This window comes from Bacteroidales bacterium (genome assembly GCA_016707785.1).
GTDB lineage: Bacteria > Bacteroidota > Bacteroidia > Bacteroidales > UBA4417 > UBA4417.
Genome location: JADJGZ010000016.1, coordinates 1 through 57,671, shown reverse-complemented (window position 1 = coordinate 57,671; position 57,671 = coordinate 1). Strand labels below are relative to the sequence as shown.

Annotated in this window: 44 protein-coding genes (1 of these 44 running past the window's edge); 31 read left to right on the top strand and 13 right to left on the bottom strand. The window is 34.9% G+C overall.

Translation table 11 applies throughout. From position 1 onward, the window contains the following. The 11 genes from IPH84_10630 to IPH84_10580 all read left to right on the top strand — a co-directional run. Positions 1-414 carry the 3' portion of a site-specific integrase gene (locus tag IPH84_10630; protein ID MBK7173663.1) on the top strand. 822 nt of this gene lie to the left of the window's left edge, so the window shows 414 of its 1,236 coding nt (coding positions 823-1,236); the start codon falls outside the window, past its left edge; the stop codon is at positions 412-414. 17 nt (positions 415-431) lie between these two features. Then, positions 432-1,775, top strand: coding sequence for a hypothetical protein (locus IPH84_10625; GenBank protein MBK7173662.1), 1,344 nt, complete (start codon positions 432-434; stop codon positions 1,773-1,775). Positions 1,776-1,969: 194 nt separating this feature from the next. Then, positions 1,970-2,380 carry a hypothetical protein gene (locus tag IPH84_10620; protein ID MBK7173661.1) on the top strand — a complete coding sequence of 137 codons (411 nt, stop codon included), beginning with the start codon at positions 1,970-1,972 and terminating at the stop codon, positions 2,378-2,380. Between the two features lie 85 nt (positions 2,381-2,465). Beyond that, positions 2,466-2,954 (top strand): hypothetical protein, encoded by a 489-nt coding sequence (locus tag IPH84_10615; protein MBK7173660.1) that lies wholly within the window; start codon positions 2,466-2,468, stop codon positions 2,952-2,954. A 116-nt stretch (positions 2,955-3,070) separates the two neighbouring features. Beyond that, positions 3,071-4,036, top strand: coding sequence for a DUF3387 domain-containing protein (locus IPH84_10610; protein MBK7173659.1), 966 nt, complete (start codon positions 3,071-3,073; stop codon positions 4,034-4,036). Further along, the gene (locus IPH84_10605; protein ID MBK7173658.1) at positions 4,036-4,731 is read left to right on the top strand and encodes a M48 family metallopeptidase; all 696 of its coding nucleotides are present in this window, start codon (positions 4,036-4,038) and stop codon (positions 4,729-4,731) included. The genes IPH84_10610 and IPH84_10605 overlap by 1 nt, the downstream gene beginning before the upstream one ends. 1,004 nt (positions 4,732-5,735) lie before the next feature. Next, on the top strand, positions 5,736-8,813 hold the full coding sequence (locus tag IPH84_10600; protein ID MBK7173657.1) for a hypothetical protein: 3,078 nt from the start codon (positions 5,736-5,738) through the stop codon (positions 8,811-8,813). Next, positions 8,810-9,517 carry a hypothetical protein gene (locus IPH84_10595; GenBank protein MBK7173656.1) on the top strand — a complete coding sequence of 236 codons (708 nt, stop codon included), beginning with the start codon at positions 8,810-8,812 and terminating at the stop codon, positions 9,515-9,517. The genes IPH84_10600 and IPH84_10595 overlap by 4 nt, the downstream gene beginning before the upstream one ends. Before the next feature lie 37 nt (positions 9,518-9,554). Next, complete coding sequence (locus IPH84_10590; protein ID MBK7173655.1) at positions 9,555-11,642, top strand: T9SS type A sorting domain-containing protein; 2,088 nt, start codon at positions 9,555-9,557, stop codon at positions 11,640-11,642. A gap of 19 nt (positions 11,643-11,661) precedes the next feature. Further along, positions 11,662-15,192, top strand: a complete 3,531-nt coding sequence (locus tag IPH84_10585) for an RHS repeat-associated core domain-containing protein (GenBank protein MBK7173654.1) — start codon at positions 11,662-11,664, stop codon at positions 15,190-15,192. 30 nt (positions 15,193-15,222) lie between these two features. Further along, the gene (locus IPH84_10580; protein ID MBK7173653.1) at positions 15,223-15,552 is read left to right on the top strand and encodes a hypothetical protein; all 330 of its coding nucleotides are present in this window, start codon (positions 15,223-15,225) and stop codon (positions 15,550-15,552) included. 372 nt (positions 15,553-15,924) lie between these two features. On the opposite strand, the gene IPH84_10575 is transcribed toward IPH84_10580, so the two are convergent. Beyond that, positions 15,925-16,038: a hypothetical protein gene (locus tag IPH84_10575; GenBank protein ID MBK7173652.1), complete on the bottom strand. Its 114-nt coding sequence runs from the start codon at positions 16,036-16,038 to the stop codon at positions 15,925-15,927. Between the two features lie 572 nt (positions 16,039-16,610). Here IPH84_10575 and IPH84_10570 point away from each other — a divergent pair. The 4 genes from IPH84_10570 to IPH84_10555 are packed head-to-tail and all read left to right on the top strand — an operon-like array spanning position 16,611 to position 26,630. Beyond that, complete coding sequence (locus IPH84_10570) at positions 16,611-20,567, top strand: hypothetical protein (protein ID MBK7173651.1); 3,957 nt, start codon at positions 16,611-16,613, stop codon at positions 20,565-20,567. A 37-nt stretch (positions 20,568-20,604) separates the two neighbouring features. Beyond that, entirely contained in the window at positions 20,605-22,692 is a 2,088-nt protein-coding gene (locus IPH84_10565) for a T9SS type A sorting domain-containing protein (GenBank protein ID MBK7173650.1), read from the top strand. A 19-nt stretch (positions 22,693-22,711) separates the two neighbouring features. Then, on the top strand, positions 22,712-26,239 hold the full coding sequence (locus IPH84_10560) for a hypothetical protein (protein MBK7173649.1): 3,528 nt from the start codon (positions 22,712-22,714) through the stop codon (positions 26,237-26,239). A 1-nt stretch (position 26,240) separates the two neighbouring features. Then, a complete protein-coding gene (locus IPH84_10555; protein ID MBK7173648.1) occupies positions 26,241-26,630 on the top strand; it encodes a hypothetical protein in 390 nt (129 codons plus the stop codon). Positions 26,631-26,780: 150 nt separating this feature from the next. Here the strand turns inward: IPH84_10555 and IPH84_10550 are convergent, their stop codons facing one another. Beyond that, positions 26,781-27,074, bottom strand: coding sequence for a transposase (locus tag IPH84_10550; protein MBK7173647.1), 294 nt, complete (start codon positions 27,072-27,074; stop codon positions 26,781-26,783). Between the two features lie 13 nt (positions 27,075-27,087). Between IPH84_10550 and IPH84_10545 the strand changes: the two genes are divergently transcribed. The 4 genes from IPH84_10545 (at position 27,088) to IPH84_10530 (ending at position 29,934) form a co-directional block, all read left to right on the top strand. After that, positions 27,088-28,533 (top strand): RHS repeat-associated core domain-containing protein, encoded by a 1,446-nt coding sequence (locus IPH84_10545; GenBank protein ID MBK7173646.1) that lies wholly within the window; start codon positions 27,088-27,090, stop codon positions 28,531-28,533. A 9-nt stretch (positions 28,534-28,542) separates the two neighbouring features. After that, positions 28,543-29,028, top strand: coding sequence for a hypothetical protein (locus IPH84_10540; protein ID MBK7173645.1), 486 nt, complete (start codon positions 28,543-28,545; stop codon positions 29,026-29,028). A gap of 205 nt (positions 29,029-29,233) precedes the next feature. Beyond that, positions 29,234-29,500 (top strand): transposase, encoded by a 267-nt coding sequence (locus IPH84_10535; protein MBK7173644.1) that lies wholly within the window; start codon positions 29,234-29,236, stop codon positions 29,498-29,500. Between the two features lie 41 nt (positions 29,501-29,541). After that, positions 29,542-29,934: an IS3 family transposase gene (locus IPH84_10530; protein ID MBK7173643.1), complete on the top strand. Its 393-nt coding sequence runs from the start codon at positions 29,542-29,544 to the stop codon at positions 29,932-29,934. Between the two features lie 3 nt (positions 29,935-29,937). Here the strand turns inward: IPH84_10530 and IPH84_10525 are convergent, their stop codons facing one another. After that, positions 29,938-30,450 carry a hypothetical protein gene (locus tag IPH84_10525; GenBank protein MBK7173642.1) on the bottom strand — a complete coding sequence of 171 codons (513 nt, stop codon included), beginning with the start codon at positions 30,448-30,450 and terminating at the stop codon, positions 29,938-29,940. 133 nt (positions 30,451-30,583) lie between these two features. On the opposite strand from IPH84_10525, the gene IPH84_10520 reads away from it, so the two are divergent. Together IPH84_10520 and IPH84_10515 are read left to right on the top strand one after the other, a co-directional pair. Further along, positions 30,584-31,846, top strand: coding sequence for a T9SS type A sorting domain-containing protein (locus IPH84_10520; protein ID MBK7173641.1), 1,263 nt, complete (start codon positions 30,584-30,586; stop codon positions 31,844-31,846). Between the two features lie 33 nt (positions 31,847-31,879). Further along, entirely contained in the window at positions 31,880-36,253 is a 4,374-nt protein-coding gene (locus IPH84_10515) for a T9SS type A sorting domain-containing protein (protein MBK7173640.1), read from the top strand. A gap of 351 nt (positions 36,254-36,604) precedes the next feature. Here IPH84_10515 and IPH84_10510 read toward each other — a convergent pair whose 3' ends face one another. The 10 genes from IPH84_10510 to IPH84_10465 all read right to left on the bottom strand — a co-directional run bounded on the left by IPH84_10510 (position 36,605) and on the right by IPH84_10465 (position 49,499). Beyond that, positions 36,605-38,263, bottom strand: a complete 1,659-nt coding sequence (locus IPH84_10510) for a T9SS type A sorting domain-containing protein (protein MBK7173639.1) — start codon at positions 38,261-38,263, stop codon at positions 36,605-36,607. Positions 38,264-38,332: 69 nt separating this feature from the next. Beyond that, complete coding sequence (locus IPH84_10505) at positions 38,333-43,447, bottom strand: hypothetical protein (protein ID MBK7173638.1); 5,115 nt, start codon at positions 43,445-43,447, stop codon at positions 38,333-38,335. Positions 43,448-43,691: 244 nt separating this feature from the next. Continuing rightward, positions 43,692-43,892 carry a hypothetical protein gene (locus tag IPH84_10500; GenBank protein ID MBK7173637.1) on the bottom strand — a complete coding sequence of 67 codons (201 nt, stop codon included), beginning with the start codon at positions 43,890-43,892 and terminating at the stop codon, positions 43,692-43,694. Positions 43,893-44,051: 159 nt separating this feature from the next. Then, positions 44,052-44,273: a hypothetical protein gene (locus IPH84_10495; protein ID MBK7173636.1), complete on the bottom strand. Its 222-nt coding sequence runs from the start codon at positions 44,271-44,273 to the stop codon at positions 44,052-44,054. Between the two features lie 412 nt (positions 44,274-44,685). Beyond that, on the bottom strand, positions 44,686-45,570 hold the full coding sequence (locus tag IPH84_10490; protein ID MBK7173635.1) for a T9SS type A sorting domain-containing protein: 885 nt from the start codon (positions 45,568-45,570) through the stop codon (positions 44,686-44,688). Between the two features lie 680 nt (positions 45,571-46,250). Continuing rightward, a complete protein-coding gene (locus IPH84_10485; GenBank protein MBK7173634.1) occupies positions 46,251-46,940 on the bottom strand; it encodes an IS66 family transposase in 690 nt (229 codons plus the stop codon). Between the two features lie 19 nt (positions 46,941-46,959). After that, entirely contained in the window at positions 46,960-47,286 is a 327-nt protein-coding gene (locus IPH84_10480) for a hypothetical protein (protein MBK7173633.1), read from the bottom strand. Between the two features lie 3 nt (positions 47,287-47,289). After that, entirely contained in the window at positions 47,290-47,526 is a 237-nt protein-coding gene (locus IPH84_10475) for a transposase (GenBank protein ID MBK7173632.1), read from the bottom strand. Positions 47,527-47,666: 140 nt separating this feature from the next. Further along, positions 47,667-47,936 (bottom strand): IS66 family insertion sequence element accessory protein TnpB, encoded by a 270-nt coding sequence (gene tnpB / locus IPH84_10470; protein ID MBK7173631.1) that lies wholly within the window; start codon positions 47,934-47,936, stop codon positions 47,667-47,669. A 408-nt stretch (positions 47,937-48,344) separates the two neighbouring features. Further along, on the bottom strand, positions 48,345-49,499 hold the full coding sequence (locus tag IPH84_10465; GenBank protein MBK7173630.1) for a site-specific integrase: 1,155 nt from the start codon (positions 49,497-49,499) through the stop codon (positions 48,345-48,347). A gap of 799 nt (positions 49,500-50,298) precedes the next feature. Between IPH84_10465 and IPH84_10460 the strand changes: the two genes are divergently transcribed. The 10 genes from IPH84_10460 (at position 50,299) to IPH84_10415 (ending at position 57,613) form a co-directional block, all read left to right on the top strand. Further along, on the top strand, positions 50,299-51,363 hold the full coding sequence (locus IPH84_10460) for a tyrosine-type recombinase/integrase (protein MBK7173629.1): 1,065 nt from the start codon (positions 50,299-50,301) through the stop codon (positions 51,361-51,363). Positions 51,364-51,383: 20 nt separating this feature from the next. Next, the gene (locus IPH84_10455) at positions 51,384-52,190 is read left to right on the top strand and encodes a hypothetical protein (protein MBK7173628.1); all 807 of its coding nucleotides are present in this window, start codon (positions 51,384-51,386) and stop codon (positions 52,188-52,190) included. A 172-nt stretch (positions 52,191-52,362) separates the two neighbouring features. Further along, a complete protein-coding gene (locus IPH84_10450; protein MBK7173627.1) occupies positions 52,363-52,677 on the top strand; it encodes a helix-turn-helix domain-containing protein in 315 nt (104 codons plus the stop codon). Further along, entirely contained in the window at positions 52,674-53,828 is a 1,155-nt protein-coding gene (locus tag IPH84_10445; protein ID MBK7173626.1) for a primase C-terminal domain-containing protein, read from the top strand. The genes IPH84_10450 and IPH84_10445 overlap by 4 nt, the downstream gene beginning before the upstream one ends. A gap of 669 nt (positions 53,829-54,497) precedes the next feature. Further along, positions 54,498-54,686 (top strand): hypothetical protein, encoded by a 189-nt coding sequence (locus IPH84_10440; GenBank protein ID MBK7173625.1) that lies wholly within the window; start codon positions 54,498-54,500, stop codon positions 54,684-54,686. Positions 54,687-54,973: 287 nt separating this feature from the next. Beyond that, the gene (locus tag IPH84_10435) at positions 54,974-56,014 is read left to right on the top strand and encodes an EamA family transporter (protein ID MBK7173624.1); all 1,041 of its coding nucleotides are present in this window, start codon (positions 54,974-54,976) and stop codon (positions 56,012-56,014) included. Positions 56,015-56,083: 69 nt separating this feature from the next. Beyond that, positions 56,084-56,497 carry a transcriptional repressor gene (locus tag IPH84_10430; protein ID MBK7173623.1) on the top strand — a complete coding sequence of 138 codons (414 nt, stop codon included), beginning with the start codon at positions 56,084-56,086 and terminating at the stop codon, positions 56,495-56,497. A 54-nt stretch (positions 56,498-56,551) separates the two neighbouring features. Beyond that, positions 56,552-56,863 carry a hypothetical protein gene (locus IPH84_10425; protein MBK7173622.1) on the top strand — a complete coding sequence of 104 codons (312 nt, stop codon included), beginning with the start codon at positions 56,552-56,554 and terminating at the stop codon, positions 56,861-56,863. Between the two features lie 108 nt (positions 56,864-56,971). Continuing rightward, a complete protein-coding gene (locus tag IPH84_10420; protein ID MBK7173621.1) occupies positions 56,972-57,442 on the top strand; it encodes a hypothetical protein in 471 nt (156 codons plus the stop codon). A 21-nt stretch (positions 57,443-57,463) separates the two neighbouring features. Beyond that, positions 57,464-57,613: a hypothetical protein gene (locus tag IPH84_10415; GenBank protein MBK7173620.1), complete on the top strand. Its 150-nt coding sequence runs from the start codon at positions 57,464-57,466 to the stop codon at positions 57,611-57,613. Positions 57,614-57,671: the final 58 nt, after the last annotated feature.

The following is a 57,671-nucleotide window of genomic DNA, read 5'->3' as shown; positions in this document are numbered from 1 at the left end:
ACCATAAATACTTCAAAGCAGAACCTAAAGAAAATTGAAGTAATGTTGACACCACCTGTCAGGGAGATCATCGAAAGCTTGGGCACTAAACCCCAAAAACCAGATTCACATATCTTTGGTATAATCGAAGACCCTTCAACACCCCTTGTTAAAAGGGCTAAGATTCATCAGGCAACCAAACAGATCAATAAGTATATGAAAAGAATCGCGGTTGAACTGGAGATTGAGATGAGTGTCTCCACAATGACAGCTCGCCATACATTTGCTACTGTTATGCTGAATCTGGGTAGTTCTCCTCAATTAATCGGAGAATCTCTTGGTCATGCAAACATCACCACTACTCAAAACTATCTAGGTAGCTTCGAGGACGATATCAAACGGAAATTTGCCGATCAACTCTATAAATTGAAATGATGTGTGAATATCAAGCCATGTCAAATTCCTCGAATGGAGAGGAGTATGATAGTAACGAAAATATAGAAAAGTCTGTGACGTCAAAAGCCAGTACCTTTCCTCAAATCTTAGCCCAAAGGTTGGAGCAAGTCGATTCTATAATAAACCGGCTTTCATCAAAAATCGATTCAGATATAGAAACGGGTTGTAATAGTGAGGAGATTTCACCACTAATATACTATTGTGATGTGCCAGAATGCTGGCCTAAAGAGATCTATTCGTACAATTACTTATTGTGTGATAGGATGCAGATGCCATGTTTGCAATTTCCTTCCAGGATCCTTTGCTCCAAATGGCATCAATTGCATGATGTGCTAGTTCAGGAACTAACCTCTGCATTAAATCCACTAGATATCCCTCAATCTTATGAACAACAGATTAGATTTTGGGAGAATGAAATTCTACCAATTGTAAAAAGTAGTTTTTATGATACAATATATAATGAGGATGGGAACTTAGTTCCTGACGTCTTTAGCCAGGATCAATCCATCAACCACAATAGTTCTGTATTGACTATCTACCCACATAATATAGATGAAATTAAAGCATACAATAATAAGAAGTATAACTGGTTCCAAACGTTTGAAATGAATTGGTTGCAAAAATATACTGATAGCGACCTTTCCTATCCTTCCATGATATCGGAACTCAAAATGTCTTTTGATTCAATATTATCTGAACACCTTAACCCATCCTATCCAGTTATCAAGATAATAGATGAATATATTGATTGCTTCAAAGAATTAATAGATGCACTAGAAAAATATGAACCAGAACTTCTGACATTAAACCGAAATACTCAAATTATACAAAATATCACTTCATTTTACGTATTCCGACAAGTACCTGATTTTATCGGATTTCTTGAAGAGCTCAAAAATAAAATTCAAAAGCATCCATCCAAAACCAGGGAAATAATAACAAAAACCTACAACTCTGTAAAATCATTAAATCTGCCACCTTCCATGCCTGAAATAAATTGCCTGCTTGATATTTGGGAAGGAGGAGCTGGGTCATTTGCTTCGTACAATCGAGTAATTCGATACTATCAAACAAAGATTAATTATGAGTTTGACAAACCCCTCATTAACCAGGATGGAACCTGGGCTAGAGGTAGAGCATCAAAATCATTTCTTCAGGCTTTTATAAAAACATGCATAAAAAAAGGTCATGTGCGGGATAGTAATTCTTCGGCAGAATTGGCGAGAATATTGAAAAATACATTCAAATTGAATACGTTATCACCAACTGGTTATACAAGTCAAAACCTTGAGTTGATTGAGCGTAATTATTTAGACTTTTTTTCTGATATGCCTGAGTAGGTAATACTCATTTCCTGTTATTATACTGCTGTTTAAAGACTTTCTGTTGACTAAAGTTTCCTTGGATACTTGTCTGAATCCTTAAGTGGGCAATACATTGGTCATTTTGATGGATTTTCAAAAAAGCGACTTTGATCAATACATCCATAGTCGCCCCCCAAAGCCATTCTATTTTAGCTTCAAATTTCAGGATCATGGAAAATCCATTTGAAGAAATAATGAGGCAACTAAACCGAATCGAGGGAAATCAAATAGAACTGATGAAGAAGATTGGTTCAGCCGCATTGATAACCCCTGCACCCAAAATAATGACTGTTGCCGGTCTGATACAGTATTTGGAAGAGAAGACTGGCAAAAAATACTCTGTAGCAACAGTCTATTCCTGGACAAACAAGCAATTGATCCCTTTTAGGAAGGCCAATAACAAAAGTCTTGTTTTCGAAAAAGTGGTGATAGATCAATGGTTGCTTGATGACAAATCACTTTCTGATGAAGTTCAAAAAAAAGCATGTGATGAGGTGATGCTCAAGGCAAATGCCAGGCGGATTTATAAGCTGGGATCTTCAGATCACAAACCAAAACCCATAAAGACTGTGGGCCAATAAAATAGTACCCCAATAAGAAAAAGGTCCATAAAAGTCGTGTTTTGTAGCCCCAATGAGATTTGATTCCAGACTAAAATAGATTACTATGTTGATAAAAGAATGTGCATACTGTGGTGTTGAATTTGAAGCACAGAGAGATTCAAAACTTTACTGTTCTGATTCCCATAAAACCTTGGCTAGTAGAAGTGTCAAGACCAAAAGAAGTTATCAAATGTCCTTGGATGGGATCCAGAGTGATTTTCATAAAAGAGAAAAAGAATACTTGAATGCTATCGATAGTTTAACCTATGAAAATGAACAGCTCAAGAAACGCATAGCCGATCTCCAGGACGAGGAAAAGAAAAAAATGAAGGCAGAAAAAGCAGAAAGGGAACGGGAGCAAAGAGAAGCAAAGTACAAGAAAGATAATTCCATAAATTGGGGAGCCATACTATTGCTCCTAATACCGGCATTGATTGCATTAATAACTAGCTGGACCCAAAAGAAGAAAGAGTCAGCCTCAGCTAAACCTGACCCTCCTAAAGCTTCAGAACATCCACAAAGGCCTCCGCATGGTCCATTTTTCAATTATTAATTAGATTTCATAGACTCCTACCCAGTCAAATAGGTTTTGCAGTTGTTATTGAATAACTCTCAAACATTATTATTGCACTAAGAAATATTATAGAGTTGGTAAATTAATAAAAGGAAATTAGAAAGCTTCCACAAAAGCATTCAGAACTTTGGGATATTTTCAAAACCATTGCTAATAAGCGTGATGCAGAAGCCTACCAGGTCCTGTTGAAGGATGAAGCAATCAGGGTATTGTTCTATGATAAACTGGCAATATTTGCCAAAGGTCTAAAGATGGCAATGTCATCTGTTCAGTTTTACAAAACGGTCGATGAAAAAACCATTAAAAGGTATAATGATGATTTGAACATGTTCCTGAAACTTAGGTTTGCTGTAATCAGCTGGTATAGTGACACCATTGATTACAAGCAATACGAAGGACAGATTCAAAAGCTTATCGACACCCATATTACTACTGATACAGTGGAACCAATCACCGACCTGGTTGATATTTTTGAAAAGGAGAAGTTCCAGCTGGAAGTTGAAAAAACAACAGGCAAAGCTGCCAAGGCAGATAAGATTGCAAGTCGTACATCAAAGCATATTTCGGAGAAGATAGAAGAAGATCCGGCTTTCTATAAAAAGTTCTCAGAATTGCTTAAGGATTGTATAGCTGACTATGAAGCCAGGCGAATAAATGAAGCCCAGTATCTCAATAAGGTTCAGGAAATCATGGATGCTGTTTTATCACATACCGATAGTGATATACCGGAGGTACTGGCAAATAAAGATATTGCTAAAGCTTTTTATGGTTTGTGCCTGGAAGCTCTTTCCACAAAAGTGACGGATGATTTGGTTCTGAAAGCTATATCTACACAGTCCGCTCTCAACATCGACGGATTCATCGGGGATGCCGTCCTGGATAATGGGAAATCAATAATTGACTGGCAGTATAAAACGAATATAACAGGCAAACTCCAGATTGAAATTGGCGACTACCTTATTGATGAAGTCCGGGACAAGTTCAATATAGACCTTTCATTCAGCGAAATGGATGAAATTGCAGGAAAGTGCATTGATGTTGCCAAAATCCGGTATAAGTAATGAATGATAGCATTGAATTGGGATCAAGACAAATCGCGTTCAAGGTAGAATATGCCGACCGGAAATCACTTGGTATTACTGTAACTTCTGATTTAGATGTCCTGGTAAGGGCTCCACTTGATACTCCAATCGAATTGATCAAGGAAAAAATCAGGAAGAAGGCGCCCTGGATTATTAAACAACAAAGTTTTTTCTTAGGATTTCACCCCAAAACACCCACAAGAAAATATATTGGTGGTGAAACCCATTTATACCTAGGCCGGCAGTACCGTTTGAAAATCAATATTGACCAAGTTGAAGGGGTAAAACTTAAAGCAGGGTTTATTGAAGTCACATTATCTGATAAAAATCGAACCAAAGAATTGGTATTAGACTGGTATCTGCATAATGCAAGGATAAAATTCAAATCCATTGCCCAACCATATATCGAAAAGTTCAAATTATTCAATGTTGAACCCACTTCCATTGTTCTTCGGGATATGCCAACCCGCTGGGGAAGCTGCACACCCCAAGGAAAAATCATTTTGAATCCGGAATTAATCAAAGCACCAAGAGGTTGTATCGAATATGTTATCATTCATGAGCTTTGCCACCTTATTCACCATGATCATACCCAACGTTTTATTGATTTACAGGCGAAAATAATGCCTGATTGGGAGAAATGGAAGATGAAATTGGAGAAATTATCGGCCTGAAGAAATAGAAAATCATTAAAAAATGCAAAAACGCAGTCAAAAGCAGTTTTTTTATCAAAATATCAGTGCAATGTCATGCATATCGTGAACATATCGACAACATATCGTAAGCTTACTGTGAATAAAGAGTAAACTAACTGCAAACAGTTTTAAGATTATAGGGTAAAATCAAAAAACTAATTGAAAAATAGTATTTTTTCATAATAATTACTTGATCCTTATTAACCCACATTTTTCAATGTTCTGGAGAGTTGGATATTTGCCAATACCATTTTAGGGGTCGGTAAAAACCATTGAAAAATGAAGACAAAAAATTCTTTCCTCTTCATCCTCATCCAAAAATGACTTAGCCAGATTCTGAAGCAAATCAGAAAGGATTCGCATTGAAGCTGACTAATTTATCTATTACTTAAGCATAAATCTATGTTGTTTGTATCTTTCTGTGACAAAGTAATTTACTTATAGTAATATGATCACTAACTTCGACGAATAAATGGCAAAACATTTACATAAACTTACTGAGCACAACCAATGTAATATTTAGTCTAATTCTATATTAGAGAGAATTTACAATTACAGCATGGATTATGTATAATGATTATTATATTTGCTCAATTAAAATATCAATTGTACTTCAAGTTTGGAAATGTTTTTGTTATAGCTAATGTAATTGTTATTTGTATTTTTCTTACAAATCTATCTGTAAGTAGGGTTCAGCTTAAATCCTGTAAATAAAAACAATGTTGTAAAAGAGAATAATTAACAGATTGATATTCTAATGATTCTCATAGCCATGTTAGAATATAAAGCAGTTTCTATTTTTAATAAATAAATTATTGAAACTCAACCTAAAGTGTATTTGAAGTTGCTTAACAAAAACTATATAAACCACATAAATTCTTTTTGAACACGATTTTATACTACTCTAGAATTTCTTCAGATGATAATATGGCGATATAGTTATCGTACTTTTCTTTAAAAGTTGTAATCTAATATTTTGTTAAATGCTACCTTTATCAAATAAAACTGCCTTTACCCAGATTGCAATCTCTTTGATCTGCGTTTTGTTTGCATCATTAAGATTATTCTCGCAATCAAGTGATATTTTGGTTCCACCAATAAATATCCCAACATCTCCTGAAGCAGCACTGCTTGGAAGGTTTGGAGATATTCCTGTAAGTTATTATACTGGGACATCTAATATATCTATTCCTCTTTATTCAATCAAGAATAGTGCTGTTGAGATTCCGATAATACTAAATTATAACAGTTCAGGCATTAAAGTAGAAGATGAAGCTACTTGGGTAGGCCTAGGTTGGGATTTATCTCCTGGAGGAATGATTATTCAAGAAGTGCGCGGAAAGAATGATGAAATTGATTATCCAAATCAATGTGAAGGTGTTCCAGGAGCAGATATATTTAAAAATAGATTTAGCTATTATGAAAATTATGGATTTGAATATCAGATTGGTAGGGAAACCTCAGGGAATGGCCAGGATTGTGGGGATCCTTTTTATTCAGAATATGATGATGAAGTTGGTGATCCATACTGCTGCGTAGATAAGGTTCAAAGAGGGTATGGTCAACCTGATATTTATAATTATTCATTTGGTCAATACTCTGGTAAATTTTATATTGTTCCTGAAACTCATGAAATTCGTTTGATAGATAGAAATGAGCAAGTTTATTTTCAAAAAATAAATGATAATTTAATTGAGGCAATAACATTAGATGGGACTAAATATCAATTTGGAGCAATTGAGACTGCAAATGGTGGGATAAACTATGAATATACTGGTAAAGTATATAAAATAAGTAAGATAATCCTCTTAAATGGAGACAATATATTCTTCAATTATAGCAATCATACTTATACGGAGTTGCGTCGGAGTGAAACTGCTTTCCTAAATTCCTTTGAAGGTAGCCCACCAGTGACTAGTCAAAATATTTTTACTTATCATGAAATTAAGACTTTGACACAAATTGAAACTCCAGAAGAAATCATTAATTTCAATTTGGAAGACCGTGAAGATATAGATAGTGACAACGCAAAGCGTCTAGGTTCCATTGATATCATATCTAAAATTTCAAATAATAAAATTAAATCTTTTGAATTTCAATACGAATATTTCCCTTATTCAACAACAGGAGTTCCTTATGATCCTTATATTTGGCAACATCTTGATAATTATGGTAAAAGATTAAAATTGACGGAATTACAAGAAATTGGATACGACAATGCTGGTTCTTCAGACTATAGTAATCCACCCTATTTATTTGAATATAATACTACTGTTACAATGCCAATGAAGTGCTCATATGCTAAAGATTTTTGGGGGTATTATAATGGCGCAAATAACTCATGCTTACTTCCAAATTTGGATTACTTTGATTATCCATATGATCCAGATTATCAAGTTACTTTAGTAAATTCAACCACAATTAATCCTTATATTTTCCCTTATGAGGGTGCTGATCGGTTTACAGATAATGAAAAGGTTGATGCTTATATTCTCAAACGTATTTCCTATCCAACCCGAGGTTTTACTGAATTTGAATATGAACCAAACTCATTCACAAATCAGTTTATTCCAGATAAGTCAAAGAATATATTTAAAACATACTATATCATAGACAATAGTAATCTTTCGAACTCAAATACGATTCAATCATTTTCTCTAAGCAAGTCAACAACGATTCATTTTGAAAATAAAATAAATAATGGAATGGGACAACCTGGTATAACTCCCCTTACAAGAGTCGAGATGGAAGGTTGTTATATAAAATTCTATAAAACTAAGACTGTCAATAGTGTTGTTCAAGAAGAAATCCTAGAACTTTGGGATCTAAGTACTGTAACTAATGCTGCTTTTGAAAATGATGGTGGAAAATTTTGGTTGGATGAAAGAAAAAGAGTCGATTATGATTCTAACCCAACAACAGTTTATCATGTCGAGGTGTTCTTCCCAGATGCATTGAACAACCCACTAAATTATGCTTTAGGAGTAAGTTCCCTCTTTAATTATTATGATGATACTGATGTTGATATCACAGTAAGTACTCAGTGTGGATTGAGAATTAAAAGTATTAAGAACTTCACAAAAACTGGTAAGCTAGTAAATCACAAGATATTAAGTTATAGTGATGGTAAACTACTCAATCACTTTCGACCATTAAAAATGTATAAAGGCAGTAGTTCAGATATATTTTATGTTACAGATGGAATTATTTATGAGAATATTAGTTTCTTTAAAAGAATCTCTGTTAGTGGGAATGATTTTGGTTCAGCGGGTGGGACCCAAGTTGGATATGGGCGAGTCGAAGAATTGGAATTAGATGGTGAAAGTGATAATTGGGGCAAAAAAGTATTCTTTTATTATAATAATGAGAATAAAACTCAACAAGATTGTCCCGCTATTCCTGATTTAAAAAATGGCAAACTCTTTCAAGAGGAAGTTTTTGATAATCAAAATGTTCAATTACAAACAAAGAAATATATTTATGATTTTATTGAACCTTTCCCAAAATACCACTGTCAAAGCATAGTATTACTTTCAATTGGAGAGCGAATTCCATGTTGGAATTTCTATAACTACGGCCTTCCTGATAATACTCATTACTATGTTCAAAATGTTGAATATTATACAGCTTCAAAATTTGGTTATAATATTTATACAATTCATAGCTTCCAGAGTTACCTGAAGGAAGTTATAACTGAAAACTACTTTGATCAAAACATTTTTAATACAATCGAACATTTCACTTATAATGAAGAGGGATTGTTGAAATCGAAGAAAGTATTCAATTCTAATGGGAAAACTCTACTATCAAAGTTTTACTATCCTACCGATCATATTATAAATCAAGAAATTGATGATTTTATGATAAGTATTCACAATACTGGAACACCGGTTCTAATAGAAGAGTATAATGGAAATAATTTAATATCTGGCAAAAAGACTATTTGGGGGAACACATCTAATCCATTATTAAAGCTTCCTAGAGAAATTTATAGAATAAACAGCGACAATACTGAAGAAAAACGAATAACACTTGACCATTATGATTCAAGAGAAACTTGAATCAATTTACTCAAGATAACAATTTAGTCAATAGTTTTATATATGGTATTAATAAATCTCTTCTTATCAGTGAAATAAAAAATGCTGCAAAAAATGAGTGTGCATATACTGGCTTTGAAAACAATGAGTTAAATGATTGGTATTCATCAAGTCCAATTTTTGAGACTACACTGGAAAATGTGCATACAGGTGATTATTCTTTAAAAATAGCAGGACAAAGTCTAAGCAGGTCATTTAATGTTATATCAGCTGCAGGCACAGTATATGAACCAGTTCCCATGCATAGTGGTTATAAAGCTAGTGTTTGGGTTAAGGGAGGAACAGATGCATACTTGAAAATTTCTATTCCAAATCGCTCAATTGAGAGCAAGTCTAATGTACCTCCAGAAGCGGTAAATGATTGGCATCTGCTTGATGTTGAGATCCCATATGGGAAATATGATCAATTTGTTGGAAGTGGAGTTAATATGGTTGTTGAAATAAGTGCTTCATCTACTGCCTATTTTGATGATCTTCGATTCCATCCTATGGATGCACATATGAAATCTTACACATATAAACCATTATTTGGAGTAACCTCTATTAGCGATCAGAATAATAAGCCTACTTATTATGAGTATGATCCTTTCGGTCGGCTCAAACTGGTTAAGGATGATAAAATGAACATCCTTAAAAAGACTGATTATCACTATAGACCTCAATAATGAATCTATCATTCTGAAATACTAATTCCAAATATTCATGAAAACTAAGCTGCTTATTGCAATATTATCTTTGGTCGTCAGTACTAGTTATGGTCAAGTGCTAAATGTTAATTGGACTCAACAAGCCGGATATCCAGGCTGGGATTACACCAATGATTTACTTAAATATAATAATCATTATTTTCTTGGAGGTAGTCTGAGAGGTGTTGTTCCAGGAGACACAACTCAATCAAGAACTGCTAACAGCAATAATGCCTGGATTTCCAAATATGATACACTAGGGAATCTGATATGGGAAAAATCTTATGGGGGACAATACTTTGATAATATCTCATCAATAACTTCGACTGATCAGACATTGATTGTTGCAGGTCTATTTCAAGATACTTTATGGTATGGTTTACAGTTTGTTTATAACAATAAGTATTCAGGTGGATATTGGGCTTTGATTAATGAAGATGGGCAGATAACAGCCGTAAACTCCATTGGCAATAATGCTTGTATCACAAATCTTTTAGTTACCTCCAATGAATCAGAAATTGTTTACTTAGTTGGATCTTTCCGGGATTCATTAGCATTAGAGGGCGAGGGTCTTTCTAAAACTGGAGATAAAGGAATATTTCTAACGTCTATTTCTTCTAATGGAACAGTTTATCGGCCCCAAATATTTAAATGTACTGGAGAATCAGAAGTGACAAGTATAAGCTGTAATGATAGTAGTGTAATTGTTGCTGGCACATTTTCAGATACTTTATTTATACAAGATACAAGCCTAACATCAAATGGAGATTTAGATTCTTTTCTTGCTATGTTCAATCATAATGGAGAATTGATTTGGGTTCAATCCATTTATGGGATGGATGACGAGATTATTTCTGCAGTGAAATTGAGTAGAACAAACGAAGTAGCAATAATTGGTAATTTTAGTTTTTCGACAATTTGTAATAACTCTATCATTCACTCAAATGGGTTTAAAGACATTTTTGTAATAATATTAAACTCAAATGGAAGTGTTAAATGGATTAAGGGTATTGGTGGTGATTTGAATGATTATGGTTATGCTATTACAGAAGATGAACAATGCAGTTACATAATTTCTGGTAGCGTTGGACACACAATTCATTTGAATGGCCAATTTGGTAATATTATTCCATTAGAATCATTCAGTCCTTTTGGAAATTCATTTATTGCAAAATTTGATTCTTTAGGAAGTTTAAAAGCTAGTTTTACTTTGCCTGGGAATTCAGAAGACTATTGCAGAAAAATTTTACCGGAAAGTAGTAATAGAATGACTGTCATTGGAAACTTCTTCGGCACTTTGAAGATTCCAACATTAACTTTAGATACAATAAGTTTAATATCTCATGGTGAAAAAGATACATTTATTTTACAGTTTTTCGACCCTTGTGATACTTTTAGTTTCGATGCAGGGAGTGACACTTCATTCTGTAATGGTATAACCGTTTTATTAACTACTGATCAGTCATTTGAGACCTATCAATGGACACCAGGTGGCACCGTTAATCAGAGCCTGGAAGTTGATTCAGCAGGTATTTATTATTTAATCGCTCAAAATGATATAGGATGTGTTTCATTAGACAGCATTTTTGTATCGGAAAATCAATTTCCGGTAGTATTTGCTGGAAATGATACCATTATTAGCCCTGAATTTGAGATTAATCTGGGGAGTGCTTATTCACTTAACTATAATTCAGTTTATTGGTCAAGTACCGGTTCAGGTAGTTTTGATAATTGCAATGAGCTTAATCCTAAATACAATTTCTCAAATATTGACTTTGGTGCCAATAGCATAAATTTAATCTTGCAAGCATCAAACAATTGTGGCACATTACAAGATAGTGTCATGATATCCTTTCTGCCAGAGGAAGATGGTATTTTCGCCTTCCCTAATCCAACTAATGGTTTAACAAATTTTGTAGGTGTTGAAGGTTTAAGTCTAAACTATATTACAGTTCTAAATCAATATGGAACAATCATTTCAGGACCAACTCCAATAAATTCTCCAAGTACCTATTTTGATTTAACACCATATCCGCCAGGTACTTATTGGTTCAGTATCAACACCATACTCGGCGTAGTTACCAAGCAAATTGAAAAACAATAATTTGATATGCCATAATATTATGAAAAAATATTTCTTTTTGTCATTTGCATTAATAGTGAATATCAGTGTTTTTAGTCAAACTAATACAGAGAATTATATTCATACATGGGATGTTAAAAAAATTGGTATCCTTAATCCTACCGAATTATCCATTTCAACAGCTAGACAAGATGCTCAACAGACAATCCAGTACATTGATGGCTTAGGTAGGCCTTTGCAGTCAGTAGTGAAGGATTTTACTCCTGAATATAAGGATTGGATTCAACCACATTATTACAATAATGTAGGGTTAGATGATAAAAATTATAGTCCTTACCAAAATCCACCCAATCAAAGCTCCGGTTCTTACCATGATTCATTTCTTGATGAGTTGGAAGACTTCTATAAAACTAATTTTGAACAAGACAAACATGGACTTTCTCCTATAGAATATGAGGAATCACCTTTAAATAGAATAATTAGGACCGGAGCTCCAGGAGCAAAATGGCAGATTGAAGATGGGGGGCACTATATTTCTTATGAGTACTTAAGTAATGACAAAACCGAAAATGCCCTAACAGCTATTTGTTGGTTAGTTGATGATAACGAATGTATTCAGAATAGCTACTTTGAGTCAAATGAACTATCCATTATTAAATCAACGAATGAATCAGGAATTATTAGCTATGAATTTAAAGATAAGTTAGGACAGGTAATACTGAAACGTTCAGTAATAAATGAGAGCTTATTCGCTGACACATATTATGTATATGACGATTTTGGATTATTAAGATTTGTTATTTCACCAGAAGGAAGTGCTTCCCCAGAAGCAAACTTCAACTCAAATTCAGAGTTTGCCAGAAGATTTGTATACTGTTACAAGTATGATTATCGCAAACGATTGACTGAGAAGCAAATTCCTGGTAAGGAACCGGAGTACTATATTTACAATCAGAATGACAAAGTAATTATGTACCAGGATGGAAACATGCGAAAGATTGTTAACGAGATTCCTGCTAATGAGTGGTTTTTCACAAAATATGATGCATTTGGCAGGGTGATAATAACTGGAATTACTTATCAGTATCCAGAACAATCCACTAGTGAAATACAAGGGTATGCAGATAATAATGAGTATAGTTGGGAATTTGTCAAGGGGGGACTTAGCTATGATGGACCAATTTCTTATTATTCAAGTTTGTGCTTCCCGATTATATTAAGTGGTGACAGATACTTAACAGTTAACTTTTATGATACTCATGAAGTTTTTATTAAAACACAGCAAGCATTCCTGCCAATAATACAAAACTCTAGTATGCAGTTTAGTATTAATCCAGAGATACTAGGAGAAAATGAATCCAATTTAAAACATGTTAATGGTTTAGCAACGGCTGATTTTAAGAAAGTAAATAATGGCTGGCTGGCAAATGCTACATATTACGATATACGAAATCGAGTTCTTCAGACTAGGAACCAAAATCATCTCAGAGGATTTGATATTTATTCTAACCTCTATGAAGATTTGACTTCTGAAATCTCGAAAACTATACATGAGCATAGTGTTGATTTTGCAGGAAACCTTATCCAACATACTGAAAAAATAGAATATGCTTATGATGGAACTGGTCGTTTGCTTCATTGGATTTATACTCTAGACGCTCTTCCTTCTCATTTGGTTCATAATACTTATAATTCGCTAGGAAATTTAATTAAGAAGTCGATCTCATACAATGGTAGTAATCTTCAATATGTTGATTATAAGTATAATATTAGAGGTTGGCTGACACAAATAAATGATCCTGATGAAGTAAGACTAACTGGAGATTTGTTTGGTCTAAAATTATTATATGATGAGGAACATCGAAATATTGAAAACATTGGGAAATATGATGGAAATATTTCTGCGATGATCTGGCAAACAGCCCAACCAAATGGACTTTCTACTCCCGATGTTTCTGGATTAAAGGCTTATAGATTTTCTTATGATGAATTGAGTAGATTATTATCAGGGGACTTTTTCCAATTTTCCGGGGGAGTTTGGTCTTATTCAGATCTTTATTCAGAAAGTGTTTTTAATAATAAGAACTCAGAATCGTATGACTTAAATGGGAATATTCTCAATATGAAAAGAAAGGGATTGCTATATCCTAATTCATCTCCTGGTACAATCGACCAACTAAAGTATTATTATTGTGGTAATAAGCTTATTGCTGTCAATGATGATGTTACAGGTAGTAACTGGGATGATTTTACAGATAATGGGCTAATAACAATCCCTGACCCAAACATTCCTGATGAGTGGGAGTTCAAGTATGATAATAACGGTAATCTAATTTCAGATAAAAATAAGGGAATCATTAGCATAAATTATAATCATCTCAATTTACCTATTTCTGTCAACCATGCAGAAGACAGCCGAGTTGAGTACCTTTATGATCCGCTTGGAAACAAACTAAGACAATCTTATTACAATAGAGGAAGAATTGAAAAGACAACAGATTTTGTTGGGAATTTTGTTTATGAGAATGGCACTCTAGCATGGGTGATGAATAATGAAGGACGAATTGTTGAAATGGGACGAGAAAGCTATTCTCCTGAGTTCCATTTAAAAGATCACCTGGGAAATGTGAGGGTAGTGCTCAAACCTGTGGAACACGAAGTACTTGTTCAACAGGTAAATAGCTATTATCCATTTGGTTTAAATATTAAAGGTCTTTCTGCAAATACAACAGATGTACTTCATAAAAATGAGTATCTTTATAATGGTAAAATGCATCAGGATGAAATGGGATTAAATTGGTTGGATTATGGGGCACGGTTTTATGATCCGGTATTAGGCAGATGGCATGTCCTAGACCCCAAAGCTGATAAATACTTGTCTCTATCACCATATGTTTATTGTCTAAATAATCCATTAATATTTGTAGATCCCGATGGTAAGGACGTTGAAATTATTATTGGAAAACCATACACAGATTCTAAAGGGAAAGAACATCCCTATGGGCATATGGCATTAAGAGTACACAGTAAAGGTTATAATTATGTTTTTGATTTTGGAAGATATGGTAAAACATGGCCTATAGGTGCGGGAGAAGGCATTTTAAATGTTTACAAAGACGGGAGTAAATATTTATCAAGTGAGCAACGCATTAGAGAATCTATAGGGTATAACATATCTACAACAGCAGCAGAGGATCAAAAGGTCATAGATTATTACTTAAACCTTGTTAAAGAGAATGACAGTAAAACTTCAGAAACAACTGGCGGGGCAGTTCCCGGAGGAGGGGGAACTGCTTACGAATTAAAGGATGACTACGCTGTTATGAGTAATAATTGTGTTACAAAATCCGCCGACGGTCTTAAGCAAATTGGGAAGGATAAAGTTGGAGAAGGATACGACCCTCGTGATGTTCTTAAAAATTTTGAAACCAATTACGAAAAAATGGGTTTTACAAAGACAACGGTTTATTTAAAAGGAGGCGGAACTAAGGTAGTTTATGAGAAAAAAGCGACAAATAATACTAATGATGAGTTATGGAGAAGAAGAAAGCCCAATCCAAATCATTATTGATTAATAAAACGATTGCAGCAAAATAATTTTATGAAAAAAAATTTCAAATTAAAGTTTGTTTTTTTTTGTGCTGGATGTGTTTTGGGATTAGCAATAGGAATAGCCTATAATTATCTTAAGAGCAATGGGGCTGAATACTATGAACTAAAAAATGATTATTGTATTAGTAACAAGGGAGTCATAAAATCTGGAACATTGGTAAAATTTGATAAGGCTATGCCCGAAAATTTTTCTAGGTATATCCTATATCTGAATATACATGACGGTGAGGAGATAATGAAATATGGTAATAGTAAAAGAGGTTTGATTGTACCTTATTGGTTAAATCCGGATTATGATAGTGCATGTGTAAAAAAATAAGTAAGCCCAGTTGTCTGTAGTGTTTCATAGGTAATAGCTATCCTAAGTTTGCAACTTAGGATAGCTATATAAAAAGCAGCAAAGCCCGGCAAGTGCTGGGCTTTTGTGTATTAAAGAGCTAACTGTTTAAGTTTTCCTTTTGTAATTTTTATAAAAAAGTATCTGTCATTCCGGCAGAAAGTATGCCACTTAATATCGATGAAAGATAGTTAGGTTTGAAAGTGTAGATTCCGGACCATACTGACCCCCCATTTCGGATCATTCTGACCCGCCCTAAAATTGAAGCTATAAACACAGCTTTATGCTTCAAGTTTAGTCTGACATTCCGGCATACTGACCCCCCTCACTTTAAAAGGTAAATCAGCATAAAGTTCATTTTTTTTTGACATTAATGATGTAATCAAAAGACATCGAGATGGCAGGAAAAACTAAACCTATTGTAAGCACTTGTATGTACCTTTTATATATAAAAAAGATAAGAGACATAATTGATATGCATTTTATTTATTTAATTTAAATATAAATTGTAGGCTGGTAATAATAGTTTAATAGTAGTTACTTAATTTTGATAATGAATTATGGTAAATTATTGTTTCAATGAGGAGTTAAGACGTCAGATTATTTTAAGATCGATAGTAGAATAGACCACTAGATGAAGTTTTTATGAAGAGGAGGGTTTAATAACAAATAGTGAAATATCATTATTAGTATCCCAACCTCAGAACCAATGAATTGTAAAACATTTATTTATTTTAATTGTCGTAGGTTCCAATACTTTAGCACACACATAAATTTCGTGATAATTAACTGTATAGAACCTGATGTTGATCTTTGATGGTTGAAAACAAACACATACAATTATAAAGTTAGTATAAAGTCGGAATATGTTTAATCTGTCAGGAAAGCAAATTGTTACTACTCATAGTGTAGATTAGACTTTAGTTTTTAGTAGCTACCGAAGCTTTCCATTAGCTAACTTAGTATAAATTTGGGATCCAGAAATTAACACAATAGAAGTCTTTGTAAGAAAACAAATTAATTTATAAATATTCACCTCAATGAATAAGCTTTCTCATTATTTAAGCATAGTTCTAATAATCGAACTATTCACAATAAGTTATCCGAACAAGTTAATTGGCCAAACAGAAAATAGGCCACTCATAGACTTACCAAAGAATATTCCACCTTCTCCAACACCGGCAAATTTAGGTGAATTCGGGAAAACACCTGTTAGTCTATATACAGGCTCTCCAAGTGTAAGTATCCCTATATATAATATCGAAGTAGGTAATTATTCTTTCCCTATCGTTCTAAATTACAAAAGCGGAGGCATAAAGGTCAATGAAATGTCTTCATGGGTTGGACTAGGTTGGTCACTTATGGCTGGAGGTTGTATCACTAGAAGTCAAAACGGATTGGCTGATGAGCTCCCTGGTTATGGGTATGTTAGTACTCCAGTAGATATAAATAGTCTATCAATATTTGATAAACTTCAGTATTTTGATGGGAACAAAGATTCTGAATCTGACGAGTTTAATTTCACTCTACCAAACAAATCTGGTGGTTTTCACCTTACAAAGAATAATACAATTAAAATTGCAAATGGTGAAGAACTACTCATAAATAAAACACTTTCACCAGCTGGTATTTCATTTCAGGATGTTGGAGGAGATATTTGCATAAAAAAACCTATATTAATAATAAAATGGGAGATTATCGATGAAAATGGGATAAAATATATTTTTGACAAATATGAAAAAGTCGTTTCTTTTGGCAGATATTATAAACTGGAGAATAATGGTTTTGTGAGTAATTTTGATGATATTGATCCAGATCCCACACAAACAAATCCTACTATTTCCACCTGGTATCTCACCAGAATAGAAACTCCTGAAAATGAAACCGTAGATTTTGAATACGTGGATGAGGAATATACTTATGATATTCAAGGTGAATCTAAGAGGTATGTTAGCTATGATCCAAATCAATTCCCTAGCTGGTTGGCATATAATATGCCTCAAATCTCACTTACAGGGCAACGTTTGTCATATAAAAGTAAAAGATTATCTCGAATAACAACGACAAATTCAATTATTGAATTTGTTTCCAACTCTGAAAGAGCAGATTTAATTGGTGCTAAATATTTAAATAATATATTAATAAAGAATACCGATGGTGAAATAGTTAAGAATTTCAATCTTAATTACAATTACTTGCTTGGCAACCTGATGATTGATGCCCAACAGATTACACCTTATGGTACTAATACTTTTTCATTACCTTGCAATTATCCATTGTCGTTTTCCTATCGTTTGATGTTATCAGAAGTTAAGGAAGTCATGGGTTCTGAAATAGCAAAATCATATAAACTTGATTATTATCATGAAATAGGATTGCCAAATAGAGCGTCAATATGGAAGGATCATTGGGGTTACTCAAACGGTCCTGAAACCGATCCTGACAGATTAATGCATCCTTTTAAGTTTCACCATTTACCAGGATATCAAGATAAAACAATTGTCCACGAAAAAGAACCTGATATTAATTATACAAAACAAGGGACACTTAAAACAATAATTTATCCAACTGGAGGTTACAGCGAGTTTGAGTTTGAATTACATGATTGCATTTCAGATTTATTACCGAATCCATTCAACAAGATTCCAGCTATAAATTTTTCAATCAATTATATGAATTATCCTTATCTTGATTATGAATCTGAGATCATGCTAATTGATGAGGGGAATCATACAGCAGAGTTTATGAATTGTTATTATGTTGAATTTACTGTTAATGACCTTGCAGGCTTTGATAATATCGAACTAGAATTATCAGATTATCCAGTTGAATTTGCGGAAATTGGGGCAATTGGTTTTTTTATTGACAGAGTATCTGGTTCACCTGGAAGGGTTTGGACACTTAATTCTGATCTTTTATCATTTTCTCCCCCGACAACATGGAATAGTGAATACTGTAGCCAATTTTCGACCCAAGTCTTTGGTGGGACTAAATCACTTTTGCTGCCAAATGGAACATATCGGCTCTATCACTATCCGGTATCAGATCCTCCACCTTCTCAATTATTTAATGAATGCGCTCATTTTTATTCTTACTCTTTGAACATCGAAGAACGTCATGAGAATTATTATTCTGCCTTGAAGAAAGTTGGAGGATTAAGAATAAAGAAAATGACCGATTTTAAAGATAGTAACTCCAATGGGTACGTTACTAGCTTTGAATATGTTGATGATAATATGATCTCTTCAGGCCAGTTGGTAAACTTCCCTTCATATATTAAGGATTACTATGAGCAACACTATGAACAGCATGATTGTGACGCTTGTTTATGCAATTTTGGAACAGTAGGAGAAACTACTTTGCATTTTAAAGTGCACTCAACAGAAACAAATTATCCTTTATTATCTACATCAGGTTCTTACATTGGATATTCGCAGGTCATCGAAAAAAGAATAGAATTCAATGGGTTGTTTGATCATTCCGGAAAAACTATATTTAACTATACTTCTTCGCTTGAATTTCCTGATCTAAATTATGATGATTCTCCATCAAATATTATTGCAAACCCTTACCCTTATCCTCCAACGAGATCAAGGGATTTTTGTAGGGGCAAACTAAAAAGTAAAAGAATAATGAACTCATCAAATGCGGTTATTTATAAGGAAAATAACACTTTTAGCCTTTCTTATGAGGAACTGCCAAATCAAAAAACAGATTATAAATTAAGACCAGGTGGAAATTTTGAACGTGCATGGGAATGTCTCCAAGCAGGTGGCTTTTTTACGACCTGTCATATGGGGCATAAAGTTATGAGTATTTATGAATGGTTTAATTCCCCAGCAATTACTTTCCCTATTTACCCCCTTACTATAACAGACTATTCTTCGGTAATAGGGAAATTCCAACTAGAGCAAACAGTTACTTATGAGTATACAACACAAGGTACTATCAATTCGATGTCTGATTATCAGTATAAAGGGAATCGGGTAGCACAAGTTTCAAAAAGTACAAGTACAAATGAAACTATAAATACTATAAACCTGTACCCAGATGATTTTTCAACAAATAGTATTCTAGTTGATATGAAAAATAGAAATATGATTAACTATGTTGTTGAACAGCTAACAAAGAAAAACAATACAACAAACATTAATCATATAAAAACAACCTTTGGCTACATTGAACCCTCGCACCAGTTTATTAATAAAACGAAAGTAGAAGAGAAAATTGGAGATGGTAATTTTGTCGAGAGGCTTTCATTCAATAAATATACAAATTTACATGGGAAGCTAAAGGAATATAAGTTGAACCAGGGGCCCATAAACTCAATCATATGGTCAGATGATGAGTTATATCTATTAGCAGAAATTCAGAATACTTCTTTAATGGAATGTGGTTTTACTGGTTTTGAAAACAATGAGCTAAATGGGTGGTATTCAACAAGCCCAATTTTTGAGACTACACATGAAAATGTGCATACTGGAAACTCATCATTAAATATAACAGGAACGACACTAACTAGATCATTTAATGTAATCTCGGCAGGAGGTACAGTATATGATCCAGTTCCCATGCACAGTGGATATAAAGCTAGTGTTTGGGTTAAGGGAGGAACAGATGCCTACTTGAAAATTTCTATTCCAAATCACTCAATTGAAAGCAGGTCTAACGTACCCGCAGATGCAGTAAATAATTGGTATCAGCTTGAAGTTGAGATCCCATATGGGAAATATGATCAATTTACTGGAAGTGGAGTAACAATGGTTGTTGAAATAAGTGCTTCATCTACTGCATATATTGATGATCTTCGATTCCACCCCATGGATGCACAAATGAAATCTTACACATATAAACCATTATTTGGAGTAACCTCTATTAGCGATCAGAATAATAAGCCTACTTATTATGAGTATGATCCTTTCGGTCGGCTAAATCTGGTAAAGGATGAAAATTTGAACATCCTAAAAAAGACTGATTATCACTATAGACCTCAATAATGTATCTGTTGTTCTGAAATACTAATTCCAAATATTCATGAAAACTAAGTTGTTTATTGCAATATTGTCACTGGTAGTCTATACTAGCTATGGTCAAGTGCTAAATGTTAATTGGACTCAACAAGCCGGATATCCAGGTTGGGATTATACTAATGATATTGTAAAATATAATAATCATTATTTTCTTGGAGGTAGTCTGAGTGGTGTTGTTCCAGGAGACACAACTCAATCAAGAACCACCAACAGCAATAATGCCTGGATTTCCAAATATGATACACTAGGGAATCTGATATGGGAAAAATCTTATGGGGGACAATACTTTGATAATATCTCATCAATAGCTTCAACCAATCAGACATTGGTATTTGCAGGTCTATTTCAGGATACCTTATGGTATGATTCACAGTTTGTTTATAATAATAAATATTCAGGTGGATATTGGGCTTTGATTAATGAAGATGGGCAGATAACAGCCGTAAACTCCATTGGCGATAATGCTTGTATCACAAATCTTTTAGTTACCTCCAATGAATCAGAAATTGTTTACTTAGTTGGAACTTTCCGTGATTCATTAGCTTTAGCTGGTGAGGGCCTTTCTAAAACTGGAGATAATGGAATATTTCTAACGTCTATTTCTCCTAATGGAACAGTTTATCAGCCCCAAATATTTAAATGTACTGGAGAATCAGATGTGGCAAGTATAAGCTGTAATGATAGTAGTGTAATTGTTGCTGGCACATTTTCAGATACTTTATTTATACAAGATACAAGCCTAATATCAAATGGAGATTTAGATTCTTTTCTTGCTAAGTTCAATCATAATGGAGAATTGATTTGGGTTCAATCTATTTATGGGATGAATGACGATATTATTTCTGCAGTTAAATTGAGTAGAACAAACGAAGTAGCAATAATTGGTAATTTTAGTTTTTCGACAATTTGTAATAATTCTATCATTCATTCAAATGGGTTTAAAGACATTTTTGTAATAATATTAAACTCAAATGGAAGTGTTAAATGGATTAAGGGGATTGGTGGTGATTTGAATGATTATGGTTATGCTATTACAGAAGATGAACAATGCAGTTATATAATTTCTGGTAGCGTTGGACACACAATACATTTGAATGGCCAATTTGGTAATATTATTCCATTAGAATCATTCAGCCCTTTTGGAAATTCATTTATTGCAAAATTTGATTCTTTAGGAAATTTAAAAGCTAGTTTTACTTTACCTGGAAATTCAGAAGACTATTGCAGAAAAATTTTACCAGAAAGTAGTAATAGAATAACTGTCATTGGAAACTTCTTCGGCACTTTGAAAATTCCAACATTAGCTTTAGATACACTAAGTTTAATATCTCATGGTGAAAAAGATACATTTATTTTACAGTTTTTCGACCCTTGTGATACTTTTAGTTTCGATGCAGGTAGTGACACTTCATTCTGTACTGGAATGTCCGTTTTATTAACTACTGATCAGCCGTATGAGTCTTTTCAATGGACACCAGGCGGTATCATTAATCAAGATTTGGAGGTTGATTCAGCTGGTATGTATTATTTAATCGCTCAAAATGATATAGGATGTGTTTCATTAGACAGCATTTTTGTATCGGAAAATCAAGTTCCGGTAGTATTTGCTGGAAATGATACCATTATTAGCCCTGATTTTGAGATTAATCTGGGAAGCGCATATTCACTTAACTATAATTCAGTTAATTGGTCAAGTTCTGGTTCAGGTAGTTTTGATAATTGCAATGAGCTTAATCCTAAATACAATTTCTCAAATGTTGACTTTGGTGCCAATAGCATAAATTTAATCTTGCAAGCATCAAACAATTGTGGCACATTTCAAGATAGTGTCATGATATCCTTTCTGCCAGAGGAAGATGGTATTTTCGCCTTCCCAAATCCAACTAATGGTTTAACAAATTTTGTAGGTGTTGAAGGGTTAAGTCTAAACTATATAACAGTTCTAAATCAATATGGAACAATCATTTCAGGACCAACTCCAATAAATGCTCCAAGTACCTATTTTGACTTAACGCCATATCCGCCAGGTACTTATTGGTTCAACATTAACACACTACTTGGCGTAGTTACCAAGCAAATTGAAAAACAATAATTTGATATGCCATAATATTATGAAAAAATATTTCTTTTTGTCATTTGCATTAATAGTGAATATCAGTGTTCTTAGTCAAACAAATACAGAGAATTATATTCATACATGGGATGTTAAAAAAATTGGTATCCTTAATCCTACCGAATTATCCATTTCAACAGCTAGACACGATGCTCAACAAACAATCCAATACATTGATGGCTTAGGTCGGCCTTTGCAGTCAGTAGTGAAGGATTTTACTCCAGAATATAAGGATTGGATTCAACCACATTATTACAATAATGTAGGGTTAGATGATAAAAATTATAGTCCTTACCAAAACCCAACTACTCAAAGCTCCGGTTCTTACCATGATTCATTTCTTGATGAGTTGGAAGACTTCTATAAAGCTAATTTTGAAGAAGACAAACATGGACTTTCTCCTATAGAATATGAGGAATCACCTTTAAATAGAATAATTAAAACCGGAGCACCAGGAGCAAAATGGCAGATTGAAGATGGTGAGCACTTTATTTCTTATGAGTACCTAAGTAATGACAAAACCGGAAATGCACTAACAGCTATTTGTTGGTTAGTTGATGATGATGAATGTATACAGAATAGCTACTTTGAGCCAAATAAACTATCCATTATTAAAACAACGAATGAATCAGGAATTATTAGCTATGAATTTAAAGATAAGTTAGGACAGGTAATACTGAAACGTTCAGTAATAAATGAGAGCTTATTCGCTGACACATATTATGTATATGACGATTTTGGATTATTAAGATTTGTAATTTCACCAGAAGGAAGTGCTTCCCCAGAAGCAAACTTCAACTCAAATTCAGAGTTTGCCAGAAGATTTGTATACTGTTACAAGTATGATTATCGCAAACGACTGACTGAGAAGCAAATTCCTGGTAAGGAACCGGAGTACTATATTTACAATCAGAATGACAAAGTAATTATGTACCAGGATGGAAACATGCGAAAGATTGTTAACGAGATTCCTGCTAATGAATGGTTATTCACAAAATATGATGCATTTGGAAGGGTAATAATAACTGGAATTACTTATCAGTATCCAGAACAAGCCAATAGAGATGTACAGGGGTATGCAGATAATAATGAGTATTGTTGGGAATTTGTCAAAGGTGGTCTAAGTTATGATGGGCCTATTTCCTATTATTCAAGTTTGAGCTTCCCAAGTGTACAAAGTGGCGACAGTTATTTAACAGTCAACTTTTATGATACACATGAAGTTTTTATTAAAACACAGCAAGCGTTCCTACCAATTATACAAAACGCCAATATGCAGTTTAGTATTAATTCAGAGATACTAGGAGAAAATGAATCTAATCTAAAGCATGTAAATGGTTTAGCAACTGCTGATTTTAAGATAGTAAATAATCGTTGGCTTGCAAACGCTACATATTACGATATACGAAATCGAATTCTTCAGTCAAGGACTCAAAATCATCTTAGAGGATTTGATATTTATTCTAACCTCTATGAAGATTTGACTTCTCAAATCACAGAAACTATCCATGATCATTCAGTTGAAATTTCAGGTAATACAAGACAGCATACTGAGAAATTACAATACTCTTATGATGGAACTGGTCGTTTGCTTCATTGGATTTATACTCTAGACGCTCTTCCTTCTCATTTGGTTCATAATACTTATAATTCTCTGGGAAATTTAATTCAGAAGTCGATCTCATACAATGGTAGTAATCTTCAATATGTTGATTATAAGTATAATATTAGAGGTTGGCTGACACAAATAAATGACCCTGATGAAGTAAGACTAACTGGAGATTTGTTTGGTCTAAAATTATTATATGATGAGGAACATCGAAATATTGAAAACATTGGGAAATATGATGGAAATATTTCTGCGATGATCTGGCAAACAGCCCAACCAAATGGACTTTCTACTCCCGATGTTTCTGGATTAAAGGCTTATAGATTTTCTTATGATGAATTGAGTAGATTATTATCAGGGGACTTTTTCCAATTTTCCGGGGGAGCTTGGTCATTTTCAGACCTTTATTCAGAAAGTGTTTTCAACAAAAAAAGCACAGAATCTTATGACTTAAATGGGAATATTCTCAACATAAAGCGAAATGGCTTGCTATATCCGAATTCCTCGCCTGGTACTATAGACCAACTAAAGTATTATTATTATGGCAATAAGCTTATTGCAGTCAATGATGATGTTGCAGGAAGTAATTGGGATGATTTTACAGATAATGGGCTAATAATAATCCCTGACCCAAACATCCCTGATGAATGGGAGTTTAAGTATGATAATAACGGAAATCTGGTGTCAGATAAAAATAAGGGAATCATTAGCATAAATTATAATCATCTCAATTTACCTATTTCTGTCAACCATGCAGAAGACAGCCGAGTTGAGTACCTTTATGATCCGCTTGGAAACAAACTAAGACAATCTTATTACAAAAGAGGAAGAATTGAAAAGACAACAGATTTTGTTGGTAATTTTGTTTATGAAAATAGCACTCTTGCCTGGGTAATGAATAATGAAGGACGAATTGTTGAAATGGGACGAGAAAGCTACTCACCGGAATTTCACTTAAAAGATCACCTCGGAAATGTTAGGGTTGTGCTCAAACCTGTAGAACACGAAGTACTTGTTCAACAGGTAAATAGTTATTATCCATTTGGCTTAAATATTAAAGGCCTAACTGCTAATGCTACAGATATACTTCATAAAAATGAGTATCTTTATAATGGCAAAATGCATCAGGATGAAATGCGGTTGAATTGGTTGGATTACGGGGCCAGGATGTACGATGCTGTTTTGGGCAGTTGGAATGTAGTGGATCCGTTGGCAGAGAAGTATCCCAGCATGAGCCCGTATAATTATTGTGCTGATAATCCGATCAATGTTATTGATCCAGATGGCAAAGATATTAAACTTGTTTTCTACAAAGGAAATAAAGGGCAAAGCAGCTCTGCTGAATTTTCAAAGACGGTTAATAGTGGGCTCGGAGGTCAATTTGAAGTGTATTATACTAAGGGTGATAAGGGGGGTAATTTATTGCATTTAAGAGCAACAAAAGGTGGAGGTGACTTTAAGAAAATGTCTAAAGAATCAATAGCATTTTATAGTGAGCTCTACATTATGACAACAGATAATAAAACCACCGCTGAAATTTCTGTCAATTATGGATCTTCTGATGTTACCATTGGAAATTACAAAAACAATGCTATTGATATTGCAGATGTAAATCAATTTGATGACATGGGGAAAGGGAGTGCAACAAAACAAGGTAAACTTATCCACGAACTCAAAGAACAGTATGGAAAAGCACAAGACGGTATCGAAAAAGGTAGTGATTTAGGTTTTAAGGTTAATCATTCTAACGGAAAGGCTTCTGAAAACAGCGTAAATGGTTCAATACGAGGGAAAGAATCATATTCTCCAAGAGGAAGTGTTTATTCTTCGACATATACTGATAAAAATGGAAAGAATACTACATATTCTTATAGTACAAAAGACCCAATTATTAAAGTTGAAAAAATACCACAATAGCATGAAAAAATTACTACTCATAGGAGTATTGAGTTGTCTTTTTATATCTTGTAATCCAATTTGCAATGAGGATTCTGAGTTTAAAGAATTCTATTGTAATAAGTTAGATTCAATTTCTGAATATGGTAAGTTATTTGATACTGATAGTGCTGTAATTTTATCCGAAGAACGATGGCACAGATTTTTAGATATTTCTGAATATCTTAAGTTGCTAACTAGTTATGAATTGAATTATAAGATAATCGAAGCACCCATTTATGAAAATCAAACTCTATTAGAATCTGATATATGTTATTTAGAACATTGGTATAATGATAATAAATGTGGAATGACAATAGCAAAGGCGGATAGTATTGTGAGTATCAGGAGAAAGAGGCTAAAAGGAAATTAACAAAAAACTTCTCTGTTATCCGTAGCAAAGCTAAGCGGTCGAAAGAGTCCCAAAATAAGAAAAGCAAGCAGAAAATTAAAACTCCAAGCGAAAGCCTGGTGTTTTGTAAGCCTACGGTGAACTACATCTTTCCCAACACAAGGATAAAGGCTATATTTGCTCGGGCAGAAGTTTGTGCAGTTGATTTGCTGGATAATCGGAGATAATTTCGAGGGTGCGTTTTAACCAATCAAAAGGCTCCACGTTGTTTATTTTGCAACTTGCTAATAATGAATATAAAATAGCAGCCTGCTGTGCAGCTTCGTGTGATCCGGCAAAGAGATAATTCTTGCGTCCTAAGGCAACCGGGCGAATGCTGTTTTCGAAAAGGTTTTTATCGATAAGGAATCTGCCATCTTCAACATACCGGGCTAAACGTGGCCATAGATTCAGTATTCTCAACATAAAGCGAAATGGCTTGCTATATCCTAATTCATCTCCTGGTACAATCGACCAACTAAAGTATTATTATGGCAATAAGCTTATTGCAGTCAATGATGATGTTGCAGGAAGTAATTGGGATGATTTTACAGATAATGGGCTAATAATAATCCCTAACCCAAACATCCCTGATGAATGGGAGTTTAAGTATGATAATAACGGAAATCTGGTGTCAGATAAAAATAAGGGAATCATTAGCATAAATTATAATCATTTCAATTTACCAATTTCTATCAACCATGCAGAAGACAGCCGAGTTGAGTACCTTTATGATCCGCTCGGAAACAAACTAAGACAATCTTATTACAAAAGAGGAAGAATTGAAAAGACAACAGATTTTGTTGGGAATTTTGTTTATGAGAATGGCACTCTAGCTTGGGTGATGAATAATGAAGGACGAATTGTTGAGATGGAACGAGAAAGCTACTCACCGGAATTTCACTTAAAAGATCACCTGGGAAATGTTAGGGTTGTGCTCAAACCTGTAGAACACGAAGTACTTGTTCAACAGGTAAATAGTTATTATCCATTTGGTTTAAATATAAAAGGTCTCACTGCTAATGCTACAGATATACTTCATAAAAATGAGTATCTTTATAATGGCAAAATGCATCAGGATGAAATGGGGTTGAATTGGTTGGATTACGGAGCCAGGTTTTATGATCCCGTACTGGGGAGGTGGCATAGCGTGGACCCCAAAGCAGAAAAGTACAAATTTTTAAGTCCTTTTAATTATTGTACTAATAACCCGATTAGATTTATCGATCCAAAAGGAGAAGAAATTGCTGAAGGTTCAATGGATGAATGGAACAGAAGAAAAGGTGCGGTTGAAGATAAAAAGAAATCACTTGAAAAGAAATATGATAATGCTAAAAGTGAAAAGAAAAAGGAAAAAGTCTTAAACAGGTTGAATGAGTTAAATTCCTCATTAAATGGAATGGCCATGATGGAGGATAGCAAGGATTTTACTTTTCATTTAAATTCTGATGCTATTGAACCAAAATTATCCACAATAGACAATAAGAACATTAATGTAAATTATGCAGGATCAACAAGTTCATTTGTTCATGAATCAAAACATGGAGAACAATTGTGTTTAGGTGATCTAAACTTCGCTAAGAATTCTAAAGGGAATTATGAACAAGGAAACAAATATGGAGTATCTGACGAAGTTGATGCTTACAAGGCTGAATTTGCTTTTAGTAACAATTTGATTTTTAATTATTTTGATCCTAATAGCAAAGAAGCGTATAACCTATCAAAGTCAAAATCAAATGATGATCTTTATCACTATTTTGATGTACAAATTAGAGACTTTAATAGTATCAATCCTGCCACTGTATCAACAATGAGGGAAAATGGGAAATTGTTGTATCCTAAAAGCGAAGATAAAAATAAGTCAATTGAATGGAAAAATAACTAAGTACAGAACATGAAAAGAACTGCATTAGCATTGTTTTCGATTACTCTTCTTCTTCTGGGATGTGGGATTTCGAATGAAATTCCTATTACAGAAAATACGTATAGGTTTGTGGATGATTATCGTGCGATAGATATTGAATTCCATAAAAATGGGATGTGCGCTTGTGATATTTCCGGAAGAGGTGGAGGGCTTGATCGTAGTTTTGCTTCAAAAGGTAAATGGGAATATATTCTTGCAAATAAAGTACTTATCTGTCTACCATATGATGATGATACAACTATAATGAAAAATATTAAAATGATAGTTGGTCAGGAAAATGGTCAACCCAATAAAGAATTTGATTGGTTATATATACGAGAAATAGATAATTACAATCCTGTATTTCCTGTGCTTTATTATGATACTATTACTTTCGAGCAAACTAACAAACGACTTTCGATCAAAGGATTTGAATTTAAAAGGACAAAGTATAAACATAGTTATGAATACAACTAAGGGTTTGGTATTTCGTGATCCCCCGCTATCCGTAATGTTCCAAAAAATTAAATAATAACTATAATTCCCCGCGAAAATTGGTCAGTGATCTAAGATAGAATTTTCACCTAATTTTATTGTCATAAAAATGTAAGTTTCCCCGGAATTCGGCCATTTAAAATTAGAGTAACCCCAAAACTACTAATTTTAAACAGCTAAATATTCTATGAAAAAGACAAGATTTACAGAGACCCAAATTGTTGCAATCCTGAAGAAGCAGGAAGCAGGAATGAAAATAGCTGATATATGCAGAGAGCCTGGTATTAGTGATGCTACTTTTTACAACTGGAAAACCAAATATGGCGGATTGGAAGTTAGGAATGTCAAAAGGCTTAAAGAGCTTGAAGCAGAAAACTTTAAACTTAAAAAGATGTATGCAGAGCTGAGAATGGAGAATTACGCATTAAAGGACTTAATATCAAAAAAGTTGTAACGCCTGAGGAGCAGAGGGAAGCAACCAGTTTTCTGGTTGAAATGCATGAGATCAGTGTTCGTCAGGCGTGCAAAGCAGTTAAGTTACCACGTTCAACATATTCTTATCAGGCAAAGCCAAACATAGATACTGATGTGATCCAGGAACTTGGCAGACTGGTAGATGAACATCCAGCAATAGGGTTCTGGAAAAGCAACCACCGACTGAGAAGGCAAGGAAAAGGATGGAATCATAAGCGTGTTTACAGGGTGTATACCCAAATGAAATTAAACATTAGGCGTAGAGCAAAGAAAAGATTACCAGCAAGAGTTAAACAGGCATTGTTCCAACCAAGTGCAACTAACCAGACTTGGTCCATAGACTTCATGATAGATAATTTATGGGATGGCAGGCGTTTCAGGTTACTGAATGTGATCGATGATTATATTAGTTGATCCTTATTGATCGACATTTTTCAATGTTCTGGAGAGTTGGATATTTGCCAATACCATTTTAGGGGCCGGAAAGAACCACCGAAAAATGAAGACAAAAAATTCTTTCCTCTTCATCCTCATCCATTTCATCATATTATAAGCAGAAGCTGCTAATAATGTGTTGATTCCATCACCGGCAGTGCCTTTGAGGTAATTTCTCATTAATCTGTGATCATGTTTCAGGTGAGAGATTAAGCCTTCTATTCCGGCCCTGGATCTACATCGGGCTTCTCGTTGTTTTTTCAAGTAGTAACTCTCTTTTTTCATAGGATTAGGCATCACTATCTCGGTAATACCAATCATCTTCTTACCTCTGTATCCCCGGTCCACGATTGCTTTACGGATTTTACCATCTGTAATTTCACGAACTTGATCCAGTTGCGGTTCGAGTGTATGGCCATCAAACATATTTCCTTCGATAGCCAAAGCTCCGACGATAATACCGCTTTTGCGAGTGTAGCCTGGAAAAATATTCACATTTCGTTTTTGTAATCAATGCATCAAAGAATCAATATGTTTTTGTTACTTTATTTTTCTAATTCTAAGTAAGAATTTAGAATACCTCTATTTATTGCTAATTTTGAAGTCACAAAAAATAAAATATATTGTTATGATAAACTATTCAAGATTAAGTTTTATACTTCTACTTTTATTTTATTCATACGATTTGTCTTCTCAGAATTTTTGGCAACTCTTAGGCTCTTGCGATACCGCTACACTAAGAGGAATAAAAGTAGATTCTTTTGGACGAATCTACATAGGATCTATGGATTCTGATTATGGCGGATTTTTTAGAAGTGACGATAATGGTCAAACTTGGCAATCTAAAAGCAATGGAATGCAAAGTGGTTTTTTTAGAGCACTCACATTAGGAAACGATAGCAGTCTTTTTGTTTCAAGTAGCTTAGGTGTTTATCGTTCAATTGACTTAGGGGAGCACTGGCAATTGATGTATGATGCTTCAATGGATTTAGAGCATAATTCCATCGAATTTGGTTACGATAGTGTGCTTCTCTTAGGGGGAGGCAGAGACAAAGCAATTTTGAGATCGGTCGATGGTGGCGTCACATGGGAAAATGTATTAAATCTTTACAATCCATTGTACTACGAGTATATTACTGATTTTATTTTCGGACCTAACCAGGTAATATATGCATGTTCCAGATTTACTTACAATTGGAGTAATAATAACCCCAAAGTTTATTATTCCACAGATAATGGTAATACCTGGTCAGTTTTTTTTGATCCATATACTGAATGTGGTTTTGAAACAATTGAATTTGATAACCTGGGCCGGCTACTAATAGGTGGATGGGGTGGAATTTACCGCTATGATTTTTCTACAACCATTTGGGAACACATTAGTCTTAACACTATAGTTAGTGATATCTTTACTGTTTCAGATGGTAGAATATTTCTTGCTTGTGACCCAAGTGCTGGTGGATGGGGAGGAGTATTACAATCTGTAGATTCTGGAAATACTTATTCCTTACCACTTAACAGTGGATTAAATAGTTTGAACGCACAAATGTTCGCTTGTGATTATATTGGAAGATTATTGTTGATATCATGGAATTTCATATATTATAGTAATGATACAATTTTTACTCCAGTGCCTGATTTGACTGAAGAAAACATTTGTTCTGTAACTTGCTATCCAAATCCATTCAAGGATTATATTATATTTCAATCCAATATTAATGATAATACAAATATCGAGATATTTAAAACTGATGGCAAATTGATTCAGAATTTTGTTTTAGGACCTTATCATGAACAGAAATTACCCACGGAAAAATTTTTAACCGGCTTATATATAGTTTCGATAGAGGTCGAATCTAATAGATATTATATAAAACTCATTCATTATTAATCCCTTTAGTGTTAAATTCCTTAAAGCTTCATCATGAAAACAACTAAATTACTAAAACACTTTTTAGTATTAACTTGCATTGCAATATCTGGTATTCATGCACAATCCCAAATTGTTACTTCGACATCAGGGTATCAACCAAGTGATACCTATTATGAGTCATTACCTATTATGACTTTATCTCCTCAGTCTGCATCTGTTGTACTTCCAAATGAAGTTGATAATTCAACCAAGCCATATTATCCTCAAAAAGATAATTCGACTTCTGTATATGTTTTTGACCAATATCCAGGTGCTTCGTGTCAAAGTGTATCCAGTATTTGGAGCACATTTACCTATGAAATTAATCGCTTAAGAAACCTTACCTCTAACCAACAGACAACTCGTTATGCTCCATTCTTTTCCTATAATCATTTAAATCATGGTTTCAATAATTGGGAGGGCTATACTCAACTAGAAATTGTACATAGTTTTCTGAAGCAATCAGGTGCAATGACTGATTTTGAATTCGACGGTCCACAAAATTATGACACATATGATGCATGGCGTTGGCCTAGTGGTTATGAATTGTACTATAATGCTATGAAAAATAAGCTAGAAAGTGTATATAAATTTGATATGAGCATTCCTAAAGATTACTCTGGAGATCCAGCAGTCGAATTCAAACTTGAACAAAATCTTCAACTGATGAAAATTTATCTTTATGATCACAATGAAAACACTCCCAATAATGGAGGTATAATAACTTATGGTGTCACATGTGAATCAGGTACTGTACTGCTGAAATATCCTAGTGCTCACATTAATGAAAATGTAATGTATGAAACAAATTATGAAGCTGGTGGAGGACATGCTATGGCAATTGTTGGATACTGCGAAGATGTTCAGTTTGACTGGGGAGGAGCAGTTGGGGCAGATGGAAAAATCACTGGAGATGGAATTTGTAGAAACAATTATGATAATAATCTGGATGGGATATATGATATGCAGGACTGGGAAGTTGGAGCAGTTAAAGTTTATAATTCCTATGGTTTAGATTATGATCATGATGGATATAGATGGATGCTATATTCAACATTACCTTTAATTACAACCAGCTACCCAATTGGTCCATATTGGGGAAATCACGAGTTTTGTGCATTAAAACCAAAAATGGTCAATGAGCCACAAGTTGTTTTGAAGGTTGAAATCGAAGCACGGTATCGCAATGATTTAAAATTAGGATGTGGTTCAGCGCCACTCGCAAACTATGGAACATACTCTGAGTCATCACCAAATTATTATACAGGTTATATTAATGATGGCGGAGACAATTATATTCAAGGTAAAGATGCTTCAGGAAATGATCTTGTTGATCCAATCAAGCTACTTTTTGATTATAGTTATTTTTATCCTAATAATGATTATGGGAAAGTATTTTTGATAAACGAAAAGAATACAACAAATGATGGTAAGATAAATAGTTTATCTCTGGTCGACTATAGATGGGGAGAGGAATTCGAATTGCCTTATGAGGGGGTTACTCCTTTCTCAATTGGTTCACCTTTAGCTGCTGGAATAGAATATGACCTGATTGTTCAAGGTCCATTAGCACCTGAGATTGACCAAAATACAACATTTGAGGCTAATATGGTGTCAAGGTTTAACCCCACCGTCTCCAATAATACTACATTAACTGTTAATCCGGGAGTAAGAATCGATATGTATAATAGTACTATTACATGTAATCCAGGCAGCACTCTTCAACTTGGTGATAATGTAATTTTTAGGGCTAGGAGGGGTACTAATAAAATTCTCATCTATGGAACTATTCAAGCAGGTTTGAATATTAAATTTGAGTCAAATCCAGGTGCAACATTAGAAGTGATTTATGCAAATGCTTCATATGAAGCACTTTTAAATCAATGTGTGTTTGAAAACACAAATCTTACTATTCAGGCTGGTACCTTGACAGTTCAAAATTCTACTTTTTATCTAGGAGAGGAAAACAAAGTTATTGTTAAACAAGCATCAAAACTAAATCTAGGTAATTCTCTACTCACAAAATCAGGAATTGGTCAATGGCGTGGAATAGAGGTCTGGGGAACTAGTTCATGCCATCAATTCTCAATAAATGGTTTAGTAGAACAGGGCTCAATCGAATTGTTAAATGGTTCAGTGATAGAGTATGCTTATAATGGTATTACTAATTGGGAACCAAATAATTATGATGCTATTGGGGGAATTATTAAAGCAAATGGTACTGCCTTTAGAAATAATCGTAGAGCTATCGAATTCGTAAAGTACAGAAATTTTAATCCAATTTCTGGCCAAGAAATGGATAATATTAGTTCTTTTACTAATTGTACATTTGAAATAAATGATGATTATCTTTCAAATGCAGCACCATACTATTCTCAGGTTTCAATGTGGCATGTAAAAGGCATAAAATTCGCTGGTTGTGATTTCGTAAATAGTAGAACTAACAACATATCAGGATATGCTATACATTCGATTGATGCTGGTTATCATATTTCCGCCATTTGCATGTCAAATATCATACCATGTCCTCAAGCCGATTTAGATAAAACATACATCAAAGGATTTCAGTATGGAGTACATGCATCTAACTCAGAAACATCCTATACTGTTGATGTAGAAAATTGTAAATTTTCAAATAATGGTTATGGAGTATTACTTCAAGCAGTAAACAATGTATCTGTAGTTAAAAATAAATTTGAAATAGGCACCGCTCTAGATTGTTCCAACTGGGGATATGGCATAGTTATGAATGGATGCAGTGGATATGCTATAGAAGACAACACATTTGTAAAAGTGAATTCCACTCCAAATGCTTCGTTCTCTGGGATTGAGATAGTCAATTCGGGACCTTCTTATAATGAGATATATCGAAATACCTTTCAAGGAGTGACTGTTAGTTCTCTGGCTGATCTTCAAAATTCATCGATACCCGCTCATACCCTTCCTCCAACTGGTCTTACTTTTCTTTGCAACACAAATATTGAAAACAAATATGATTTCTATGTTACGAATAAAAAGGAAACTACTATCTCTCCTTATCAGAAAAGCGGATCGTTAGCTGCAGGAAATAGTTTCTCCTCAAATGCCAACATCAATTTTGATAATGGTGGAGGATCAAAAGTATTTTACTGTTATGCCCCAGGCCAAGATCCATTTACTTATTACGGATTGCAGTTGATACCTACAACAAATATTAATTCTTGTCCATCTCATTATGGAAGTTCAGAAATGAACAATATTATTCTAAACTCTAACGTGTTAATTCAGAAAGAGCAAGAGTTTGCAACAGGATTCTCAGCATATAATAACGTTAAAGCTGTTTATCAAACATTGGTAGATGGTGGAAGTACTGCTAATACAATTGATGAAATTCAAACTACTGCATCGACAAACATGTGGGAACTTAGAAATGATTTATTAGGAAGATCTCCTCATTTATCACAAGAAGCCCTCCGTGAAGCTGCAATAAAAACTGATGTACTGCCGGAATCAGTTCTTTTTGAAATTCTTGCAGCTAACCCAGATGAAATGCGAGATGAAAAATTTCTTGATTTCCTTAAATCAAAAGATATTCCTCTTCCTGAATACATGATTGAGCTTCTCAGAGAAATAGCAGGCAATACTTCATATAAAACTATCATGCAAGAACAACTAAATCACTATGATTATCAAAAAACAGTAGCGGCAAATGATATTTTGAGAAGTAAACTTAATGATGATGAAATTGATCAATCTGGAATTCTAAACTGGTTAGACAATAAAGCTGACCTCTATAGCCGGTATGAAATGATTGATACCTGGATACAATGTGGTAATACATCAGCTGCGATGTCTCTGCTTAGCCAAATTCCTGAATTATACTCATTGTCAGAAACAGAAATAATTGACTATCAGAATTTCAGTAATATCAAAAGTTTACAAATTGCTATGAAGAATTCAAGTAGGAATATAATGCAAATCAACAGTGAAGAAATAGAAGTACTTTCTGCGATTGCTGCAACTAATCTTGGGATAGCATCAGGACAAGCCAAAGGTATTCTAGAATATGCAGTTGGAGTAAATTATTGCCATTGTACACCTTTGGACGATGCTCTAAAACACTCATTTGTTGTTCCTTCTAATCATTCATACCAGCAGGAAAAAATTGAAGTAAAACTGTCTCCAAATCCAGCAACTACTTGGTTAGCATTCGATTATATTTTACCTGAAAAGGTTTCTTCAATAGAAATAGAAATTACGGATGGACAAGGCCGTCTCATTGATAAAATATCCTTGGCTGGTAAACACGGTCAAAGGATACTTGATACAAGATCATATACTCCGGGTATTTATTTCTATAAAACAAGTAAACACCAAAATGTAGCTGGTAAATTTATAGTAAAATAAATAATTTGTGAACTTTATATAATCACGGAATGGCCTAGGTTGTTCCGTGATTTTTATTAATATTGAAATAGCCCAGAAGAAGCTTGTTTTGTTTTAAAGACATAATTTACAATAGGTTAGCATAAAATATGCTTAAGAAAGATGACCATAAAATCGGTGTAAATTCAAAAAGACTTATGGCTGGGTGGTCTAATGAATATATTTTTAATGTCCTAAATTTTTAATACGTCGCCCCTGTATAAAATATATGCGTTTATTGTAAGATAATAGATAATCTTTATCTTGAAAAATGTATTTTTTGAAAAGTTGATAGAGTTGTTTATTTCAGGGTATATACAATAAATATCAAATTTATTTTTTGAAAAATTTCTTATAATTTATCACGCCATGGTAATTAAGTTTTAAAATATACATACCTGATGGTAAGGTGCCAATGGTTAGGATAGGTTGTTGACCTGTCAACATCTGACTCATTAGATGTTTACCTGTGTAGTCAAATAACTCAGCTTTTGTTTCTGCCCCTTCAAATCGTCGTGATAATTCAATAGTGACATAGTTATCAGCTGGATTGGGCCAGATATTTATTAGATTGTCTAAATCTAATAGCTCTGTTATTCCTATATAATTTGTAGTGTCTTTTATACTACTTACCCATACATAATGTTCCTTTTCAGGATCATAACAGTTAATATCTCCATTATTTCCAAAAATAGTGTTGACAGCTAACATATAATCTTTATCATTGACTTGCACAACACCATTGTTTATAAATTCCCTCTCAACACTACCAATACACCGATTCCAAAGCAGGTTGCCATTTGTCCCGTTTACTTTTAACATCCAAACATCTTCACTAAGGGGGTAAAGATACGGGGGATTGGCGTGAATTCCAGTAACATCGCCATTTCTGGACCCAGTTTGTCCAAACACCACCAGGTTGCCATCGGAAGTTTTTAAGAGCTGTAATGGAAAATCGTCTCCCGAGCCACCATAACATTTTTGCCAAATTAAGTTTCCGTTAAAATCAATTTTACGCAGCCATAAATCAGCAGTTTGTCCCCCCTGGTTGTTATAACCCAAATGATATCCCGCGCCTTCAACAGCGCCATCACTTGTAGAAGCAAATCCCCCAATTATATACCCGTCATTCACTTCAAGAGCATTGGTGAAGCCAATATGATCTGTAGCTCCCATACATTGCTGCCATTCAATATTACGTGCAGAGTCCAGTTTTACTATTACAGCCCTTCCAATTGATGTTGAGTGCAAATTTGGATCACATAAAATATTCCCATTTGAACCAGGATTACACATCAAAGGTATTAAATAACCGTTATCCGAGGTTTGAATTGGTGAACCTCCAAAATCAGCACCTTCAGTACCCAATGTAAAATCCCAATCAATTGAACCTAATGAATTAATTTTTAATAACCAAGCATCAAAACCACCATAGCTCACATTAACATCTCCACCATTACCAACAGTATTTACACGAGTTATAAGCCCTAAATCATTTGTCACAATACAATCGGATCCATAACCGTATATAGGGATTGGATTTCCAACGACCCTGTCCCAAATCTTATTTCCAGATTCATCTATTTTAATAAGCCACAGACCGCCATCTGGTAAATAGGGTGGTATAGTTGCACCACCATCAGCGGAGCCGGTACTACCAAAAATATAATAGTTTCCACTATCAGCAGAACAAATGTTTTCTGCATCTTCATTATCCGAGCCTCCAAAATATTTTTCCCATAAGAAATTCCCTATAGAGTCGATCTTTACAAGTCGTATATCGGTCTCCATCATATCCCCAGGCTGAATGATGTTGCCCGTTTCCACAAGTGATAGAATCATATAACCATCACCTGTTGAAACAATACTTGGTTCATAAGAATTAAGTTCATATCCGGACTGGTAAAAACATCCCTGCCAATTGAATTGTATGTGTTGAGAAAAAGCAAGATTGCATGCAAAAAGCGTCACGAGCAAGAAAAAAGCTTTCATTGAAAAAATTGTAAATGGGTTTTTGTTGAGCAATCAACAAAAACCCATTGGTTAGTATTATCAAACGAATTACTTAATGATGGTTATTTTACCGGACAGGCTCTTAATTCCAACTTTCATGATATAGAGGTAAACACCAGCTTTAACCGGTCGGGTATCCCAAAGTTTTTGACCTTGTTTGCCTGACAATGTTAAGGTTTCAATTATTTTTCCTGTCATATCGGTAATCTGAAGTGTGGCTGTTACATCCATATCAGGCAAAATGTAATCAAATGCTGCCCAAACTGAGGCTGGATTTGGCTTAACAGAAATCTCCATTCCATAAACCTTTGCCATATCTTCTGGCGAAACAGTGCCTTTCTTTAAAGATGCAGGTTCAATGAATTGCATACAATCTACAAATTGGGCATTGTAATAGGTAGCCAAAATACCTTTAGCGGCTACACCCGACGAACCTGAACTGTTGTTTGCATAGTCTTCAAGTAATACTTTCTCATTAGTGGTAAGTTGATCAAGGTGCCTGTTTTCTGCCTGCAAAGTTTGATATAACGTGAGCATTGTTATATACCTTCCATGCTCGGTTAAAGCATCACCGGTAAGACTATACAAGGTGGGTAACATATTTGCTAAAGCGCTTGCCTGTTGGTAGTTCCCTTCCTGAACATAGGTTGCAGTAATTTGTTTATCAGCTTCGATTCCTCCCAAATTATTTAACCAACCCCGCAAAGCATTATAATCAGTAAGCGAATCGTTTAAATAGCTGCGTATCATATCATTGGCAGCACGGGTCATTTCTTTGCGGTACAGGCTCATCTGCTTCTCTAGCACCGTTCGATAAGTTTCTCCCCTGGCAACCTGGCGTAAAATATCAATCATGTAAGTAGGCAAAGGATTCTCTTTGTTTTCAAGATATTGAAAGAGTTCTTCTTTCTTTAATTCGTCAGGATTAGCCGCCAGAATATCGAAAATTACCGCTTCGGTGAAAATATCTGTCTTGTCAGCAACTTTACGTAATACTTCTTCGCTTAGGTGTGGCGAAACTCCAAGCAATTCGGCGCGCAATGCCCACATATCCTGTGGCTGGGCGGTTTCGATATCACTTACGCGTTCCTGTGTTGAACCTCCATCTCTAAGCTGATCGTATAATGTTTTTACATTATTGTAATTGACAAAATTGTAGGCATATTGATTCTCGCGCAAAAGCTTATCTTGAGTATTAAGTACAATTGAGCTAACCGTACCATTACCTCCATAATGTGAGGGGCATTGATTAGTCGTATTTGAAATCGATTTAGATACGTTAAAAAGCTCGAAGTAATCATTATTCGGGTCAGGATCATATGGTGCATTTCCATTGTAGTGATAGGTTAATCCATAACCACCACCATTGTAAAAATGCCACCTATTGTCTGACTGAGAAAAAGTATTACCCGATGAAGTTAAATTACTACCTTGGAATGACTGTATGCCATTACCCATGTTGAGGTCAAGAGGTATATAAAAATCAGCCCAGTTTCCTTGATTGGTGTTGCACAGATACTCTAATCCATAGTTAGCGTTCTGATAATAGTTTTTCATAAATGCACTATTACCAAAGCTCAGATTAGAGAAACTATTTTTGTATATGTCATTTACTCCTTGAGAATTATTAACATGGATACCTGTATAATTTGCAACCGGAGCATTCGGCATTTTCGTGAAGGTATTCTCTTCAATAGCAAAACCAGTGCTGTTGTCCAAATAAATTCCATACCCAGATACTGCCGGACATCCGGGTGTGCTGTTGTATCCCACTTTAAAATCAGAGTTCAGAACGGTTTCATTTTTAATGCCATTGACATTAATGCCATAAATATTATTCTCAAACTCAGCGCGATTAACAGTAAATGTGTTTACTGAAAAACCTTCGTGACTTGCGTAAATACCATAACGGAATCCAGAGAATTTACTCTTGTCATAAGTGGAACAAGGCTGCGTAGCTGAAGTACAAGTGGCTTGTACGCTAAATCCAGCTGAGTAAGCAGCAATTGCCTGATTCCACTCCGAAACCCCGGTAACATTGGGAGCCAATAAGAAATCACTACCTTCAAACTTAAAACCTTTGATATCAGCAAGGTCAACATGCTTGTAAAAGGTTTGATCGGGTATATAAGTGCCGGTAATTTCGAACACACAATTTTTAACCCTTCCAAAATAGTCCATTTCGTTTCCATTATAAGGATGAATATTCTTATAATGGCTGGCATGGATACTGCGAGTATTGTTGCGAAAAGTTGAATTTGTTGCTTTAAGAATACCCCCGGTTTTCAGGTAATCACCAGGTTTCCAAAGGTCAACTGCACATAGAGCATTTTCGATGGTTGCATTGTTAAGTTCCAGATAGCCTTGTGGATAATTTCCGTTTGCATCGGGCAGCTGGCTGACATTATTTTTGCCCCAGACTTGAATTCCTCCCCAATATTGATCATCACAACTATTTGATACTAAAGCACCATTTATAATTAATTTGCCACCAGGCTTAACAATAATGTACTTATTGGGTGCCATATATAGTTTTGTAGAAGGAGATAACGTTAAGCTAGCTCCATCTTCAATAACGATAGTTTGACTTGATCGAACAGTCGTATTCCAAACCTGATTCTGTCCCGAAAATATGTAGTATGAATCAATGCCTGTATTACATGGTAAAGCTATTTCCCAACTACCTCTTCCAAAAGTACCAACTCTCAATAATTTTTCAAAGAAGTTAATTTCAATACCATGACTAACAACATGCGGTAAATCAGTACCTACAATTTGCCACTCAGACCCATAATTAAGTAGTAAGTCACTATTAACATAGAAAACTCCAAAATCTGTTGCTAAATATATGTCACGATTTATACTGGATTCTACTGCAATACATTTTTCCCCACTAGTATATGTGAATGGTAAATTTCTTGTTATGTCTTCAAAAGAAGGATCAGTAGCATCTGTATAATCAATTCTATACACTAATTTGTTTGCTTTTGGCCACCTACTCTCATCTATTGATCTAGTGTATACTAAATAATTAATATCTGGATTAAGGGGATCGAATTCTATTGCACTAATCTCAGCTTGACGAGGAAGAGTTAATTCTTCCCAGATTATATATAAATTAGTAACATTTCTAGTTCTAAAAGCATGATATGTTGATATTGGGTTGGGATCGTTAGGAGCAGTTCTAGCCACAACCCACACAATTAAATAGTCTTTATTATTCATTGGGGTTGACAAACCTAAAGTTATTATTTCAGGATATGGTAATAGAGTTCTGAACTGAGAAATATAGTCTCCATTAGATGAGCTATTATTAAGATCCTTCTTTACAATTTCTTCTTTTGACCCTTGGTAAATACGATTACAATATAGAATAGATGGATATACTTTATTTAATACACCTTCTGTACCCCAATAGGTAGGTTCAGAAAAATAAGTGGAACTTGATGGATTAAAATAATCTATAGTGTACTTCCAATTAAGTGGAGCATATTGAGCAGAATATTGTCCAGATGCAAGCATATATTTTGAATCCAAATTATTTATTAAAGGTCGTTGACCATCTAACCCACCCATAGCAGTTCCCCATGTTGGTGGATACCAGGTAGGATTGTACTGTGATGTGGTCAAAATAGTTCCATCATGGTAGGTACCTAATAGGATACGACTAGGATCAGAATAGGCAGTTGCCATCTTATCTACCATAGCAACTCCTAAGCCATCATATTTGGGCACCCAATTTGTTCCATTGTATTTTTCAGTTCCACCATGAGTACAACACCAAATCTCCCCTACATTATATGGATGAAATACTACATCTTCAACGTCAACATGATGTGGTCCTGATATTGGTTGATTACCATTATAAATATTTAATTTTTTTAATCCTGTATTATTAGCAACAACAATATCTTCACCATTTGATGCTTGATCAACTCCAAATCCATGCCCCCATCCCATAGTTATATATGTGTTGCTAACAAAATTCCAAATGTTGTTGTTTGTATTACAGTAATAAAGTTTACCAGATGTATTAATATCCTCGCTACAATATAAATAGTCTGGTTTAGCTTTTGAAACTTCTATCGTATAATTATAGGAACGAACTGATCCATTAGTAATAATGTTTGCTGAAGGATTAGGAAGAGCAATCCAGGTGACCCCTGAATTTGTTGATTTGAGTAACTGCCATAGATTATCTTTAAAACAGCTAATATAAAAGACATTAGATGTATTTGGCTTTATTTCAAAATCATAAATTATTCCTGACACTAAAGGACTAGCACTCCAAGTGTATTGTAATGATGCATTTTCAATCCCTTTGTAAAGTCCATGATTTGTAGCAACATAAATTGAAAGAGGATTTGTTGGAATTACCATTAGCTTGTAAATTATTGTATAGGAGTCATTATTAAAATCATTGTAATCAGCAATTTGTACCCAATTATTTCCCTCATCATCAGTTTTATATATACCTCCAACTCTACCTATCCAAGAACTTTGTCCATCTCTAGGTTCTCCTGATGATGAAGCAAACCAGATTGAATGATTTGTGGGATGAAAAACAGCCCAACCACATCCAGAACTATTCCACTTTGTATCACTTCCTGTTGAGTTCCAATGTTCTCCGGCATCTGATGAATAAAATAATCCACTATTTAGAGAACCAGTAAGCATATACTTTGTAGATAGAGGCGTCCCATCATCATAAAAAGAAACAAACTCAACTGGGCCAATTCCATAAGAACTAGTTGTTGGGCCTAGTTCATGCCAAGGTTCATTATTATATATAGAGTAATCGTTAATTGTGTTGGAGTAAAACTGTTTTTGTGATTGGAAATAATTATCGAAATCTCCTTCTGAAAATAATCTTTCTCCCCAGAATTGTTTAAAGTCTTGAAAATTTTCATATTCTCCCCCTTCATTCATTATTAGACTACTATCAGAAGTGTGAAGGAGACTGTCTAAATATGATTGAACAGCACTATTAATGTCTTTGGCATTAATCTCCGAACTCGGATTATGGACATACTTGCTCAATTGAGCTTCGCCTCTAAATGAGAGAATAATTAGAACGAATGTCGTAAACAAGTATAGAATACCATTAATACTAGATTCTTGTTTCAATTGTACTGAGTTCTTTAAAGTAAAGATTGTTTTCATTTTAGTAGATTTTTATTTAAACATATTTAAAAAGGGACAAAAACCAACAAGTTAGCTATTACAGATAAGATGTTTATTAATTATATTAGTTAGCATTTTTTCAAATATTAGATATTTATCATATTTGGCATTAAATATTTCTGTCGACTATCATCTAGATCATCTGAATAGCCAGACAGGATATTGGATAATTAAATGAAGTCAAAAAAATCATTATTTACCTTTTCTTCAAACTTCTCGATTTTCATTCCAAAGTAAGATAGTTTACTTTAATATTATCAATACTCCGGTAAAAATTTAAACGGCTAATCTCCTGATACTCAAGCATTTGTTTCGGGCGTCCTTCCCCGGGTTTCTTCGTACCATTGTATGTATATCTCAGGTTGGTATCCTGTCTGAATTTGGAAATGACCTGCAGGTGCGAAGCCCCTGTAACTCCATTCACAAATCTTTCCTTGGCAAAATATCAATCAGTAACAAGGTATTTGATTTTCAACTCACTTGCCTGATCTACACGATGTAAAGTCACACTCAGATGATGGTCAATATAATTTTCTTCCTGTTTCGACCCTTTGGGGATCAATGGTGTCTGAACGGCCTCAAGCTAGTAGGCGGTTCCATTGGTGATATCAATAACTGCAAGAGACCCGATTTCAATACCACGTTTGACAGCCTGTGCCTGACCACTCCAAAATCGTTCAACATTAGGCGTTTGCTTCCCGATTTTGCAGAGATAAGAAGGATCATATGCCAGAATGAATTCTTCAGAACAGGTCGATCTGATAAGCTCTGTATTGAAGCAAACCCAATCGAATGATCTTTCCATTTGATTCCGGTACGTCTTTTCATTGTAGCCACCATATCTGGCCATATTGATAAAATTTCATTTCCAACGGAGTCTCATATACAAAATCAATGTGCTACAGATAAATTTTTGCGTTGGCTTGATAGAGTTATTAATCTTTGCTACTATTGCATTGTTAAGGCTCTCAGTTTTATTGAGAAGCATCTTCTTTTGTGGTTTTGGTCGACAACAAATGAGATGCTTTTCTCTTTAAGCTCTATGCCATTTTAAAGTTTGTTACGAACATAGCAATGTTGATTTCATCATTGAAAAACTACAGGAGTATTGATATTATGAAAATCAATTCTTCATGTCGTTATTTATTAATTTTTTTTCAACATTAAAGTAATCTTTCAAACAAACTGATGAGTTTTTATTAGAGTAAAATGAGCCATTAAATCTTAACAACTTTACAAATTATTGGTGTTTCGTTCTTGAATGTCAGCTCAATAATATAGACCCCATTCTTCTTACTTGAAAAATCAAGAATTAATCCATTTTCAGATGATTCAAATTCATGTTGAATATTGTTTCCACATAAGTCATAGATATCTATTTGTTGTATAGATTTATTGATATCATATTCAATTGTAAGGTAATCCTTAACCGGATTAGGGAATATCTTTAGCTTATCTAAAGAAAATATCATTGGAAGCCCTAATGAGAGATTACAATTGGCTCCATAGTTAGGATAGTAAGTCGTATCATTTAGGTTAAAACACAACAACCTTGAAATGACAGAGAGCTCAGGGAAATCCTCAAGAAATCCTGTATTGAATCCAATGCCTTCGATCAAAGTCCCAACGGAATCTTCACCAATTTTCAAAGAAAAAACACTTCTATAAGAGTTACCAACAGAAATGCTGTCTATTGAAGACACAACAATATCTTTTCTAGAAACATTATAAGTACTTGGTAAAGAATCTCCGATTTTTAGATTAAAGTCATAAAGTAGAATATCTGAAACTGGAAAATAAACGAATATTTTTTTATTCTCTTGTCGAAGTAGAAGCCTAAATAGATCAAAATAATCTTCACTGCCGCAGATAGAAGGTGGCCCGTTTGAATAAGTTGTTTGATGCCTATCATATAATTTCTTATATTCCAAATTGTTGATTGTAGTATCTCCATTAATATAATACATATATTCTTCAGTAACAAGGCAATCAAAGAAGAATTGTTTTTCTTGTCTCCATATTGGCTTATTTTCAAGATAATTAATTTGCGCAAAAATTTTCACCGAAGACAATAAGATTATTAAGGTAATTAATGTTTTCATATATAGCATCTATTTCATAGGACTTAATAAAATAAATTCATCTAGCGTAAAGACTTACAAAACATATCATAAACCAGTTACGCTATCTACAGACAGTGCTATGTTTTTTTATAGTAAGTATCTCAAATTAAACTCTTCACAATACTTTCAAATCAAATATTTTAATTCTTTGCATAGATTATGTCGAAAATCTTGTGGCGTATAATATTATTTTTCTACTATGCTCAAGGTTTTAAAAACTAACTTAAAAAAGTTAGTTAAAGATTAGTTTTAATCATAACTCAAATATAATAAGAAATTAGCCCCTTCTAACAAATTTCAAAAAAAATAATCAATGTATGTAATTTGTAACATATAATCTATCGGTCATAAATATATCAAGGAAAAAAATGTTCTTTGCATCACTATAGATCTTAAATTCTTCAAGACACCTTAAACCAATTAGTAATTTTTCAAGTACTAATTTAGTGGTATCCCTCAGGCCATGAGCATTAAAATCCGGAGGGGTTTTATATTTACCCGGGCAAGAGTGTATGCACTAGGTTAGCAAGAAAATCAGGGATGAAGGATAGGATTCTTGTAAGATACTCGAAGGATTCCATTCCATAGAGTTTACATGTGGCCACGATGGAGTAGACCACGGCTGCTTGCTGCGCTGCCTCATGAGATCCTGCAAAGAGCTAGTTTTTTCTTCCCAGGGCTACAGGGCGGATGCTGTTTTCAATGAAGTTATTGTCTATATGCAAGCGTTCATCATTGATATAGCGGATCAATCTCGGCCAGAGGTTGAGTGTGTAAGCTATAGCCACACCAATAGCACTCTTTGGCGGCACCTGGATAATCTGTTCTTTAAGCCCGACTTCCATTTGATCGATAACAGGTTTTGACTTTCTCTGGCGCAGCATCTTGATGGCGTCCGCTTCCAAGTCTCTTTCACTAATCTCACGTTCAATTTCATATAATGATTGGAACATCTTCATGGCATTTGCTGCCAGGGTGGGATTGTTCTCAAGGGCATGCTCGAACTTGCGCTGGACATGTGCCATGCAGGCTAACAGGGTGATTTCAGATCGGTTTTCAAAATGATCATAAGCATTGTACCCATCAGTTTGAAGATAACCGGCAAACTCTTTATGCATCTCATTGGGACCCTCCCTGCCCCTGGTTTTCCGGTAATCAAATAACACTAACCGACGAACAGGATCATAATACACCCAGTGATAACCTTTGTGCGTGGCTCCCGGTTTGTCTTTAGTCAATACCGGTAACGGGGTTTCAGCGGCTATGAGGTAATCCGATGCAAGCATTTTTGCTTTCAGTGCCTGGTAGAGCGGAAGAAGTAAAATTGCAGCCTGCATTAAATCAGCCACTGATTGTCGATTCGGAGATCTACAGGTTCTGACATTTGAAGATTTGCACATTGGAATAAAATGGCAGGTGATCGACAAATTTATTCACCAGCAAAGGTGCGATCATGCTGGCCCCGGCATTTCCTTTTGGATTGGGAAGGGTCGGCAGCGGAGCAATAGCAATGCGGGTTTCTTCATCGGTATGTTCCACATTATACTTGGGACGGACCATGCGACGGACATAGGCACTGGTAGGTTCATACTCCAGAACTTCTGTAACTGCCTCTCCGATCTTCTTTGCATCTTCCGGAAGATTTTCCGGTTCTATAACTTCCACCTGATGCTCCAGGTGTAAAGGCAACTCCATCCTCTATGGTTGCTTCTTCTCCTGCAAAGGCTTGATACTTGTATAAGTGATCTGCTCAGCGTTTTCTTTCTCTGATGTTTCCTCCAGAAGGTCGAATAAAGCAGACTGATCTGGATCCGATGTGATAAATCGTTCACTTTTGGCGCCGAAGATCAGCCGTTTTAACTCGGCAAGCTGATGTTTAAGCCAGAGGTTTTCTGATTTGAGGGCTTGAAATTCTTCCTTAGATATACTGATCATTTCTGTGCTTGCCATGAATCAAAAATACCACGGAAAAGCCTTGTTAGATCACACTTTCAGCGATATTAATCAACATCATTTTATAAAAAAAACAATGCCTTTTTTTGCATATCTCATCGAAATACCAGTAACCATTATGGTCATTGTCCATAGCCGATTTGCTGCGAAACAACCCCACCGAGATGATCTGGTAGTTCAAATGTACCCTTTTCAAGACGCTTATAAAAAAGAACAAAACCGCCTGGTTCCCATTTGAATAACTTCATACTGTTTCGAGGCTTATTAATGAAGATAAACAGGTCCCCGCTCATGGGATTCTGTCCCAGTTGGTCTGTTACCAATCCCCAAAGTCCATCAAAACTTCGGAGGATCTGTCGGTTCCCGGTAGAGAAAGTACCGGCTGGCGCCAAGGGGAAACATCTGACTTAAAAGTTGACCAGCTTTATTATGTATCCCGCCGGTGTTTGCGAAGGCACAAACAACTCAACCCCGTTTGGATAACAGATGCTGATCCCGGTCCCGGAAAGTCCATTCAATTTGATGAAGCCCGAGCCCCGGACCTCATTGTGCTCGTGTTTGTGTACCCAGTATAGAAATTTCCCTAACCTGATGTTGTGAACATTAGCGAACGTTTGTCCTGAAGTGTCATGAATTATTTTGGCCTGCAAGTTGATCACAACCAATCAATCAGACAAAATGCTTGTAGCCGAAGGGATACAATTTAACTATCCAAACGATAAACAATCATTTGCATATCTTGAACTGTTCAAACAAATGCTCAGCCTCAGATATAAATTTCTTATAATACAATTTATCAATTAAATAGCATCCATAAGCTTTATCACATCTCTTTTTGATTTATCCATCACCTTAGCATAAATCTGTGTTGTTTGAATCTTTCGGTGTCCAAGTAACTTACTTACAGTTGCAATATCTCCACTAACTTCCAGGCCAATCGTTGCGAATGTATGTCTCGCACAATGAAAGGATATATCCTTGTTAATATGAGCTAACACCATTATTTTCTTAAGGTGACGGTTTGTAACCTGGTTAGAGTATACTCTGAACAATGGCTGATGTTGCAACCTGCTTTTGTCAATTAACCTAACTGCTTTAGAACTCAGTGGCAAGATTTCTGCCTGCTTTGTCTTATGTTGGGTAAACTGAAGAACCTCATTCCCTGATTCAAGAAAAACATTGTGTGCCTTCAATAATCGTATATCTTCATATCTTAAACCTGTATAACATGAAAACAGAAAGTATTGGAGTACACATTTCAAATCCTTTGTTAAAAAGCCTGTGTTCAGCTTTTCAAGCTTCTTTAACTCTTCTTGAGTTAAAAACTGTCGATTTCCTTCGGGTTTTCGTACTTTAACACCTCTTAAAGGGTCGCTTTTCAATAATCCACTATCAATGGCTTTGTTAATGAAAGTCTTCAGTGACCGAAAAGCTTTCCATCGGGTATTATCATTATTACCTAGTTTAATAAGGTAACTATCATACTGCTTCCAGAAAAAAGGAGAGATTTCAGTAAAAGACAGTCTTGTGCGGAATGTTTTCAATTTTTTCGACTGGCTTTGATACATTTTAATTGTATCACTGGCATAAGAATTCCTGAACTCCTCCAGATCATTTTTGATGAATTCAAATACATCGGACAAATCCTTCGACCCGCCCCTGAATACTTTTTCAAATTCGAACATATTAATATGTAAACCTTCCTGGTCGGCTTCAATACGAATCCTTTCTGCTTTGCTTCTGAATCTGGCTAAGTCATTATTGATCGTCTGCCATTGCGGAAACGTGATGCTTACCTCTTGCTTTTTGGGATTCCATACTTTTTCAGGAATGGCATGGTTCAAAGTGAAATATTTCACCTGACCATTTATATTGGCAGAAAAGTAAATGGGGTAGCAGCCATCAGAGTTAGCTCTATCCTTTCTCAATTGAAACTTGAAGTGGGTTTTGTTCATGGGGTAATTCCTTTCTTCTTTGGTGAAAAAATGGTGAAAAAAACTACCTCAAACTTTGGAAAAAAAGATTTCAAATGTTGTGCGACTACATTAGAAACCCTTGAATAACAGATGGATTGGAGAATATTCTTCCAATCCTCCTACTTTGTGTTAGTATCGAACAGAATCGTGCCTATGCATTTCATTCATTTTTGTTTGATTTGAAGCAATCATCTTGATAATAATTTTCAGGCGTAGATTTTCGTAATGAATGGAATTGTCATAGTGTGAAGGGCCATGACTTGTGGAAATGTATGCAAAATGTATGCAAATGAGAAAGGGTTTCAAAACGAAATGTCTTGAAACCCTTGTCCCTGTTGCTCCCCCTTCTGGACTTAAGTTTATCATTAATTAAAATTAATCGAGATTATTAAAAATTATATAAAACACATATACAGAGTATTATACGAATTGTTTGATTAAGACAAATTAATTCAAATTATTGTGGGTTAAGTCAAAAGTGTATGTATATTTGTATGTATTAATGTTTAAGTCTATGCCGAACTTAGAGAAAAAATGGAAAATTAAATTCTACCTGGAAAAGCGCAAAGCCCATTCAGAAAATGACTCATCGGATCGGAATCTTCCAATTTATATGTATGTTACCTTCGGTAATGGGGAGCGATTGCAGTTCTATGCAAGGGAAGGTGTCCAGGCTGATCAATTTGATCCTAATTATCTGCAAAAGGTCAAAGAAGACCGGCACTTTTTCAGACCTATAAAGCCGCAGAGTGGTGATTCCAGATCCATTAATGGTAGATTGGAGAACCTGGCGAAAGAAGCCATTAGGATTATAGAATGGGCAGATAAAAGTGAACCTCCTATAGCTCTGACCGCAGACTACCTAAAGACATTATTAAAGAAGTGGCTGGATAAAGATTTGTCCCCAGTTCATCGGACTGGTATAAACTTGTCAACCGCAATGGATGCCTACAAAGAATTCTCCTTATTGCATCATTCTCCAAAAACATCTGCAGGTTTTAAGCAGGTACGCGATAACATTGAAGCATACGTTGCTGCAAAGAAAATAAAAGGGGATAAATTGGTTGGTATTAACCAGGCTTTCGTTGATGGATTCGAAACATACCTTATAAACAAGAAGGTTGGGGATCGACATCTTTCAAATAACACTTATGCTAAAAACCTAAAAGTGCTCAAAGCATTTCTAAAATGGTGTAGTAGTAAGGGTTGGTATGAAAATTCCATATCTATCAAATACAAGGAAAATGAAGGTGCTATTCTTTTCCTTACACAGGATGAATTCTCAAAGTTGGCGAATGCTAGATTTTACCTGCCAGCATTGGAGCGGATGCGGGATGTTTTTATCTTTGGGACAATGACCGGATTAAGGTATGGGGATATTAAGGGACTAAAGAAAAATGATTTTCGGGATGGTAGGATTTGGTATTATGAGCAAAAGAAGCAAGCAACCATTGAACGGAGTATAAAGTTAGTACCCAAGGCTTTAGCCATAGTATCAAAATATAAGGATATGCCAGGAGAGCAGTTACTACCTGCACATAGTGATCCCAATCGGATTTTAAAAGATGTGTTTATTGCAGCCAAGATTGAAAGACAGGTTACCATTATAAGGAAATATGCAGGTGGAAAGATAGAAGAAACAGTTGTCCCCCTTTCCCAAGTTGCTCATTCTCATATGGGACGAAAAACCTTTATTACTCTTGCCTTAACAATGGGTATACCTGAAGTGGTATTAAAATCTATTACAGGGCACTCCAAAGACAGCGATTCTTTCAGGAGATATTACAATATAATTGATAGTATGAAAGATGATGCAATGGATGCTACATTCGGGAAATTATAACAATTTGAAAAAGTAACATGATGACTTTCAATCTCAACAATCAGGAGGATTATATTCTACAAGCAAAAAGTGAACTAAATTGGTTTTTAGCAGAAATAAATACTAATCTTAGTTACTTAAACGATAAAAAGGGACTAGTTCTCCCAGGTCCTATTTATTCTGAACATCCCAGGTTCAGTATTAAACTATTAAGAAATTCTATTGATCGAAGACTTTCATCACCCGATCCTCGATATAGCGTTGCTCTTATTGATAAATTATATAGTGTTTCTTTAGAATGCATTGTCAAATATGCCCAGTTGATTGATACTCCAGTCTATCAGGTGAGAAAAGACTTTGAAGAATATTTATTCTTTAAAGATGGTGGGGAAGTTCCGTCAAAATATATCTATTTCATCGAAATAAACTTTTGTGTTCAATTCTGCAAGGAATATGTCGAACAAAGGCAGTTAGTAAGCAAGATCCATGCAATTAATCCGCTCGAAAATGGAGAAATATCTATAGATGCTTTTGAGGAAAGAGAAATTGTTAAACAGATTTTAAGCCCAGCGCTGAAGGATATTTCCGAAGAGAATATCGATCGTCTTGTTTCACATATTCTTTGCATAAAAAATCCCGATATTAAAGAGCCGAACGGTATCCCATCCATTCCTTTTAGTACGAGCCAAACCAATTTAATCCGTTTAATAAAAGAACTTAGAGTAAAATTGAGATTTGCAGGTTGCCATCGAGTACAATTGGCTCGATTATTTGCCTCCATCCCTCAAAGAATGGATGGGAAGGAAGTAATTTATTTTAATGAAGACACAATTCATAAGAATATATAATAACTCAGATTCATCGAATGATGGATAATAATGGATAATGATGGATAAATCTTATCTAGTCTAATATATAAGTATTTAATATTTAGCAATATAGAACGGTGGTAATGATATAATCATGTTATCCATCGAAAAATCATCAGTGATTTTTGCTCAAAACAAAATCACTTTTCACATGATTGACAAAATAAGCCTGACAAATGACCAGCTTGAGCTATTGACAGATATGCTCGCTGACAAAGTAGTGCTGAGAATCTCGCACCCTAATGAACAACCTGACATAACCCCTTCTAATCAAGAAGATGTTTTGTTCAAGAGCCTCAAGGAAATAGCCGATTATTATGATTGCTGTTACCAGACTATCTCCAATAACTTGGGGAAAATCAAGCATATCAAAATTGGCAATTCAATAAAAATTTATCGAAGCGATTTCGAAGCAGCAATGACTCGGGAAGGATTTCTTTCGAAGAAGAAGGGGGGTGTAAAATGATTCCAACAGGCAATGATGCAAGTAAAGAAGAAAGGGGCACTAAGTCCTACCTTAGTACCCCTGAAAATCTTGATCTACAGAACAAAGATAACAAATATTTTTCTTTTTTCACTGCTCCAATCACCAATAAATATCCTTCTAACATCCTTGATATTAAAGGTTTGTATGAACTTATCAAAGGTGAAAGTTATGCTCCTCAAACCAAGCTTCTTAGATCATCTACAACTCCAGAAGTGGCGAAGAAGATTAAATCTTCAGTATTCGATTATGTGACCTTTTCTGGGAAGTTTTCTGAAAGACATAGTACGAAATTAATTACCCGATCCTCCTACATATGTTGTGATCTTGACCACATTGGCGATTTAAATGATATTCTGGAATTACAAATCCGGATAATTGATAAGCTAAAACCTTCATTGATGTTCATCTCTCCATCTGGTGATGGCCTAAAAGTGATCTATAGGATTGAGGTAGGTGCCGGCACTCACACGGAATTTTTTAAAGCATTGCAGGTATATTTCAAGGAAATCATTGGATTTGAGATAGATCCTTCTGGAAGCGATTTATGCAGGGCTTGTTTTCTTCCACAAGACAAAGATGCTTACTACAATGAGGATTGCGACACCCTTGACAAATCATTTATCGACACATTTCTGCCTAAGGATGAAATATCAATTCCTCAAAAGGACTATTCAGAGAATAGAAACATGATCACTTGCGACGATGATATTTTCCAAAGATTGCTAACCTGGTTGAAAAAAAGGGAAGTTTTTGCTAAAGGTAATAGGAATAGCTTCTTAACAAAGCTGGCTAATGCATGTAACAGGTTTGGTATTCCTGAGCAAGAAGTGCAAAAAAAATTATATGATTTTGCTGAGCCAGGAATGTTGGAAGACGAAATAAAGGCCATTATCAAATCTGTGTATAAGCATACAGAAAGGCATGGGATTTCTTTATTTGATGAAAAAAAACCATTTGATTTTACTTTCCAGGAAGAAACAGCCATTCCTGGTCAAGAAGTAAAAAAGCAACCTGTGACTACACCATTATTTCCAATTGAAGGGCTCCCAAATGGGAAAAACGCTCACTTTGACCAGCCTTCGCCGGAAAAGCCAGACCAGCTCAATTTGTTGATTGTTAATAAACCATGATGGTCAACCAAAATCGGCGGAAGGTGGTCAGATAATCTGTTTTGTCCAATAATAGTCAGGGCAATAAAATGGACCATCTTCTTTTGTGGCAACTGAAGCATGAATTAGCTGGTTATTTACTACCCTGCAAGCGGTTAATTTTATAGTTTGGTTTACATTTTCATCATCTGTATACATTTCACATATATGTTAAAATGGCTCAAATATTTGTACGAAATTTGGGGAAGCATTCTGAGTGAGCTGAAAAAAATCTCTGATAGGCTAATATTTCAAAATTACCAAAAATGTTAGGAATTATTGTTGTATTATCATTTGTTTAGCTTATGAGAAGCTTCGCGTGGATATTTTTTATTCAAATTAGGCTGATTTTCCCTAACTAAAAGTCATGAAAGAAGGAGTGTTTATAGCCCATTGTTTACCCAATGTTTACATAAAGTTTACGGTTAATATTAGATTTTAAACACACATTTTTTGCCTGTTTACTGTATTATTTTTGAACCATCTAGTGGATTTGTGCACATTGGTTACTTAAAAACCACACAAGAGTTTCAACCTTCCACAGGCAGCAATTGGTGGATGACTGATCTACCTGAGAACAAGAAAACAACAGGATATTGAGTCAAAGTCAAAAATCATTAAATTTGAGGCAAGTAATTAAAATTCAAGTCAATGAAAGCAAAAGCTGGAAATTCTGGAACAAATATTAAAGGTCTAAGTGCATCCGATAGGAAAATACTAAATAATCTGGAAAAATACCTGGCTAAAAAGGGTTTAACTGGTCCACCAAAATTATCAATTTCAGAAATGGAAGCCGTTGCAAAGAAATACAATATTGATCTCGACAATTTAAATATCTAAGCTATTTCCACACTTATTTGATTATTCCGGTGATTCTGGACCAGAATAGTCAGCTAATAGAAAAGTTTTTGATTTTGTTTAACCCATGAAATGTGCTTATCAAACTTTTGTCCAGCCAACATTATTCGAATTATACCAAAATCTGCAACGAAAGAATCTCTGTCATGCTATTTGCAGAAAAAAGGTATTCAATCAAATCTTGCTTCTATGCAATCCAATTTGTTTAGACCATTGATAGTATCTTTGCCTTGAAGCAACAGCTTTCTTTACTTTAATGAAATAAATTATTGAAACGTTTCGCCATCATCACCGGCCTTCTTTCCGGTTTCCTTTTCGGCATTGCCACACCATTTAGTAAACTGTTATTAGATGGTTTAAACTCCTTTCAGCTGGCAGGTTTGCTCTACCTGGGTGCAGCTATTGCTATGTTTCCTTATATTTTTCGCAAAAATAACAACCTTACATTGCTATTTCATTCTGGCAGCAGAATGAAAACTCTTGGAATTATTTTCTTTGGCGGGTTCCTTGGACCTGTTCTTTTATTATTTGGCTTGAAAACAGCCAATGCAGCTTCGGTTTCTATCTGGTTAAATATGGAACTGGTAGCAACAGCTATCTTAGGAGTCTTGATTTTTAAAGACACACTGGATAGAAATGCCTGGATAGGAGTTATTTTAACAATTATCGCTGGCATAGTTACTTCCTTCGGTGAAGGCTCGAGCGGCATTATTTCAGCTTTGCTGATAACGGCAGCTTGTATTAGCTGGGCGGTGGATAACCATTTAACAGCCCTTACCGATGGGGCATCTCCACAGTCAGTAACATTTTTAAAAGGAATAGTGGCTGGTTCTGTCAATTTACTGATTGGTTGCCTCATAGCCAGCGAATCATTACAGTTTGGTAGTTTAGGCCCGGCATTACTGGTTGGTATATTCTCTTACGGTTTGAGCATCATGCTGTATGTTACATCTGCCCAGAATCTCGGGGCTACACGAGGGCAGATTTTATTTTCGACAGCGCCACTATGGGGAGTGATTTTATCGTACATATTCTATCAAGAATCTTTTCAATGGGTGCATGTTATTTCACTTGTCCTTTTGACACTGGCTGTAATTGTAACATACATGCTATCGCATAAACATACGCATACGCATGTCGAAATGGAGCACATCCATTTCCATCAACATGCTGATGGACATCACAACCACGAACATGATAATAAATCCATTCCGGCAGGCAAATGGCATTCGCATGTTCACAAACATAATCCATTGGCACACGAACACCCGCACTTCCCAGATTTGCACCACAGGCATGAGCATGAATAGCTTACAACTTATTTTTAATTGAAACCAGGATAGAATCTGTAATTTTGATGCTTATAAATGTTTCTTCACATGTCACAAACTCCCGATGATCAATTAAACAACCGCAACATTAAGCCAACCGCCATGCGCGAACTGGTACTAAAGGTGCTTACCGAACAAACCACTGCAATAAGCCTGGCTGAACTTGAACACAAGTTTCATAAAGCCGATAAAGTCACTTTATTTCGTACCTTAAAAACCTTTGAGGAAAACAAGCTCATTCACAGTATTGATGATGGAACCGGCTCTGTTAAATACGCGCTCTGCACCGAATCCTGCCAATGCAATCCGGATGATTTGCATGTGCATTTCTTCTGTACTTCATGCCATCACACATATTGCCTCAACGATATTCCGATCCCGTCCGTCAATTTACCGGTGCATTTTAACCTCGAAAGTATCTCAATGGTCGTAAAAGGAATATGCTCAAATTGCAAAAAGTAACTTTGCAACTTGGTTGCATGAACTTTTCCATTACTTTTGCGGTTTATTGAACACATGAAAATTCTGGCATACATATTCTCCTTTTATTTGTTGTTTCTCAATGCCTATCCTTGCATTGATGCACCAATAGATATGTCAATGCAGAATATTGAATTATCTTCTCATTCAGGTGACAAACATCAGGATGATGCCGATCAATGTTCTCCTTTCTGTACCTGCAATTGCTGCATCACACCGATTATTTCTCCGAGCCTAACCAATCTGACTGATTTCTATCCTTTCCAGGCTGAGAAATATATCATACAAAGCTCTTCTTCTTTTTCTTCTTCGCTTGCAGCTATTTGGCAGCCGCCAAAATTAGTCTAAAACCTCCGTTTGCATTTCCTTAATCAATTAAGCTCCCTTTATAGGTTTGCTCTTGATGTATTAATTATTTGCCCGTGTATTTTTTGAGGAAATTAGATTAACATTCAGATGAAGAACAGTAAAATTTCTAAAGCTGAACTCTTAAAAAAGCAACTGGAAGCAGACAAGCGGTTCAACAGAAGATTAAACTTTGTGTTTGTCTCCCTTTTACTTTTCTTTTTCAGCCTTTTATACATCCAGCAATCCTGGTGTGAAATAAGACTTAAATACAGAATGAACTTTATGTACGGCAAAGCCATACATCCTGATTGGGTTTGTATGAATGGAAATGAACTTGAACTTCATGCTACCAAAGGTCATACTTTAAATAAGTTTACTTACTTCGTTTGCAGTCAGGAATGTTACAATCGTATCTCAGACAATTATCAGGGATATTGTTTCGTCAGGGATACTGTAACAGGTAAAGAAGTGAATAAAGCAAATGCTGTAATTGGCCTTCGATCAAAAAATAAACCTGAGTTGGTTTATTTTGCCAACCAAGCCAATTTCTTAAAGTATTATAATCAACATGCGAAATAGACTTCATATAAAGATACCTCTATGTTGAAGCAAAAAATTAACAAGAATAAAAGAATAAAAATTACACCCATGCTGGTATTCCGATGGACCTTAATCACTTTAGGAAGTATCGTGGTTACCATTGCCATCATTGCCAGGATTTATCATTTTGTTCACTTTCATGTAAAATAAAATTCTTATGATAGAACGAATCATTCAATTCTCAATAAAAATAAGTTTATTGTCGGGC

What these genes read in the sequence shown, in the direction of transcription:
- IPH84_10625 (MBK7173662.1), top strand. Translation starts at nt 432, where the DNA reads ATGTCAAATTCCTCGAATGGAGAGGAGTATGATAGTAACGAAAATATA.
- IPH84_10620 (MBK7173661.1), top strand. Translation starts at nt 1,970, where the DNA reads ATGGAAAATCCATTTGAAGAAATAATGAGGCAACTAAACCGAATCGAG.
- IPH84_10615 (MBK7173660.1), top strand. Translation starts at nt 2,466, where the DNA reads ATGTTGATAAAAGAATGTGCATACTGTGGTGTTGAATTTGAAGCACAG.
- IPH84_10605 (MBK7173658.1), top strand. Translation starts at nt 4,036, where the DNA reads ATGAATGATAGCATTGAATTGGGATCAAGACAAATCGCGTTCAAGGTA.
- IPH84_10600 (MBK7173657.1), top strand. Translation starts at nt 5,736, where the DNA reads ATGCTACCTTTATCAAATAAAACTGCCTTTACCCAGATTGCAATCTCT.
- IPH84_10590 (MBK7173655.1), top strand. Translation starts at nt 9,555, where the DNA reads ATGAAAACTAAGCTGCTTATTGCAATATTATCTTTGGTCGTCAGTACT.
- IPH84_10585 (MBK7173654.1), top strand. Translation starts at nt 11,662, where the DNA reads ATGAAAAAATATTTCTTTTTGTCATTTGCATTAATAGTGAATATCAGT.
- IPH84_10580 (MBK7173653.1), top strand. Translation starts at nt 15,223, where the DNA reads ATGAAAAAAAATTTCAAATTAAAGTTTGTTTTTTTTTGTGCTGGATGT.
- IPH84_10575 (MBK7173652.1), bottom strand. Translation starts at nt 16,038, where the DNA reads ATGTCTCTTATCTTTTTTATATATAAAAGGTACATACAAGTGCTTACA.
- IPH84_10570 (MBK7173651.1), top strand. Translation starts at nt 16,611, where the DNA reads ATGAATAAGCTTTCTCATTATTTAAGCATAGTTCTAATAATCGAACTA.
- IPH84_10565 (MBK7173650.1), top strand. Translation starts at nt 20,605, where the DNA reads ATGAAAACTAAGTTGTTTATTGCAATATTGTCACTGGTAGTCTATACT.
- IPH84_10560 (MBK7173649.1), top strand. Translation starts at nt 22,712, where the DNA reads ATGAAAAAATATTTCTTTTTGTCATTTGCATTAATAGTGAATATCAGT.
- IPH84_10555 (MBK7173648.1), top strand. Translation starts at nt 26,241, where the DNA reads ATGAAAAAATTACTACTCATAGGAGTATTGAGTTGTCTTTTTATATCT.
- IPH84_10550 (MBK7173647.1), bottom strand. Translation starts at nt 27,074, where the DNA reads ATGTTGAGAATACTGAATCTATGGCCACGTTTAGCCCGGTATGTTGAA.
- IPH84_10540 (MBK7173645.1), top strand. Translation starts at nt 28,543, where the DNA reads ATGAAAAGAACTGCATTAGCATTGTTTTCGATTACTCTTCTTCTTCTG.
- IPH84_10535 (MBK7173644.1), top strand. Translation starts at nt 29,234, where the DNA reads ATGAAAAAGACAAGATTTACAGAGACCCAAATTGTTGCAATCCTGAAG.
- IPH84_10530 (MBK7173643.1), top strand. Translation starts at nt 29,542, where the DNA reads ATGCATGAGATCAGTGTTCGTCAGGCGTGCAAAGCAGTTAAGTTACCA.
- IPH84_10520 (MBK7173641.1), top strand. Translation starts at nt 30,584, where the DNA reads ATGATAAACTATTCAAGATTAAGTTTTATACTTCTACTTTTATTTTAT.
- IPH84_10515 (MBK7173640.1), top strand. Translation starts at nt 31,880, where the DNA reads ATGAAAACAACTAAATTACTAAAACACTTTTTAGTATTAACTTGCATT.
- IPH84_10510 (MBK7173639.1), bottom strand. Translation starts at nt 38,263, where the DNA reads ATGAAAGCTTTTTTCTTGCTCGTGACGCTTTTTGCATGCAATCTTGCT.
- IPH84_10505 (MBK7173638.1), bottom strand. Translation starts at nt 43,447, where the DNA reads ATGAAAACAATCTTTACTTTAAAGAACTCAGTACAATTGAAACAAGAA.
- IPH84_10495 (MBK7173636.1), bottom strand. Translation starts at nt 44,273, where the DNA reads ATGGAAAGATCATTCGATTGGGTTTGCTTCAATACAGAGCTTATCAGA.
- IPH84_10490 (MBK7173635.1), bottom strand. Translation starts at nt 45,570, where the DNA reads ATGAAAACATTAATTACCTTAATAATCTTATTGTCTTCGGTGAAAATT.
- IPH84_10480 (MBK7173633.1), bottom strand. Translation starts at nt 47,286, where the DNA reads ATGGAGTTGCCTTTACACCTGGAGCATCAGGTGGAAGTTATAGAACCG.
- IPH84_10475 (MBK7173632.1), bottom strand. Translation starts at nt 47,526, where the DNA reads ATGATCAGTATATCTAAGGAAGAATTTCAAGCCCTCAAATCAGAAAAC.
- IPH84_10465 (MBK7173630.1), bottom strand. Translation starts at nt 49,499, where the DNA reads ATGAACAAAACCCACTTCAAGTTTCAATTGAGAAAGGATAGAGCTAAC.
- IPH84_10455 (MBK7173628.1), top strand. Translation starts at nt 51,384, where the DNA reads ATGACTTTCAATCTCAACAATCAGGAGGATTATATTCTACAAGCAAAA.
- IPH84_10450 (MBK7173627.1), top strand. Translation starts at nt 52,363, where the DNA reads ATGATTGACAAAATAAGCCTGACAAATGACCAGCTTGAGCTATTGACA.
- IPH84_10445 (MBK7173626.1), top strand. Translation starts at nt 52,674, where the DNA reads ATGATTCCAACAGGCAATGATGCAAGTAAAGAAGAAAGGGGCACTAAG.
- IPH84_10440 (MBK7173625.1), top strand. Translation starts at nt 54,498, where the DNA reads ATGAAAGCAAAAGCTGGAAATTCTGGAACAAATATTAAAGGTCTAAGT.
- IPH84_10430 (MBK7173623.1), top strand. Translation starts at nt 56,084, where the DNA reads ATGTCACAAACTCCCGATGATCAATTAAACAACCGCAACATTAAGCCA.
- IPH84_10425 (MBK7173622.1), top strand. Translation starts at nt 56,552, where the DNA reads ATGAAAATTCTGGCATACATATTCTCCTTTTATTTGTTGTTTCTCAAT.
- IPH84_10420 (MBK7173621.1), top strand. Translation starts at nt 56,972, where the DNA reads ATGAAGAACAGTAAAATTTCTAAAGCTGAACTCTTAAAAAAGCAACTG.
- IPH84_10415 (MBK7173620.1), top strand. Translation starts at nt 57,464, where the DNA reads ATGTTGAAGCAAAAAATTAACAAGAATAAAAGAATAAAAATTACACCC.